The 43299-nt window shown below is 65.4% G+C and carries 32 protein-coding genes; 21 read left to right on the top strand and 11 right to left on the bottom strand.

Annotated elements, in window-relative coordinates:
* Positions 1-277: 277 nt before the first annotated feature.
* The 8 genes from ABFE16_08295 to ABFE16_08260 all read left to right on the top strand — a co-directional run bounded on the left by ABFE16_08295 (position 278) and on the right by ABFE16_08260 (position 10894).
* Complete coding sequence (locus ABFE16_08295; protein MEN6345295.1) at positions 278-1423, top strand: aldo/keto reductase; 1146 nt, start codon at positions 278-280, stop codon at positions 1421-1423.
* A 327-nt stretch (positions 1424-1750) separates the two neighbouring features.
* Positions 1751-4411 carry a HEAT repeat domain-containing protein gene (locus tag ABFE16_08290; protein MEN6345294.1) on the top strand — a complete coding sequence of 887 codons (2661 nt, stop codon included), beginning with the start codon at positions 1751-1753 and terminating at the stop codon, positions 4409-4411.
* Positions 4412-4535: 124 nt separating this feature from the next.
* A complete protein-coding gene (locus ABFE16_08285) occupies positions 4536-5606 on the top strand; it encodes a HEAT repeat domain-containing protein (GenBank protein ID MEN6345293.1) in 1071 nt (356 codons plus the stop codon).
* An 89-nt stretch (positions 5607-5695) separates the two neighbouring features.
* The gene (locus tag ABFE16_08280; GenBank protein ID MEN6345292.1) at positions 5696-6352 is read left to right on the top strand and encodes a hypothetical protein; all 657 of its coding nucleotides are present in this window, start codon (positions 5696-5698) and stop codon (positions 6350-6352) included.
* A gap of 189 nt (positions 6353-6541) precedes the next feature.
* Positions 6542-7798 (top strand): hypothetical protein, encoded by a 1257-nt coding sequence (locus ABFE16_08275; protein MEN6345291.1) that lies wholly within the window; start codon positions 6542-6544, stop codon positions 7796-7798.
* 15 nt (positions 7799-7813) lie between these two features.
* Entirely contained in the window at positions 7814-9388 is a 1575-nt protein-coding gene (locus ABFE16_08270) for a hypothetical protein (GenBank protein ID MEN6345290.1), read from the top strand.
* A gap of 41 nt (positions 9389-9429) precedes the next feature.
* On the top strand, positions 9430-9915 hold the full coding sequence (locus ABFE16_08265; protein MEN6345289.1) for a GNAT family N-acetyltransferase: 486 nt from the start codon (positions 9430-9432) through the stop codon (positions 9913-9915).
* A gap of 4 nt (positions 9916-9919) precedes the next feature.
* Positions 9920-10894 carry a thioredoxin family protein gene (locus ABFE16_08260; GenBank protein ID MEN6345288.1) on the top strand — a complete coding sequence of 325 codons (975 nt, stop codon included), beginning with the start codon at positions 9920-9922 and terminating at the stop codon, positions 10892-10894.
* Between the two features lie 100 nt (positions 10895-10994).
* Here ABFE16_08260 and ABFE16_08255 read toward each other — a convergent pair whose 3' ends face one another.
* Positions 10995-12911 carry a DUF4832 domain-containing protein gene (locus tag ABFE16_08255; protein ID MEN6345287.1) on the bottom strand — a complete coding sequence of 639 codons (1917 nt, stop codon included), beginning with the start codon at positions 12909-12911 and terminating at the stop codon, positions 10995-10997.
* Positions 12912-13111: 200 nt separating this feature from the next.
* On the opposite strand from ABFE16_08255, the gene sixA reads away from it, so the two are divergent.
* The gene (sixA, locus tag ABFE16_08250) at positions 13112-13561 is read left to right on the top strand and encodes a phosphohistidine phosphatase SixA (GenBank protein MEN6345286.1); all 450 of its coding nucleotides are present in this window, start codon (positions 13112-13114) and stop codon (positions 13559-13561) included.
* Positions 13562-13702: 141 nt separating this feature from the next.
* Here the strand turns inward: sixA and ABFE16_08245 are convergent, their stop codons facing one another.
* Positions 13703-15487, bottom strand: a complete 1785-nt coding sequence (locus ABFE16_08245; GenBank protein MEN6345285.1) for a glycosyl hydrolase — start codon at positions 15485-15487, stop codon at positions 13703-13705.
* On the opposite strand from ABFE16_08245, the gene ispH reads away from it, so the two are divergent.
* From ispH to ABFE16_08215, 6 genes are all read left to right on the top strand, one after another.
* The gene (ispH, locus tag ABFE16_08240; GenBank protein MEN6345284.1) at positions 15464-16315 is read left to right on the top strand and encodes a 4-hydroxy-3-methylbut-2-enyl diphosphate reductase; all 852 of its coding nucleotides are present in this window, start codon (positions 15464-15466) and stop codon (positions 16313-16315) included. The genes ABFE16_08245 and ispH overlap by 24 nt on opposite strands.
* A 221-nt stretch (positions 16316-16536) precedes the next feature.
* Positions 16537-16920, top strand: coding sequence for a hypothetical protein (locus ABFE16_08235; protein MEN6345283.1), 384 nt, complete (start codon positions 16537-16539; stop codon positions 16918-16920).
* 129 nt (positions 16921-17049) lie between these two features.
* The gene (locus ABFE16_08230) at positions 17050-17907 is read left to right on the top strand and encodes a hypothetical protein (protein ID MEN6345282.1); all 858 of its coding nucleotides are present in this window, start codon (positions 17050-17052) and stop codon (positions 17905-17907) included.
* Positions 17908-18109: 202 nt separating this feature from the next.
* Positions 18110-20593: a leucine--tRNA ligase gene (gene leuS / locus ABFE16_08225; GenBank protein MEN6345281.1), complete on the top strand. Its 2484-nt coding sequence runs from the start codon at positions 18110-18112 to the stop codon at positions 20591-20593.
* Positions 20594-20868: 275 nt separating this feature from the next.
* Positions 20869-21612: a helix-hairpin-helix domain-containing protein gene (locus ABFE16_08220; protein MEN6345280.1), complete on the top strand. Its 744-nt coding sequence runs from the start codon at positions 20869-20871 to the stop codon at positions 21610-21612.
* 12 nt (positions 21613-21624) lie between these two features.
* On the top strand, positions 21625-24108 hold the full coding sequence (locus ABFE16_08215) for a ComEC/Rec2 family competence protein (protein ID MEN6345279.1): 2484 nt from the start codon (positions 21625-21627) through the stop codon (positions 24106-24108).
* A 95-nt stretch (positions 24109-24203) separates the two neighbouring features.
* Here ABFE16_08215 and ABFE16_08210 read toward each other — a convergent pair whose 3' ends face one another.
* From ABFE16_08210 to ABFE16_08185, 6 genes are all read right to left on the bottom strand, one after another.
* On the bottom strand, positions 24204-27701 hold the full coding sequence (locus tag ABFE16_08210) for a right-handed parallel beta-helix repeat-containing protein (GenBank protein ID MEN6345278.1): 3498 nt from the start codon (positions 27699-27701) through the stop codon (positions 24204-24206).
* A gap of 106 nt (positions 27702-27807) precedes the next feature.
* Positions 27808-29082: a porin gene (locus ABFE16_08205; GenBank protein MEN6345277.1), complete on the bottom strand. Its 1275-nt coding sequence runs from the start codon at positions 29080-29082 to the stop codon at positions 27808-27810.
* Between the two features lie 172 nt (positions 29083-29254).
* Complete coding sequence (locus tag ABFE16_08200) at positions 29255-30322, bottom strand: Gfo/Idh/MocA family oxidoreductase (GenBank protein MEN6345276.1); 1068 nt, start codon at positions 30320-30322, stop codon at positions 29255-29257.
* A 115-nt stretch (positions 30323-30437) separates the two neighbouring features.
* Complete coding sequence (locus ABFE16_08195) at positions 30438-31097, bottom strand: phosphatase PAP2 family protein (GenBank protein MEN6345275.1); 660 nt, start codon at positions 31095-31097, stop codon at positions 30438-30440.
* Positions 31090-32037, bottom strand: coding sequence for a GRP family sugar transporter (locus ABFE16_08190; protein MEN6345274.1), 948 nt, complete (start codon positions 32035-32037; stop codon positions 31090-31092). Before ABFE16_08190 ends, ABFE16_08195 begins: the two co-directional genes overlap by 8 nt.
* A gap of 176 nt (positions 32038-32213) precedes the next feature.
* Entirely contained in the window at positions 32214-33443 is a 1230-nt protein-coding gene (locus ABFE16_08185; protein ID MEN6345273.1) for a Gfo/Idh/MocA family oxidoreductase, read from the bottom strand.
* Between the two features lie 142 nt (positions 33444-33585).
* On the opposite strand from ABFE16_08185, the gene ABFE16_08180 reads away from it, so the two are divergent.
* Together ABFE16_08180 and ABFE16_08175 are read left to right on the top strand one after the other, a co-directional pair.
* Positions 33586-34173, top strand: a complete 588-nt coding sequence (locus tag ABFE16_08180) for a hypothetical protein (protein MEN6345272.1) — start codon at positions 33586-33588, stop codon at positions 34171-34173.
* A 37-nt stretch (positions 34174-34210) separates the two neighbouring features.
* Complete coding sequence (locus ABFE16_08175) at positions 34211-37303, top strand: glycoside hydrolase domain-containing protein (protein MEN6345271.1); 3093 nt, start codon at positions 34211-34213, stop codon at positions 37301-37303.
* 83 nt (positions 37304-37386) lie between these two features.
* Here the strand turns inward: ABFE16_08175 and ABFE16_08170 are convergent, their stop codons facing one another.
* Positions 37387-38142, bottom strand: a complete 756-nt coding sequence (locus ABFE16_08170; protein MEN6345270.1) for a hypothetical protein — start codon at positions 38140-38142, stop codon at positions 37387-37389.
* A gap of 88 nt (positions 38143-38230) precedes the next feature.
* Here ABFE16_08170 and ABFE16_08165 point away from each other — a divergent pair, with 88 nt between their 5' ends.
* Both ABFE16_08165 and ABFE16_08160 read left to right on the top strand, forming a co-directional pair.
* The gene (locus ABFE16_08165) at positions 38231-38884 is read left to right on the top strand and encodes a pyrimidine 5'-nucleotidase (protein ID MEN6345269.1); all 654 of its coding nucleotides are present in this window, start codon (positions 38231-38233) and stop codon (positions 38882-38884) included.
* A gap of 78 nt (positions 38885-38962) precedes the next feature.
* On the top strand, positions 38963-39928 hold the full coding sequence (locus tag ABFE16_08160; GenBank protein ID MEN6345268.1) for an alpha/beta hydrolase: 966 nt from the start codon (positions 38963-38965) through the stop codon (positions 39926-39928).
* Positions 39929-40024: 96 nt separating this feature from the next.
* Here ABFE16_08160 and ABFE16_08155 read toward each other — a convergent pair whose 3' ends face one another.
* Complete coding sequence (locus ABFE16_08155; protein MEN6345267.1) at positions 40025-41143, bottom strand: DUF362 domain-containing protein; 1119 nt, start codon at positions 41141-41143, stop codon at positions 40025-40027.
* 259 nt (positions 41144-41402) lie between these two features.
* On the opposite strand from ABFE16_08155, the gene ABFE16_08150 reads away from it, so the two are divergent.
* Positions 41403-41690, top strand: coding sequence for an AbrB/MazE/SpoVT family DNA-binding domain-containing protein (locus tag ABFE16_08150; GenBank protein ID MEN6345266.1), 288 nt, complete (start codon positions 41403-41405; stop codon positions 41688-41690).
* Positions 41691-41716: 26 nt separating this feature from the next.
* Here ABFE16_08150 and ABFE16_08145 read toward each other — a convergent pair whose 3' ends face one another.
* On the bottom strand, positions 41717-42151 hold the full coding sequence (locus tag ABFE16_08145) for a hypothetical protein (GenBank protein MEN6345265.1): 435 nt from the start codon (positions 42149-42151) through the stop codon (positions 41717-41719).
* Between the two features lie 67 nt (positions 42152-42218).
* Between ABFE16_08145 and ABFE16_08140 the strand changes: the two genes are divergently transcribed.
* On the top strand, positions 42219-43299 hold a 1081-nt coding region (locus ABFE16_08140), incomplete at its 3' end, for a TolC family protein (protein ID MEN6345264.1).

Raw genomic sequence — 43299 nt, 5'->3', positions numbered from 1 at the left:
AAGACGGCCAGCGTCCTGTGGCTGGGCCTGCAGTTGGTGCGCCACCACGACCCCTGGCTCGCAAAACTCACCCGCCGCCTCCTCATACCAAAACCTATACCCATCCCCAAAAGTGGGTAAGGGCCAGGTCAAAGCCCGGTTGACAGGCCGACCTCGGTTGGCCTAAGGTGGCCGGGTGCGTCCCGCAAGGGTCGCCCCGGTGCCGGGCCACCCGTGGCCCGGTGCATGTACAAAGGCACTTCGCCCGAGCCCCACACCCGTTCTCGGAGGTACCACCGTGCAATACAGACCTGTCGGCAACACTGGCATCATGGTCTCTGCGCTCGGCTTTGGGACCATGCGGTTCAAAGGCCCGGAGAACGCCAAGGAGATCATCGACCGCGGCCTGCAGCTCGGACTCACCTACTTCGACATCGGCTCGGCCTACAGCTTCAAAGACTTCGACACCAACGCCGAGGCCTGGACGGGCGCAGCGATCCGCGATGTGCCCCGCGACAAGATCGTCCTCTCGGCCAAAGCTCAGCCCCGGGCGGGAGAGCCTCGTCTCGACCGCGGTCTGGGGATTAGCACTCGCGACCAGATGTGGCAGTGCATCGAGAACTCGCTCAAGCGCGTCGGCGTCGACTGGTTCGACTTCTACCAGCTCTGGGACATGAGCGCCCCCGAGCACTTCGAGGCCGGCTGCAAGGGCGAAGACTCCCCGCTTCAGGCCCTGCGTGAGGCGAAGGAGCAGGGCCTCGTCAAGCACCTCGGCTTCACCAGCCACGCCGCACCCGACCTCATCATCAGTTGGCTCGACCAGGTGCCCGACTTCCGCACCCTTACCCTCTACTACAACTTCAGCGATCGTGCCCCTGAGCGCGCACTGGATTTCGCCCATGAGCACGGCGTCGGCGTCAAGATCATGGGCCCGCTCCGCGGCGGTCTGCTCACTGGCGAGTCCGAGGCCTTCGCCCGTGCCCTTCCGGAGTTGGCGGGCAAGCCGGTACAGGAGATCGCTCTGCGCTTCCTGCTCTCGAACCCGGGAGTCAGCACCGTGCTCTCCGGCATGAATGTGATCGCGCACCTCGAGCAGAACGCGCAGGTCGCCTCGAGCAGCGACTCAATGACCGAGGCCCAGCGTGGGCAGTTCCTCGAGGCCTTCGCGGAGTTCAGCAAGGGCCGGCCACTCTGCACCGGCTGCCGCTACTGCCTCGGATCCTGCCCGCAGAAGCTCCCGGTGATGCAGTCGATGTCGCTGTACCAGCTCAAGACCGTCTTCGGGATGAGCAGTGCCGACGCGGAGATCCGCGCCACCAAAGGCCATGAGCGGAATGACACGACCAAGTGTGTAGCCTGCGGCGCCTGCGTTGAGAAGTGCCCGCAGAAGCTGCCGATACCCGATCGCATGGAGGCACTGGCGCGAATCGCCGACGCCCTCTAGGCACTCGGCGCACTGGAGACGACGCGGCCGAGGGATCACGACCAGGGCCTCCGGCGATTAGCGGTTGACGCTTCGCGGCAGGCTAGGCTATTCTTTGATTCTCAGCCTCTCCGCGTCGTTGCCGGCAGTCCGGGAACTTGGCCTATATTGGTTGCAGGAGGCAGGAGGAGTCCTGTCTCCCGGCGACGAAACACGCTTGCGCGTTACAGGAAGGTCACCGCTGGCTCTGGCGCGAAAGAACCCTGTGTACGTCCCCGAACCTACCGGGTCGGGGGCGTCGGCGCCCCAAGGGGCGACAATGCAACACCATCTGAGGAGTTGACGGCCGTGGACGAGAACACCAGGCGCCAGATCACCTGGGTCTTGATGCTTGGCGCAATCCTGTGTGTCATCATGGTCGCCTCGTACCGCAAGAGCGAACTGGATCGGCTCGCCAAGACCATCGGCAACGGCACTGTCGAGCAGCGCATTGCTGCTGTGCGCACGCTCGTAGAGAAGCAGAAGCTGATGGAAGCCTTGGAGGACAAGCCACGGTGGATACAGGATAAGGCGGTCCAGGCGATCGCCCTGATCGGCGCGGACGATGCCATGTACGAGATGCTCACCGCGCACGACATGCTTGACGGCGCTGCCCAGGGCCGCGATCAGGCCGTCTTGACCCGCCTCGGACGCCGGACCGTCGAGGTCTGCATCGAGGGCATCCAGGATAAAGACGGTCCGACGCGCGGTGCGGGCAAGGCCCCGCTCATCAACGTCGGCAAGGCCATCGAGGCCGACACCTCCGCCACTGAGAACCCTGTGATCGATGCGTGCATGAGTATCGCCGATGCTTGGGATCAGTATGTCCGCGACAACGTGCGTGACATCATGGCCGGCATCGCCAGCCCCCGGGCCACCGACAGGCTCCTCGCTCTCATGCAGCAGACCGAGCCCACCAAGAAGAGCCTCCCCGACGGCACGATTCGCGATCAGACCACCCAGGAGTTCATGCGCGCCAAGGGCACGGCAGAAGCCGCGCTGACGACCATGAAGGTCCCCGCCGTGCAGCCGATCATCGACAAGCTACTCACCTTCAAGAGCCCCGAGGTTCGGGGTGCCGCCTGCCGCGTGCTGGGCACGATCGGCAACCAGACCAACAAGACCGCTCCGAACATCCCTCCCGACAAAGCAGTGGTCATGGTCAAGCCGCTCCTCGACCGCCTGAACGGTGACGATCAGTGGGCTGTGCGGCGCAGAGCGGCCAGTGCCCTCGGGTTCCTTGTTGACGTCGCCAAGGAAAACGGTTGCGTACCGCAGCTCATCACCCACCTGAGCGACACCGACCCCGTCAAGGCAGCCTCCGCCGAGGCCCTCGGACGCATCGGCGACGTGACCGCTGCCGAGCCGCTCGTGACCACCCTTATGAACAACCGCAAGGGTGCGACGAGTGAGCTGCGGATTGCCCTGACAGCCCTTGGCCCCGACGCCATCGCACAGACCACTCGTGCCTTGACCAGCGGCGAGACCGAGGTCCGCCTCAACGCCACCCAGGCTATCGCTGAAATCGGTGGACCCAAGGCCGTTGTACCTCTCGGCGGCATGCTCACCGACAGCAGCCAGGATGTCCGGCGCGTGTCCGCCGCTGCACTGCGTGACATCGCCGACGAGCGTGTCCTGCCCCAGTTGGCCTCCGCCCTCGGCGATCAGGACTGGCAGGTCTATCATGCGGCCCGCGATGCCTTGGCCAACGTGGGCGCTCCGGCTGTCCCGGTACTCCTCACTGCCATGGGCAGCGCCAACCCACGCGTGAGCAGTATGGCGTCCGACGCGGTTATCCGCATCGGCGAGCCGGCCCTGCCGATGCTGCAGGCCGCCCTGTCAACTGCTGCCGTGGAGGCCCATTGGGCAGCCATCGCCATGGGCGGCATCGGCGCCGCTTCAGTCCCCTATGCGCAAGCCATCCTCGCTGACGGCGCCAAGCCGGTCGCCGCTCGTTCCATGGCCGCGCTCGCCTTGGGACGCACCGGCGCCAAGGATGCCGTCCCGGCCCTGATCGACGCGATGGCCAAGCAGGAGCCCCTCGTCAAGCTAGAGGCCATCAACTCCCTCGACGAGCTGGCTGATGAGCGCGCTACTGCGCCTCTCGTGGCCTGCCTTAACAACCCCGATGTCCAGGTCCGCGACAAAGCCATGGACGTCCTTGCGAACTGGCGCATCGGCAAGATCCAGGAAGAGCTCGCAAAGGCCATGCAGACCGGCGACGAGAACGCCAAGCGCCGAGCCACCATTGTCCAGGCCGAGCTGACCGCCGTGGTCACCACGCAACTGCTGGAGGCCACAGCCACGCTCACCTCCGAGGAGCATGCGAAGGTCAAGGTCGACAACACGCGCCTCGCAGCCGCGGCAGTCGATGCTGCCGAAGCCGCCAACGTGCGATCTCGGAGCATCCGCGCCCTTGGCTACACCGGCGACCAGGCAAGCCTCAAGCCGCTGACGTCGCTGCTGCAGCCTGGTAACCCCTTCGCTGGCCGCGCTGCCCGTGCCATCGCCCGCATCGGTGAGCGCCTCGCCGTCGTCACGAAGGCCGGGGAAGTGGCCGCACTCGGTGAGGCCGGCAAGACCCTTGTCGACCTGATGCTTACCACCCAGGATGACGACCTCCGCGCTGCGTGCGCAGCCTCCCTCGAGTTGCTCGGCGAGCAGCCCGTACGCGTGCTCATCGACCGCTTCTCCACCGCCGACGCGAAGCTCAAACCGTGGCTGGCCGCAGCTCTCGGCATCATCGGCAAGCCCGCAACTGACCCGGTCCTGGAAATCCGCGGCTCCACCAAGGATGTCCAGCTCAGGGAATGGATGACTGCTTCGCTGGTGCTCATCGGCGACGCTCAGGCCCTCGACCTGATCCAGCACCTCGCGGAAGAAGACCAGCCCAAACCCGAGAAGGTAGACGCAGCCATGGCTGTGTTCGAGAGAGTACGTGCTGCCGCCTCATCCGCAGACCAGGCCTAACGCAAAGCGCCACCTCGTCTTGGTCTTCCCAGACGAGGGATGGCTCACCGTCACACCGGTTCCCGCCGGGAAGCGTGTCGGCTGCGCAGGCTGATCATACCGCTCAGAACGTGAGTTGATGACCGTGAACCGACGCATGCCAACTGTTGTGGTCATCATCGCGGTGGTCCTAATCGCCGTGTTGGGGATCACAGAATGGCAACGCTCCGTAGCTACCAAGAAGCTGCTGGCCGAGCTTCCGGGCACGGACTACTCCAAGGTCCTGGATGCCATGACCCAGCTCAAGGAGCGTGGGCACGGCATTACGCCGGCTCTCCTGGAGAACCTCAAGAACCAGACGCCGCCGGCAAAGTGGCGCGCAGCGACGCTGCTGGGTGACGTGGGTGCCCGCGACGCCTGGGGGCCGCTCACCGAGGCGCTCAAAGACGCCTCGCCCGAAGTCCGGGCCGCCGCGGCACTGGCCCTCGGCAAACTCAAGGCCACCACTTCCGCTGCCGATCTGAGGGCACGCGTCACCGATGCGCAGGAAGTTGTCACGGTCCGCTGCGCGGCTGTGCAGGCTCTCGGTCTGATGCATGACCGCGAAGCGGCCAGAAGCCTCGAGACGATCCTTGGCGACAAGACTGAGGCTCTCGCCGCAGCGGCTGCCGCCGAGGCCAAGAAGGCCGAGGACAAGCGCAAGGCTGACGAGGCCAAGGCCGAAGCCGACGAAATCGCCCGGCTCAAGGCTGCAGGTCTGCCCTTGCCGCCGCCGAAGCCCACAGCTCCAGCACCCGCAGGACCCAAGCCTCCCGAGGACAAGTGCTGGGAGGTGCGCATGGCCTGCGCGCAGACTCTCGGGATCCTCGGTGACCCCAAGTCCCTCAGCGTCATGCTTGACTCCCTCGACGTAACGAAGGAGCCGCAGCCTGAGGTCCGCGTGGCGGCCGCTTACGGACTCGGAGACCTCGCTCGCCACCTTCAGGACGAGGCCACCAGCACGATCCTCATCAACGGCCTCATCAAGGCCCAGGAGGATAAGGTCGGAGACGTTCGGGCGGCTGCGATCCACTCTCTGTCCTTCACCATCGTACCCAAAGCGGCCCAGCCAAGGATCGCCGAGGCCCTCAACAAGAGCCTCAGCGACGACTTCTACTGGGCGCGCGAGGCAGCCAAAGAGACAGCAAAAGCCCTCTCCATCCCGATCGAGGGATAAGCCATACCGGCACTGCACATCTGCTCAGCCTAACGTTCGGCAGGTTGGACAACAACGCTCCGAACCCACGGACTGTGGGAGGACATTCGATGGCAACAAAGATCCTCAGGTGCGTCACCGCTCTCCTGGCGCTCTGCGCGGTCGTCCTGACCGGCTGTGCGCTTGACCCCATGGAGCGGCTCAAGGAAGATGTCGATTCGCAGGACGTCAAGGTGCGGGAGCGAGCCGTGATCGAGCTGGCTAACCTGCGCGATGATCGGGCAATCGAGACCCTCGCCGACCTGCTCGAGACCGACGAAGATGTGTACGACATGGCCGGCGTAGCCCTCGTGAAGCAGGGCCGGGAAGTCGTCACGGACAAGAAACCCGATCCAATCATCGCGATGGTTGCCGCGATCATGAACAATGTGCACCTGGAGGCCGGCAATCGCTGCCGTGCCGCCTGGGTGCTCGGTGAGATTGGCGACCGCGAGGCCATCCCCGAACTGCGCAAGGGCGCGGCGACCAAGGACGCCGCCGCAAAGCCTGCAGTGCCCGTTCAGGATCAGGCCAAGCTGGGACTGAAGAAACTCGGCAACGATTCGGACGGGGCCGCCTTTGAGATCCCGATGACCGAGTTCACGAGTGAGCCGGTCAAGGTCCTGCCCACCGTGGCTTCGGTTGCTCCGCCGGAGGAAGAGGCCGAGAACAAGGAAGCGGCACCCGCGGCCCCGGCCGCAGCCGCCAAGACGCCTCCCAAAGGCTAGCCCGCTACCCTGGGCGCGACGGCTGATGTGGTTTGTGTTCCCGAACCGGGGCCAGAGCGGCCCCGGTTCTCTGTATATGCTGGCTCCGAAATCCGATGGCCCACAAGGTGCACGCAAAACCGGGGGGGAACCCCGCAGGCACCTCCGCGCGTTTGAACAGCACGTGAGCTACTCAGGGGGTGTCGTGACATGCCCACAGGATGCCGAGTGTGTGCTACGCCTCTGGCGGCGCTGATGCTGCTGGCCCTGGCCTTGCCGGGGTGGACGGCCGATGCGCCCAAAGCCGCGGCAGTGCTGCGGGAAGCGGCGCAACTGACTGCCCGGTCGCAGGACCTCCAGACGCGAGCGCTTAGCCTCGCAACGGTTGCCGTAGGATGGGCCAGGATCGACCGCGCTCAGTATGATGCCCTCGCCGGCGAAGCGACGGAGGTCGCAAGCGCCATCGGCGACCCTATGGTCCGTTGCCTGGCCTTGCGAACCGTGGCCGTGCGTCTGGCGAAGGTAGATAGCAAGCAGGCGATGACGGTCCTCGCGCAGGCCCACGAAGCTGCGCAGGCGCACAAAGTCGTCGTCGAGAAGGCGGTCGCGCTCCGTGAGATCGCCATTGCCGCCCTCAATCTGGACGCCGCGGACGCGGCGGCATGGATGACCGAGGCCCTGGAGGCCGCGCGGAAAGTCCCCGACCCACTCTCCAGGTCAGCCTGTCTGCGCGACCTCGCCGCCGGCATCGTGATACGCCAGCCGAACGTCGCCCAGGACGCCTTCAGCGAGTCGGAGAAGTCCCTGCAGGGCGTGCCGGCCACTGACCCCGAACTTCCTCTGGCGCGCGCTGAGTTGGCAGCCGCGTGGGCACCCACGAACCTCGAAGCAGCCCGCCGTGTGGTAGCGGGCATCACCGAGCCGACCCACAGACCTCTGGCGCTGGGCATGGTTGCGCGGTCGCTGGCGCCGACCTCCCCGGAGCTGGCTCTGGTCCTGGCTCAGGAAATCGCTGATGAGCCCTCTCGCGCTCATGTCGTTGCCATGGCGGCGGCTGCCCTACCGGCCGAGCAGGCTACAATGGCCGAGGGGCTCGCGAGGGTCGCGCTCCACGGACTGGGTGAAGCGACCGGAGCCGTCGCCGATGACACCCGTGCGGCGATCGCACAGGCGCTGGCACTGACGAACCGGCAGGAGGCCGTGGCCCTCTGCGACCGCATCGCCGACGAGGACCAGAGGAACGCTGCGCGTGCTGCCGTGGCCCAGCGGGTTGCCGGCTCTGATCCGCGCGGCGCCCTGGCCATCGTTGAGCACATCGACGATCCTCTGGTCACTGAGCCCGTCGTCTCCGCAGCAGCCGTAGCCCTGGCCAAGACCGCACCGGACGAAGCCCTTACCCTCGCCCGGAAGATCCTCGGTCGACGCCAGCGCGTCGAGTGTCTGGTGGCAATCGCAGCCTACCGCTAAGGGTGCGGGTGACCCATGAGACCACCCATCCGGCTACGCCGACTGCATGGCCTCTGGTCGCTGGCCTTCGCCCTGGTATCCGTGCTTGTGGAAGGGATGGCCCTTGGCCAGGACGAGGAAGCACCCGAGGCGGTTCTCGGCGGCTCCCTGGAGGAGGACGCAGCGGCGGCCGTCCATGCAAGGGTGGTGCCCGAGCCCCTCTCAACCATCCCTCCGACCGTCGGCGGGATGGGACGCCACATGGCCGAGCGTCCCCTCGATGGCGGCCTCAGGTGGGAAGCCAGTACGCTGTACTGCCCGCACTACCTGCCCGACCTGTACCCTGGCAAGAACCTGGATGAGCTCTGCCGCCAGGACTTCTTCACCTCACCTGACTTGTTCCAACGCGGCGACCAGAACCCCTACCTCCTGGCGGAGGACCAGTTCGATGCCCTGGTTGACAGCGCCGACGAGCGCCGCGACTGCCTTCCCTGGGCCGCCGCCTATGCACTGTTGCACCAGGGCACCCGCAAGTGGGGCGCCGACACGGTCCGGTCCCTCCTTGGCAGGCCGCAGTACCTGCGCTCTCAGGTCGTGGCCGAGGCCGTTACTCCGTGGATCACGAAGCGCCTACCACCGGAGCTGACGACTGTCGAGTCCCAGGAGGGACAGGTTGCGGTCGACGTCCGGGTCTTCAGCAACATCTCCTATGACTCCACAGCCTCCATCGAGAAGATGCTGGTGACCGCTGGCGAGAGGGGCATCAAGGCCGTTGCTGTCGCCGACCGCAGCCGCATCGATGGCGCTCAGTTGGCACGTCGCTGCGCGCAGCGGCTGAAGTCTGAGGGGCGGCTTCCGGAGGACTTCCTTGTCATCACCGGTCAGGTCGCCTACAGCCACACCGGGGCCGTCCTGGCCGTCTTCATCGACGACCCGATCGCCGACAACATGACCATGCGCCAGACCGTCGACGTCATCCACCGTGCCGGGGGGCTGGCCTACCTGCTGCATCCCGGTGATCCAGGTGGTCCCGAGCGACTCCAGCGCTTCGATTTCGACGGGTACCTCCTTCAGCCCAACATGTTCGAGATGTTCCGGACGCTCTCTTTCATCTACGATCCGAAGTACGTTGACAAGCCGGGCCTGACCGCCTCCAACGCACAGTTCGCTTCCAGCGTCGGCCTCCCGCACATCATGGTCGAGTCCTCGGTGGTCTCCCTTGAGGCCCTGCGCGGAGCCATGAAGGGCGGGCAGGTGTCTGCCTCCGGTGGACTCTACCTGCCCTGGATGACCCTGGCCTCCACGCCCACCGTGGCACGCTTCTCGAGCTTTCTCAACCGCTACTTCATGATCCATCGCTACGCAGAGCTGCATGTGGCCACAACTCTAGGTGCCGACTCGGTCAGCCTCTCCACAACCTGGGACCAGGAGATCCGCGACATGATGGGTCTCGCCGAAATGCCCGGCGGCGTCCGCGACTTGCTTAACGGTGACTCACCGCTCCTTGAGCACCCGCGCCTGGAGCATGTCGCCATCGAGTACTCCTGCTTCCAGCTCGGCTACAATGCCCAGACGCATGCGACCTACCTGCAGGCGACGCTGACCTGGTGACCTGCGACCGTCGCCTATCCCCATAAAGGAGTGCGCACAACATGAACCTCCGCCCCTACCGTAGCGACGATCAGGAAGCCCTTTGCCGCATCACCCTCGCCGTCTTCGAGCCCGTTTCCATCGACGCCGCCATCGAACACGGCTTCGGGCTTCTCCAAGGCGTCTCCTGGCAGGAGCGCAAGCGTCAGGACCTCCTGTCCAATCTCGCCGACAACCCCGAAGGGTGCTTCGTCGTCGAGATCGATGGTCACGTGGCGGGGTATGTGACGACCGTCGTGGACCTGGAGACAAGTGTCGGCCGCGTGCTGAACCTGGGCGTCGATGCGGCCTACCAGGGACGCAAGCTCGGCAAGACCCTCCTGTCCCATGCTCTTGACTACTTCGAAAGCCTCGGCCTACGATACAGTCAGATCGAGACCACAACCACGAATGAGATAGGCATGCGGTTCTACCCCTCCATGGGCTATCAGGAAGTTGCGCGCAAGATCTACTATTTCATGGAGCTCTCGGAACGAAAGGATCGGTGAGGCTGTGAGGTCGCTTAGTCGCAGACACGCTATCAGGACCGGGCTGGCATCAGCCCTGACGCTGCTGGTGCTCGGTGGTTGCGTCGGGTTCGCGGCCGACGACGCAAAATGGTATGACCGGGTGGAGGACGCCCTGAGCGCGGCCAAGCAATCCGGCAAACCCGTCTTCGTCTACATCTACTCCCAGAAGGTGCCGGCCTGCCAGATGATGCGCACCGGCACTCTGCGCTACCCGAAGGTTGTAGCGCTGTTGCAGTCCTACGAGTGCTGTGCGCTGGATGCCGACCTGGAGGCCAACGGCGCCTTCGTCGATCGCTACACCACGGCTGCGGTGGCCGACGATAACATGCAGGCCCAGATCCTGGTCAACCACGGCTATCTGTTCCTGGACTCGCAGGGGCACGATCTGTATTCAGGCTGGGGCTACGCCTCGCCCTCGGCTTTCATCGAGGTCCTGCAGGCGATGCCCGGGGTGCTGACCGCTGCGCAACAGCTCCTCAAGACCCCGGACGACCCGCGCTCCCTGGCTGACCTCGGCCACGGTCTTCTCCGCCTGGGCAAGTATAAGATCGCCACCGGACACCTGAATAACGCTATCGCGAAGGACCCGGAGAACAAGGTCGGCGCGAAGGAAGACGCCACCCTTGACCTGATCATCCTCAGTATCCCCGATGATCCGACCAAGGCCTCGGACGCCCTCGCCAAGTTCCGCGCCGACTTCCCCAAGACGAAGCGCTCGCTCGAAGTCCGCTTCTACGAGGCTATCTCGCTCGTCGCCCAGGGCGACGTCCTTGCCTCCAGTCCGGCGCCCAAGAACAAGGGCTGGGAGGCCAAGTACCGCGACGCCCTGAAGCTCCTGGACACCTTCAAGACCTCCGACCGCAACCGCCCGGAGTACGGCAGCGAGTGGACCTCTTCAGCGCTGGGAATCAGGAGCCAGGTCCGTCAGGCCCTCGGGATGCCCCGCGACGACCGCTAACAGCTTCCCCCGCAAGAGGACGAGACGAAAAGGCGGCGCGGACCAGTTCCGCGCCGCCTCTGATTCCCCCACTACTTCCTACCGGCAGCGGGCCGGGTTGCTACAGGCCCTCCTCCAGCTCCAGCGTCACGTCATCCAGCCACAGTCGCGTGGTGATCGGTGCCTCCTGGTTGCCGCGCTCGATCGCGATGTCCCCGCTTGCACCCTCCAGGGGAACCTCCACATCGGCCTCCACGCGCTGCCAGGTTCCCATCTGCTTCAGGTCATAGGTGTCGGAGTTGAAGTTGGTCAGCCACTTACCGTCCTTGTTGTTGACGCCGAGCTTGACGTGCGGCGCATACCTCGTTGGCTCCATCGACTCCACCAGTAGCCACGCCGACAGCCGGTAGCGACTGCCGGGCCGCAGTTCCACCGGTGCCCGGAAGCTCGTGTAGTTCCAGGCCTTCTGGCACGAGCCTGTCACCAGCAGCGCGTGCTGTCCCGAGTGTGCCTGCGTATCGCCGACGGCGGCCGAGATCCCCTCGGCGGTTCCCCAAGGCTTGACCTCGCCCTCGAAGCCTTCCTCATACACCTTGCCGGCAGTCGCCGGTGCGCTCACACCGGGCACCACACCGAGAGCATACCAGTCTGCCTCGTCGCGACCGGCGATCCCGAGCAGAATCCGCCGACCGCTCTCCGGATCCACCATCGAGACTTTGAGCTGGTACTCGCCCGGAGGAGTCGTCCCCGGAAGTCGCAGCAGGACCGAACTGGAGACCTCCTCACCGGGCCACCACTGGGTCGTCGGAACCTTGGGAAAGGTGAGCTCCGAGGCGACCGCCTGGCCCTTCGCATCCTCAAGCCGCCACTCCAGGGCATAGCTGTCGTAGCAGGGAGCCACGCCGTCGTTGCGCCAGGTGCTGTTCACCAGCAGCCGCGAGACGTGCTCGCCGTCCAGCCGGACCTGCGCATTGTGCTCCAGCCGGGTCATCACGAAGCGGTAGCCGATCTTCCGCGCCGTCTCAGTGAGCTTCTGTCGGGCCTCCTCGGGCAAAGTATAGTAGTTCCCCAGGTTGGTGTTCAGGTAGCTGAGGGGGGCCTCGAGGGCCTTGTCCAGCGTCGCCTGCAGGTCCCAGCCCTTGGCCTTCATCTCGTCGAGGCCGCTGTGGAACTCGAAGTTGCACACGACACCACGCCGCGAGTAGGGCTTGTACAGCCAGTTGCCCACATCATAGCTGGCGCCCGAGGGGTTCAGCCCATCCTGCCGGAAGTGCACTCCCCGCAGCGCCGCGTAGTCGTTGATGGTCTGGTTGTCCTGCCCGCCGACATTGAGGAATACCTGGGTGCGCGGGAAGGCCTTCACATAGGCATCGATGATCCGTCGGTAGGCCTGGACATAGCGGGTATGGCTGAAGCCGGTCTCAGCGAGTTGCTGGGGCGTCCAGCGTGCGAGGTGCATCTCGCCCCACTCGCCGATGCTGCCGATGTCGACGAACTCCAGCCCTTCCCGGCCATCCAGGTACTCCCCGAGCTTGCGGATGAACTCGCACTGGACCTCCAGGTAGCGCTCGTCCCAGAACACCGGGTCCGTCTGCGTCTGCCCACGAAGGGCCGTGTGCTGCACTCCCGGGACACCCTTGTCGAAGACCCACTTGGGCGTCACGTAGTCAGCGGCGGAGTGCATGCTCTGGCACATAACCCGAAAGGCGACGCGCTTGTGGTTCTGCGCCACCCAGAAGTCGAAGCGCGGGCCGAAGAACTCGTCGAACTTGTAGACACCCTCCTCCGGGTTCAGCGCAGACCAGTCCATCCGGTAGTAGGCGACGCCCGCGATCCTCATGAACCAGTCCTCGGGCTTCGCCGTAAGGGGAGGATACTGGAGGTAGAGCCCCATGCGAGGGTTCAGCAGCACCTCGTCGCTCAGGGCCGGAGTGACCTGCACCATCGCAACTCCCGCTTCCTGTGTCGGAGTGTCCTGAGCCAGGGCCAGGCCGGTCATCAGGAGTGTGAGCCAAAGCAGCAAGGCAACGCGGAACATGGTCGGGCCTCCCTTGGGAAGTTCCTATCACGAAAGGTCCGGCGGATACTTCACCATCGCCCTGTTCCCCTGACCGCAACCAACATCCTTCCGCCGGCCTATCGCCCTCCACAGGGAATCAGGCGTGCGCCGGCGAACCAGTCAGTGTCGCAGACCCGCAGTCTGGGCGCGGGATGTCGGCATATCGGGAGGTGTCCACCATGGAGACGTTCTTTCTGCGCCACGGCGATGCGGTACCGGAGGGAGAGCGGCCCCTGTCCGAGCAGGGCCTCAAGGAGATGAAGCGTGTGGCGCGCTGGGTCAAGGACCACGAGCTCGGCCTCAGCGCGATCTACTCGAGTCCGCTACTGAGAGCCCGGCAGACCGCTGAGGTGGTAGCTGAGGTCCTGGGCCTCGAAGTCGTGGTGGACGCTGCGCTCGATTCCGGGGCATCACTGTCGGGCATCGCGAAGCTCCTCGACGGACGCTCGCCCGGTGATCGTGTGATGCTGGTCGGGCATGAGCCGGACTTCAGCGGAATGGTCGGTGAGCTGATTGGTGGTGGGGCGGTCGAGATGAGGAAGGGCGGCCTGGCACGGGTGGAGTCCGAGTGCCTGAAGCCCGGCTGCGGAGTCCTGCGCTGGTTGCTGACGCCCAAGACCATGGGGTAGTACCCATACGGCTTGGCCCGCGTCCTCACGGGGCGGCGCCTTTGCCGTTTCCGTTTCCCCTCGCCCAAAGCGGCGCGTCGTTAGGCCGCTCGTGGAGATGGGATGCCGGAGGCAGGGGTGAGGTGCCGTTGCGGCGCAATCTCACGGACGCGGTGCGACCACGACTGCCGCCTCCGCCTCGGCGAGGACTTCGCCCAGTTCGCTCCGAACGATGACACGCACGCGGTGCTCGCCGACCGTTGCCCGTTCGGTGTTCCAGGGGAAGAAGTAGGGCGGAGCGTTGGAGGCCGAGCGAACCTGGCCGTCGAGCATCAGACTGACGCGGTCCGGCTGGAGACCGCTGCCCAGGACCGCCTCGATGTTGACGCGACCTGCCAGGGCCGCAGGTGGTGCGCCCTCGACCACCAACGCGACACCTCGGGCGGGCGGCGAGGCCAGCTCAGACAGCGCCAGTGGCACTGAGGTGTGGACGCTCGGTTCCGCAGTGGTCGCCGGCGTAACCGGTCCTATCGGGGTCAGCGGCCCCACTGGTGTCAGCGGACCACTGGGCGCCGGCAAGGTCCCAGTCGGAGCGGCTCCCGGAGTGGCCAGCGGCGTCAGGAGAGCGGCGCCGGGTGCTCCGGCCGTTCCAGGCAGTGCCAGACCTCCGGCTCCCGCAACGACGGCCTGCGTAGCTTCGACGCGACTGAGGAAGTGCGGCGAGGCAATGACCTGCCGGTAGGCGGCCAGCACCTCCTCGTCATTGGTGAGCGCATAGTCGTTGTGCGCCAGGTTCTCTCTGAGGGTGTCCACCGAGAACCAGTTGATCATGCGCACCCGCGGAAAGCGCGTCTCAATGGTCTCGTACATCCTCCGCATCTCGCGCACCGCGAAATCGACCGTGGGCTTGTTGAGCGCGCCGCAGTGGTGCGTCGCGGCGTACTCGCAGACGGCAATCGGCTTGCGGTCGGCGTACAGGTTGTAGATGAACTCCAGGTGCTGCACCGCGTTGTCGACCGCGCGCTTGTTGAGGTTGCCTTCGTTGTACATCACACTGTAGGCGTTGACCCCAACCCAGTCCACGTAGGCGTCTCCCGGGTAGTAGAGCGGGATCGTGCTCTTCGGCGTCGCGAAGGGGCACCAGCACATGATCACATTCGGCGCCACGGAGTGAATCACGCTGTAGACCAGACGCCACTTGCGGATGTACAGGTCGGGGTCGCCGGAGTAGGCTTCCCAGTCGCCGTTCATCTCCGAGGCAAACCGCAGCAGGATCGGTGCCTGGTAGTGTGCACAGGCCTGCGCCCAACCTTGCAGGTAGGCGTCGTCGCGAATCTCGCCCAGACCATCATTCGGCTCCCAGGCGATGTGCGGCATTGCCCCGACGGCCTTCAGCTTGTTGGCCCACTCGAAGGGGAAGGGCTGGCCGTACCCCACGTAATGGAAGTACGAGGCATGCTTCTTATTGGTCAGCGCCTCGAAGACCGCGATATCGTCGGCAGCCCTCGGGTCCTTCTCTATGTAGGCGCCAAGGTAGCAGCCGTTGGCGGGCTCATAGGGTGCAAGAGCCTGGGCCCCGGCGAAGTGAGTCAGCAGTAGGAGACTCGCGCAGAGGAATCGGAGACTGGCCATAATGGGATCGCAGGCATTATAGTCATGGCTGACCGGCAGCGTCAACGACGCGCCCGTCTTGGCCTTACCCACTTTGGGCGCAGGAGGCGGAACCCGGGTCGGCCGCGAGCGTCCTGCCCGCGCCCAGCAGTCCTTCGAGACTGAGGTGTCGTTGCCCTTGTCGTTGCCCTTGTCGTTGCCGTTTTCGTTGCCGTTGCCTTCTCCTCTCCACCGCGTGGAGAGGAGATGCCGCAGGCAGGGGTGAGGTGCCGTGAGAGGCGCTGCCGCTACCACCGAAAGGAAGCCACCGCTATGGAGATCGTCCTGGCCGAGCATGCAGGATTCTGCTTTGGTGTCAGACGCGCCATCGAGCGGGCCGTCGCCGAGACAGCCCAGCGGGGTCGTCTCTACTCTCAGGGACCGCTGATCCACAACCGGCAAGCGGTCGACCAGTTACGGGAGCAGGGGCTCGAGCCCATCGAGGACATCGACGATGCTCCGCCGGGGGCAACCGTCATGCTCCGCACCCACGGTGTCGGACCGACAGTCTATGACCGCGCCCGCGAGCGTGGGCTGGAGGTCATCGACACCACTTGCCCCTTCGTCGCCCGTGCCCAGCGGGAGGCGGCTCGTCTGCACAAGGCCGGCTATCAGGTCCTCGTCCTCGGTGAGCCCGAGCATCCCGAGGCGCAGGCAATCCGCGAGCACACCGGCGGGGCTGCGGATATCGTCCAGTGCGCCGACGACCTGGTCGGCCGCGAGCTGAAGCGCCGCATCGCCGTGGTGTGCCAGACCACGCAGCGTGTCGAGACACTGCAGGAACTCGTCCGCTACCTCATCCCGAAGGTCTCCGATCTGGCCATCGCCAACACCATCTGCGACGCCACCACCCAGCGCCAGGAGGCCGCCCTGCAGATGGCCCGGGGTGTCGACATGGTCGTCGTCATCGGCGGACGCCATAGCGCGAACACCACCCGACTGGCACAGATCTGCGCCGACGCAGGCAAGCCAACCCACCACATCGAGACCGCCGAGGAGGTCGACTGTGCCTGGCTCGAAGGCGTCGAGAGAGTCGGCGTCACTGCTGGCGCCTCCACTCCTGACGAGGCCATTCGCGAGACGATCGCCAGGCTCGAAGGCTGCGCCAGAGAACGCGGCGACTGACCCTCGGGTACCCCGGTGCCTCACGAGGTCTGCTGGGGAACGCATGTTTGATTGGACGTATTGACTTTGGGGTGCGGAAGACTATAATGCTGCCGAGGAACCGTTGGCGAGGGATGCCTGACGGCAGGCGTGACGGCGCTACGGAAGTGTCTTCAGTACCCGGCTGGGTGGGCATCGTAGGGGGGAGCCGGGTCTTTGTTTTTGGAGTAGAGTGTCGACCGATGGCGACTGCCTTTGTCCTGGCGAGACGCGGGCCCGTACCAGTAGGTAAACTCTTCGGGTACCTGGCCCAGATCCTGCTGGGAACTGCCCCAACCAGCAATGGCACCGCGCCGGCTCTCAACGTGAGCGTCCGCTGCAGCAAGTGCGGCGAGACCATCACGGTCCGAGTCGACAAGGCCAATGACCTGCTCGCCGAGTATGCCGACGAGGCCTCCGACAGCGAGGAGATGCCGCATCCCATCGGCTACACCCTCCACAAGGAAGTCGTCGGACGCTCCTGCCCCAACCTCGTCCACTTCGTCATGCAGTTTGATGCCCACAGGCGCGTGACAAAGCACCGCATCGAAGGTGGTACCTTCGTCGGCTGGCAGGATACCCGCTAGACCCCACTAACCGCAGCAGTTCCCTTCCGCCTCTCCAGTCCCGATCCACAGAGCGCTTCGCCGCAGGCAGGTACTCGGACTGATCCTGGGGAACCTGTCCCCATGACCAGCCCGGAAGGCTCTAAGGCCTTGGACACCCAAGAGCCCAAACTCTTCAGTCTCCCAGCGCCCTACGCCCTGCTAGCCATCGGCGTCGTCTGCTACGGTTTCCTCGTCGCCGTGCCGCTCACCAGCGGCATCCCCGACTGGGTGGCCACCTTCGGAGGCAGCCTGCTCTTCGCCTGCCTGTCGATGGCGCTGGTGGGTGCAGGAACCCTGTGGCGCACCCAGCCCTATGAGGAGATGCTGCTATCAGCCGCCTTCCTCATTGCGTGGGTACTCCTCGACAAGCTATCAGGTTCCCACGAGATGCTCCGTCTCTACCTGGGGCCGGCCTCCAACGTCCTCTTCCTGCTCAGTTGCCTCTTCGTCGGCAAGGTCCTCGCACACATTGTCCGCGAGCGGGCGATGGCCCTTCCGGTGGCCATCGTCGCAGCCGTGGCCGACATCTTCACCGTCTTCTGGGGACCGACCGGCCAGGCCCTTGAGAAGGCTCCGAAGCTGGTGGCCAAGCTCTCCCTCGCGATTCCGCAGGCAGGTTCCGCAGCCGGTCCGGCGGGTGCCAGGGGCCTTGCTCACGTCGCAACCATCGGCTTGGGCGACTTCATCTTCCTTTCCCTGTTCATGTGCCTCGCCGTCCGGTTTGGCCTGAGGGTCGTTCCGACCTTCTGGGCGATGCTGGTTGGTGCGTGCGTCGGCATCGCCATTGCGCTGGGCAATCCCTTTGGGCTCGCAGGCATGCCCTTGCTGCCCTACATGTCCGCCGGATTCCTGGCCGTCAACCTCCACGAGTTCCACCTGACCGCCCAGGAGCGACGTGACCTTCTGATTGCGCTGGTTATCCTGGGGGTGCTCTTCGCGGTCGTGGCCGTGGCCTTGCGCTTGTAGAACCCGCGTGGTAGTCTACATAGACATCAAAAGGGGTGGCCGCCCTGAACCTCCAGGGGTGGCCACTCTTCGCGCTGGTCTGCTGCCTGGCAGATCCGCTGTCGCAGTTCTTCCTGACTAACTCTCGTGCACCCGTGTTGCCCTTTACACGCCTTGGTGCCCGGCACACCCCTTGAGTGGCTGGATCAGAAGGAGTCCCACCGTGGCTGACCGTTACGACTTCAACACCATCGAACCCGCCTGGCAGACGTACTGGACCGAGCATCGCCTCTTCAACATCGAGCGCGATGCCGACAAGCCCAAGTACTACTGCCTCAACATGTACCCCTACCCTTCCGGCGACCTGCACATGGGCCACATGCGCAACTACATCATCGGCGACATCCTCGCCCGCTTCCACATGATGCAGGGCTACGCCGTCATGCACCCCATGGGTTGGGATGCCTTCGGACTGCCCGCCGAGAACGCCGCCATCACCCGCCAGATCCACCCGGTGGCCTGGACCAAGCAGTGCACCGACAAGATGCGCGTGCAGTTCTCCCGCCTCGGCATCACCTATAACTGGGAGCGCGAGGTCGATTGCTCTGCGCCCGACTACTACAAGTGGACCCAGTGGCTGTTCCTGGAGCTGTACAAGGCCGGACTAGCCTACACCGGCACCGCAACCGTCAACTGGTGCCCTTCCTGCCAGACCGTGCTGGCCAACGAAGAACTCGACGGCGACGCCTGCGAGCGCTGCGGCAGCCTCGTGGAGCCCCGGCCCACCGGGAATCAGTGGTTCTTCCGCATCACCGACTATGCCGACCGGCTGCTCGACGACCTCTCGCTACTCGACAACTGGCCCGAGCGCGTGCGGACTATGCAGGCTAACTGGATCGGCCGCTCGGAGGGCGTGTCCTTCCGCCTGAAGCTCGAGAACCGCGACGACGAGGTCGAGGTCTTCACCACTCGCATCGACACCCTCTACGGCGTCACCTACATGGTGCTGGCGCCCGAGCATCCGCTGGTCAAGCAACTGACCGCCGGGACCGAGTACGAGAAGCCCGTTCGCGAGTTCGTCACCAGCGCCCTGCGTGAGGGTGAGATTGCTCGCTCGGCGGCTGAGACGGAGAAACGTGGCGTCTTCACCGGCGCCTATGCGATCCATCCGCTGACCGGCGAGCGCGTGCCGATCTGGGTCGGCAACTACGTGCTCATGGGCTACGGTACCGGTGCGATCATGGCCGTTCCGGCGCATGACCAGCGCGACCTGGAGTTCGCCCACCGGTTCAACCTACCCGTGAAGGTCGTCATCCAGCCCGAGGGCGAGACCCTCGACCCACAGACCATGACCGAGGCCTACACGACCGCCGGTGTCCAGGTCAACAGTGGGTCCTTCGACGGCATGAGCTCCGAGGACGCCAAGAGCGCCCTGGCCGATCACCTGGAGAAGCTCGGAGTCGGCAAGCGCACGGTGAACTACCGGCTGCGTGACTGGCTCATCTCCCGCCAGCGCTACTGGGGAGCTCCGATCCCAATCGTGTGGTGCGAGGACTGCGGACCGGTGCCGGTGCCCGAGGAGGACCTGCCGGTCCTGCTGCCTCCGGAGGCCGACTTCCAGCCCACCGGCGATTCCCCGCTCAAGCGCCATCCGACCTTCAAGCACACGACTTGCCCCAAGTGCGGCAAGCCGGCAGAGCGCGAGACCGACACGATGACCACCTACGTGGACTCCTCGTGGTACTACCTGCGCTACTGCAGCCCGAAGGCCGATGACGAGGTGTTCCACCGCGAAGACGTCGATTACTGGATGCCCGTCGATCAGTACGTCGGCGGCGTGGAGCACGCAGTGCGCCATCTGCTGTACAGCCGATTCATCACCAAGGTCCTCAAGGACCGCGGATTCCTGAAGTTCGACGAGCCCTTCTCCCGCCTGTTCACCCAGGGGATGATCTACAAGGACGGCTCGAAGATGAGCAAGTCCAAGGGCAACGTGGTGGGCATCGACGACATGGTCGAGCAGTACGGGGCGGATACGGCGCGAACCTTCATCCTCTTTGTCGGACCGCCGGAGCAGGATGCCGAGTGGAGTGACAAGGGCGTGGAGGGTGCGCACCGCTTCCTGCAGCGTGTCTGGCGTGCGGCCCTCGAGGGCCCAGGCTTCGCCCCGGCCTGGAGGGACAACCTGCCCGCCTCACCGGAGGAACAGGACCGGGCGATGCGGCGCAAGACCCACCAGACGATCCGCCGCGTCACCGAAGACATCGCCAACATGGGCCTGAACACCATGATCGCCGCGCTGATGGAGCTCACCAACGACGTCCTGCCCTACATGGCGACCGTCGGCGAGTGTCCCGGCAAGAAGGCCGTCTACAGTGAGGCCGTCGAGGCCCTGATCCTGCTGCTGTCCGTGACGGCGCCGCATCTGTGCGAAGAGCTCTGGAAGCGGACCGGCCACAAGCCCAGCGTCCTGCAGGCCAGCTGGCCGCAGGCTGATCCCGCCCTGGCCGCCGAGGAGAGCGTCAGTGTGGTTGTCCAGGTGAACGGCAAGGTTCGCGACCGCCTCCAGGTGCCGGCCGGTAGCGACATGGAGTCGGTCAAGAGCCAGGCGCTGGAGCTGCCGGTCGTGGCCAAGCACCTCGCCGGCAAGCAGGTCGTCAAGATCATCACTGTGCCGGATAAACTGGTCAACATCGTGGTAAAATGACCGTGTGAGGATGTTGTCGCAGATATCCCAGGCGACGGCTCGGGGGTAGCGACGGTGAATCGGTTCACGGCGTCCATACGTAGTCTGGCGCTCTACCTGGCGCTGACCTTGGCCCTGGCCCTGACTCTCCTTCCCGGCTGCATGCCGGGTGGTGGCTGAGGCGGGACCCCGTAGCGCCGGGTGCGCTCACTAACTTGAGTAACTGGCTGGAGCCCTCTCCCGTCCTGGGCCTGGGCTCCGGCTGACACCATTGCCTCCACCGGGGGGTGTCAGGCATGATCCTGACCAAGGGGCAACGGGTGACCCTTGCTGTCGCCCTAGGGTTCGCGGTGCTGGCGGTCGGAGTAGTCTTCGCTCGACGCGCCGCCAGTCCTCAGGCCCTTGTGGTTGAGAACACTGCGGCGACTCGTGACGCGGCGGCCGACGCCGGCACCGGACGCATCACGGTCCACGTCGTCGGAGCCGTGCGATCCCCGAATGTCTACACACTCGCGGGCGGTTCGCGAGTCTATCAGGCGGTCCAGGCGGCAGGCGGGTTCTCCGCCGAGGCCTGCCCCGAGTGGATGAACCTGGCGAGTCCTCTCAAGGACGGCCAGCAGGTCTGTGTCCCCAGTCGAGCAGCGCAGCCTTCCTCTTCACCCCAGCCCTCCACTGCGGCACCACCAGTCCATCAGCCCGACCTCACCGTCTGTGCGGGCACCCCTGCGTCCACGGGTTCGGCCGGTGTATCCGGGCCGACGAGAGCAGCTCCGCCCCAGCCTTCCACAAGCGCAGGCCCGTCTTCCCAGACCCTCCGGAAGGGCGGCACCCAGGCTACTCCTGCTCCCGGACAGGTTCACCTCAACAGCGCAACCGCGGAGGAGCTGGAGGCCTTGCCCGGGGTCGGTCCCGTCGTCGCCGGGCGCATTGTGTCGTACCGCCAGACCGTCGGCCCCTTCCGTCGCGTCGAGGACCTCCTGCAGGTGAAGGGCATCGGCGAGAAGACCTTCGCCCGCATGAAACCCTATCTCTCACTGTAGCGGGTGCACCCGGTGGCGATTGTCCAGGACCTGCTGAAGCAAGCCAGACGTGAGATTGCACCGAGGCCGCTGGTGGCCCTGTCGGCGGCGCTGGCGATAGGGATCCTGCTGGCGGATCGCATAGCCTTCCCGATGTGGGCGTGCGCAGGCTTCACGGTCCTCCTTGTGGTGATATGCCTCCTAACGCGCAACCCGCACTGTGCCGCCGTGAGCCTGCTCCTGGCGACCTCAGGCCTCGGTGCGCTGCTGCACAGTCTCGCCATGACCCCGCTCCCCGGCGACCTTTCAAGACTCGCTGAAGCCCCACTCTCGAGCCTCGAAGGCACCCTCCTTCAGGTCAGCTACCAACGCGGTGGTCACGCCGCCTTCCTGCTCCGGCCTAGGTACGCGACTGACGCCCAGGGACGCCGCCGCCGGGTCAGCGGGCAGGCCCAGGTGACAGTCCAGAGCCGGGTCAGGATGCTCCTGCGGCCGGGTCAGCAGGTGCGCCTGGACAAGCCCCTGGTCAACCTCCCGCAGCGAGCGACCAACTGGGGCCAGCCGGATGCACGCAAGGCCCTCGCCCGTCGAGGCGTCTTCTCTGTGGTCGAGGCCGCCACGCTGACCGCCCTTCCGGGAGAGGCGTCCCTATTGGTGCGGCTGGAGGAGCATCTGTCCGGCACCCGCCGGCGCGTGTTGGAGCTCTACCGGCGGGCCCTGGGTGGTTCTGGCGACGAGCAGATGGCCGACCTCCTTGCCGCGATGGTACTGGGCGACGACGTAGCCGACCTCAGCGACGAGACGCGTGAGCTCTTCCGGCGCAGCGGCACGATTCATCTCCTGGTGGTGTCCGGCGCCCAGGTCTCAGCAGTAGTCGCCCTTGTCGTCACTCTCGCCGGCGGCTCTCGCGGTTTGACCTGGCGGCATCTGCTGCTCATCGGCCCGCTGATCCTGTGGTTCGGTCTGCTGACCGGCATGGGCGCTTCCATCGCCCGCTCCCTGATCATGTGCGCGATCTGGGCCGTCTGCACCGTCTCAGCGCGTCAGTACGACCTCGCCTCCTCCATCGCCCTTGCCGCGATCCTCTTGATGCTCACCCATCCGGGCGTGATTTTTGGGGCCGGGGCGCAGCTCACCTTCGCCGCCACCATCGGCGTGACGGTCTCTCTGGCGGGTCGCAGACCACGCCCTCTGTACGGCCACGATGCTCTCAGCCGCGCCGCGATAGGCATTGCAGAGTGTATCTCTCTGGCAGGCATCGCGACCGTGGGTACTTGGCTGATGACCGTCCCGCTGTTGTGGAGCCACTTCTACGGGTTCTCGATGGTCGGCGTTGTGGCGAACCTTGTTGCGGTGCCGCTCTCGACGCTGGTGGTGATCCTGGGGTTGGCGGCGGCGCTGCTCGGGTCTCTTGCGCCTGCTCTGGCCTGGCCTCTGTGCGCGCTGGCACGGGTGCTGATCTCCTGCATCTGCGGGGTTAACAGCCTCTGCGTCCGCCTACCCGGTGCCTTCGTGGACAACGTGTACCTGCCGCCCCTGGGCTGCGTGATCTGGTACGCGGCCCTCGCCCTCCTGTTCGGGCTCCTGCGCTCCGGGGCGCTCAAGCGGGCTTGGTCGGAGCATCGGGGCACGCTCCTCGCCGCCGCCGCCCTCGTCCTTGCTCTGGTAACCTGCGGGTGTGCGATCTCCTGCCTCTGGCCCCGACCCGCGACCGTCACCACCTTCGACGTCGGCGAGGGCCAGAGCTCCTTGGTCGAGACCCCCGACGGGCGAACCATCCTCGTGGATGCCGGCGGCCGTTTCGGGCTCTCCACTTTCCAGTTGGCCCGCGACGTGCTTCGCCCCTACCTGGTTCGCCGTGGCCACCGCCGGATCGACGTGCTCGTGATCACTCACCCAGACACCGACCACTACAGCGCCGTCACCACCCTGGCTCGCTGGATGCCCGTCGGAGTCGTGCTCGTGAGCGGTGACGCCGAGGAGCGAAGCTGGCAGCGAACTCTCTCCTCACTGCGGTCGGGGGGCGCGATCGTGCGAGTCGCCCGTGCGGGCACCCGACTTTCCCTCGGGGAGACCACGCTGGAGGTGCTCTCACCACCGGCCGACCGCGAGACGCAGGAGCTTCCCACCGGAGACAACAACGCCTCGCTCCTGGTCAGAGTCAAGTCCGGCCGCCTCACAGCGCTTTTCCCGGGTGACCTCGAGACCGCCGGCATGGTCTGGGCACTCAATCATCTGTCGCCCTCGCGACTTCGCGCCGACTTCCTCCAGGTCCCCCATCACGGACGCAGCAGCGCCAATCTTCCCGCCTTCTGGGAGACGGTACAGCCGAAGGTGGCAGTCGTCTCGCGTCGTGGTGAGCCACCCGAGCGGGCAGGCGCCGACACCTGCGCCGAGTTCGCCCGCCACCAACTCAGCACCGAGGAGGTGGGTGCCGTGCGAGTCGAGCAGCGGGGTCGCCGACTCCTTGTCACCACCTGCCTCGCTCCTTGCCGGGCACCAAAAAGGGGGCTGTGAGATCACAGCCCCCTGCGAGATACTTGCAGCAACCTGACACCTGGTGTCAGGTCCTTAGTGTGCGGCTAAGCACCACTAACGCCCCCTTATCTGGGTCACGGAAGCATCTCCCCGACGATCCGGAGGAACCCGAAGCGCAGCGCCACACCCTCGAAGTCCTCTGCCCGATAGCGTCCGGCCTTCTTGGACTCGGCGATCGGCACCGCCCGATTCGGCACGTCGGGAAGCAGCTCCACCACCACAGTATGCTCTGTGTCGGGCAGCCCGCCGGCGATGGACAGCCCCGACAGCCGCTGGTAGTACGACCAGGGATCGACCTGCTGCCGGGTGCCGACGACGGTCCCGTCCACGGTCATCCGAGCGATGCCGGTGTCGGGACCCATGAGGTTGAAGAAACCGGCCTCCGTCCCCTTGAAGCGGAAGGTCAACTTGGCGCCCGGCGTGTTGGTGTACCAGATGCTGTCGAAGTGCCGCGCAAACTGGCGGCTGAGCGGATCCAGCGGCGACAACTTCTGCCACTGTCCGGTCAGCATGTCGGCAGTGATCGGCACTTGCCGGGCGCGTTCCATGTTGTTGGCGTTGATGGGACGCTTGGCGAGCGCAGCCACGTGGAGTGCTTCGGTCGGCGCTGTCGAAGCAGCGGCGATCTGCGCCAGTCCCTCGGCGATTGTCTGGGCGTAGAGTTGGTTGGCGGCCGCCGAGGGGCGGGTACCATCCGCCGAAAACACAATCTTGCCGGTCAGCTTGGCCGCTTCCTCGGCCGTCGCCTTGACCACCAGCTTTCCCTCGCGCTCCAGCTTCTCCACGCGCACCCCCAGGTTAATCGAGGGAATGCCGTAGTGCTCCGACACGCGTTCGTAGGCCGAGACTACCACCGGCGACATGCCCTCTCGGTAGTCTGCCTGGTAGCCGTCGCGGAAGGCGTACAGGAACAGGAACTCCACCTTCGGGTCGGTGCTCCAGGCCTGGCGCACGATGCCCTCCATCGACAGCCAGATGGACCGCTGGTCGGCGATGTCTCGGTCGTCCGAGGCGAAGTCTACCAGCACCAGGTCCGGCTTCTTGTCGAGCACGTCATGGCGGAATCGGAAGGTGCTGAAGCTCGAACCACGGACGCAATCGCAGATCCCGGCGTCGATCTCGCTGACCTCAACACCCGGGTAGTGAGCGCGAAGGGTCTTCAGCAGCTCCGCACGCCAGCCCGAAGAGGGGTGAATCCCGCCGCCGAAGTAGGCGACCTTGATCGGCTGCTTGGCTGCCAGCTTGGCCGCGAGCGTCCCCAGACCCTTGCGTGGATTGACCTCCCGCGCCGGAGTGCGACCGTAGCCCGGAAGGTCCACGTACTCGAGTGTCGTGAACTCGCCCCGGGCACTGGCGCCGGGAGCCTCGACAATCGGCCAGCTTGCCCGGCGGTCATCGGCGAAGCACCCGATGCGGTCCGTCGGGATCTGCTGGAACCCGAGCTTGAGCGCCGGCGACTCGGGCTTCAGACGGTAGTCGTGATTCGCCGCATCCACGAAGAGCGGGTCTGCCAGCACCGAGTGCTGATCAACGCCGAGGCTGCGCCACTTCTCCCAGCCCATGAGCTCGTTGATGTCCGGCTGACGATCCAGCCGGACCTTGACCTCCATCCCCGGCGGCGCATAGACCAGGTTGTAGTCCCACTCGTTCTTGGCGAAGTCTTCCTTCGTCATGCGCAACTGGTAGAGCAGTTGCCCGCCCTGCCAGCCACTCTGGTTCTCCTCGCGGAGCCAACGGGTACCCTCTTCCGTGTAGTAGACGATGTTGCGCAGGAAGCGGACGCCGCTCATCTCCTCGGGACGAGTGTCCTTGTAGTCCGCCAGTTCCGGGTAGCGCTCCAGGTAGGGCGAGCCGGGCTGCCGGTTGTCCCGCAGCTTTTGGTAAATGCTGGGCCACTCTCCCCAGTTCGGGGCGAGCATCCCCTCGTTGATTGCCGGGCAGTCGACGAGGATGTTGTTCTCCCAGGTGTTGTCGCGTCCCCCGTGGTTGTGCAGGGCGCAGATGGGCACGCTCCAGAGGATGTTGCCGTACACCAGCGTGCCGGTTGTCGGGTCGTCCAGGTAGATGCCCCAGGTGAAGCCCGGGTAGTGGAAGCCGATCTTGCCCTTCGAGACCGGCGACCAGGAGTTGATCTTCCCGTACCCGCCGCAGTGGTGGAAGATGTTGTAGCGGATGGTGTTGTTGCGCTGGGTCCAGTCGCGGGAGCAAAAGTAGATGCCGCCCGTGTCTGCCGACTGCAGGTTCGTGTGGTGCACGAGGTTGTACTCGACGAGGTTGTCGTTCCCGCTCAGGGTCATCCCTGCGTGGGGCGTATCGTGGATGAGGTTGTGGTCGGCCCGGTTGCCCACGCCGCTGCAATTGATGGCGGTGTTGTAGGTCCGGTTGAAGGCGGCCACATGGTGTACGTAGTTGTTCGTCGCGTAGTTGTCGCCACGCTGGAGGGTCTTGCGGTCGCCGCCGCTGAGCGAGATGCCGCCCGAGCCTGTGGCGTAGACGTCGTTCCCGAAGGCACCGGAGTTGGTCCCGCCGTTGATGCGCACTCCCCAGGCGCCGCAGTTCCGAACCGTGCACTGGGCAACCTCGCACCTCTCGCACCCATCGAGCACCACCGCGTCGCCGTCGCAGGCCTCCACAGTGAACCCGCGCAGATTCACATAGCGGGCACCCTTGATGACTACCACGCTATCCATGACGGCCGCGAGAACCTCGCCGGTGTTCACGTCCGCCGGTGGCCAGAAGTAGAGCGTGGACGTGTCGCGGTCCAGGTACCACTCGCCGGGTGCATCGAGCTCCTCGAGCAGGTTCTGGACGAAGTAGCGGTCGCCCACGCGCATATCGTAGGAGGTCTTGCCGGCGAGCGTGACGGTGCCCTCTGCCTTGTCGGCCGACTTGACTCGAAGTATGTTCCAGGCCCAGTCATGCTGGGGGAAGATGCCGACCTCGGCGTAGCTCACCTTCGTCCAGTCCTTGACCACGCCCGGCATGGCGGTGAAGTGGTCTTGCACCTGGTCACCGTCAACGGCAGCCACATGCTCCCACTTCCCGCCGTGAGGGTCCGAGGGGTCTACGTTCGGGCAACGGGCCATGACCATGCGCTCGCCACGGAAGAACAGTTGCCGGAAGACCGTCTTGGCCAGCGGCGTGTTCTGCAGGCTGGCCTGGAGGATCTGGCCCTTGTAGGGATGGAAGCCCGTGATCTTGCGTGCACCGACCAGAAGCGGCTTCTCGCCCGGATAGGCGCGGTAGGTGACGGGAGCGGTCGAGGTGCCGGAGTCCTCCGGCCCGAACTGCAGAGCCGCGGGAAGCTCGTAAGTGCCGCCACGGACGAAGACAATCACCGCGTCCTGCGGTGAGCCGGCCCGGAGTCGCCGCACCTCTTGCTGGGCGCGCTGGAGGGTTGCGAAGGGGCCGTTGATGCCCTGGGGATCGGGTAGCTTTCCGGTCGCCTGGTCGTTGCCGCCCCGGGCAACGTAGAGCTTGACCTCGCCGGCCATGGCGGGAACCAGGACACCGCCCACAGCCACGACCACCAACATCGGGAGAGCCCACGCTCTGAGTGCCGCAGGGGACATGTCAAAGGTCCTCCCTTACAAAGTGAAAGACGAGGCCCTGTTCCACGCCGGGGCCTCGTCTCCCTTGTCTCCGTGAGGGTAGCGCTGCGGGAGCGCCCTCTGCCGATCAGAAGCTGACCTGGAGCTGCATCCCCAGTTGATCGTTGTCCTTGTTGGTGGTCTCGAGCCGCTCGAGGTCATACTGCGCGGTCAGACGGACCTTGGAGTCAACCTGGTAGGCATAGCCTACTCCCGTGCGGTGCCGGTCGTAGGGGCTGGTGCCGTTCCCCTTGCGGCGTCCCTCGTAGTCATCGTAGCGAAGGTATGCCGTCGCCTTCGGACCGGTGCGCCACAGGCCCATTGCGTACCAGCCCTGGAGGTCGTCGCCTTCGGTCTCGCCAGTGTAGTACTCGGCCTGCAGGCCCAGGGGATCGGGCGCCAGGTATGCGTGTAGGCCGAGAAGGTTGTCGTCGTAGTTGCGCTGCGCCTTCACGGAGTAGTAGCTGCCTGTGAAGTAGCTGGCGCCGACTTCGGCGTAGGCATCGCCCCTCCAGGTGAAGGGCCGAGCATAGCGGGCCACAAGGTGCTTGCTGTCGTTGAGGTCGCCGGTCTGGGTGTCTCCCCAGGGCTTGTCGCTGGTGCCCTGGCCGTTGAAGACACCGAGGGCGAAGGTGCCCTGATCACCCGGCGCCCAGGCGGAGGACTTGCCCGCTGCGAAGAGTGCGCGGTCCTGCGGGCGCGTCCAGAAGGCGACCAGACCCGTGTCGTACTCGCCGGGGAACTCGCGGCGGACCAGGTTGCTGGACTCGAAGGGAAGGCGCGTGCCCGAGGACTGAACCAGCTCGAAGCCAAAGGGGACCTTCTGCTGCCCGAGGCGGGTCCACCAGCCCTTCGGCGACAGGGCGTTCTCGATGAAAGCGGCCTTCACCGTCGGCTTCTCATCGCCCCAGTCGGCCTCGATCTCAACCCGCGCGTCGTCGGTGGGCGTGAACTCGAACTTCGTGCGTGCCCGGCGGACCTGAAACTCGTTGCCGACCTCCACCTTGGTGTTTGCGTCGGCCGACTTCTCCTGGTCGTCGAGGTAGTCGGTCCACCGGCCCTGGAAGTACCCGCTGATCTTGACGGTGTCGTACCACTTCTTGGACGCGGGCTTTGATGGAGGTGGTGTGACGGCAACCGCGGCAGGAGCAGCGGCAGCCTGGGCTGCGGCTGCACTCGCCTGTTCCTTGATGGAGGCTGCCTGAGCGGCCGTCAGGACACCCGCCTTGACCAGGCCGTCGAGCACCGCATCGACGTAGACACGGTCGGCGCTCACGGAAGCGGGCTCAGCCTGACCGGGAGCGGCAAGAACGAACAGAGGAAGGACGAAGAGCAGAGCACAGCAGACGAAGGGGGGCCTCATCCCAAGACTACCTCCAGGATCTGGCCGTCGGCCCTCCTCGCCGATTGGGGAGAGGAGGGCCCGGCCGTGTCGCACTTGAGGTGAAGGATACAGGCTGCCGCTTATGCTGGAGCTAGAGGCACGTTAAGTCTGGCTTAAGCTGCCAGGGCAGTCTGCGGCGGTTGCCCGCAGGCTAGGCAGGTTTCCCGGGCTTGAGCTCGCCGCTCTTGACCATGGACTCGAGCGGGTTGTCGTCGATCTCCAGCGGGAAGTCGACGCGTCCCCGGCGGCGGCTGGACTCGTAGGTGCCGAAGATGATCTCGGTGACGATCAGAGCGTTCTCCGCGTCGAGCTGGCACTTGCGGCCTTCGAGCAGACAACTGATGACGTCGGCCAGAGCGCGGTCGATGAACCCGGGGCCGTGGATGCTCTCGCCCTGGGTGTCGGGAACGGTCCAGTCCTTGTCGCCGGCCGGCCGGTAGCGCAGAGCCGGTCCCTGGTTGACGCCGAGTTCGATCACGCCGTCGGAGCCGATGATGCGGTCGGCGCAGGGGATTGGGCTGGCGCCGCCGGCACCCATCGCCGACATCCCGAACACGCCGTTGGCGTACTCGACCATCACGAGGTTCTGGTTCTCGCAGGCGCCGCCGAAGACCAGGTTCTCGGTCCGGTAGTCGATCTGCGCGATGACCCACTTCGCCGGCTGCTCGTTGTTGAAGAAGCTGAACATGTCCATGAAGTGGGTGCCGGTGTCGTAGACGTTCCCGGCGCCGGTCTCCATGCGCTCGAGCTGGCCGATGACGCCGTCATCGAGGAGCTTCTTGGCCATCACGAAGGGCGCGCCATAGCGGCGCTGGTGGTTGAAGGTGAGCTGGACGCCGTTCTCCTTGGCGGCAGCAACCATCCGCTTTGCGCCACCCCAGGTGTTGGCCATGGGCTTCTCGCAGTGAATCGCCTTGACCTTGGCCCGGCAGGCATCCAGCACCATGCCCTCGTGAAGGTGCATCCAGGTGCAGACGCTCACGACATCCAGGTTCTCGGCCTCCAGCATCTGCTTGTAGTCGGTGTAGACCTTGCAGCCGCCGTAGGTCTCTGAGAAGGCCTGGCCGTTCTCCTCCATGATGTCCGCGCAGGCAACGATCTCGCAACTGTCGAGCTTCTGGTACGCGTTGCCGTGCTGATAGGCCATTGCGTAGCCGAAGCGGTCGCCGCGCTGCTTCTTCTTACCGGTGCCGATGACTCCGACGCGTAGCTTTGCCATGGTGATCTCCTTGGTGTCAGGCCGATGGGGTGTCCGCGCGGGGCAATCCGTCGGCCGTCGTGTCGCGGAAGTACGGCGGGGCTTTTCGCCGTCGTGAGGAGAATCCCTTGCCGGGCTACCTCGGCTCTGGGAGCCAGCCGCGCCGACGGGCAGAGCGCAGAACCAGGACCGTCATCGCGACGCCGACCAGCGCTCCCCCAAGCACATCCGCCCAGTAGTGGCAGCCGAAGTACACTCGCGAGACGCCCACCAGACAGGCCATGAGCACCGACCACGGCCCCAGCGAGGGGACGAAAGCGCCCAGTACAAGGGCGATGGCGAAGGCGGAGGCGGTGTCGCCGGAGGGGAAGGACATACGCTTGCCCGTGGCGATGTCCTGTATCTCATTGGTGGTGGTGATCTGGCTGCTCACCGGTTTGGGCCGCTCCCTGCGCACGATCAGCTTGAGGCCGTTGGTGGCAATCGCGGTCGCCAGCAGTGCAAGGACCGTGACAAGCAGCCAGCGCTTCGCAGGCTTCCAGCGGGCGAGCCACATCACCAGGAAGGCAGTGAGCAGCATGGCCGTCTGGGTCTCGAACTTGCCGAAGCAGCGCACGACTTCCATGACCCAGCCCAGGCCGGGCACCCGCAACATTGCCTGTCGTGCGGGCTCAGTGAGCGGGTCGAGGGCAAGGTGGACCAAGGGCAGTGAGAGGGCCAGGAGCAGCCACAGGCAGCGGCCGCAGGTGAGACGCGAACGCAGTCTGGACAGGAAGGTCTGGATGGAGCTATCCACGGGCCACTCCCAGGAGCAGGGAACCGACGGTGGCACAGACCATGGCGATGGCGATGGTCCGTGCATGCTTGCGGGCATCGATTTCATGGAACCACAGGATGCCTGCGGCCACGGTCACGATGGTGTTGAGGTTCGTTACCGGCCAGGTTACTGCCAGGCCGATGCGCAGGATTGCCTCGGCCATGGTGACGGTGGCTGCCGACCAGATGACTCCGCAGAGCGCCGCATAGAGGTGATCCGACAGCGGCGCCCGCAGCCACCCGCGACGACCCCGGCTGAAGAACAGAAACAAGCAAGCGGCGCCCGGGAGGGTGCCCAGACCGGTCAGGGCGGTCAGAGTGTAGCTGTCCAGACCGGCCCGCTGCGCGAACTTGAAGGGTACCGCGTAGAAGGCGAAGCCTAGGGCGGCCATCAGCGCCCAGAACACGCCCGCTGCGTTGACGGAACTGCGCTCCGGCTCGCCGGCGCCCTCTCCAGCCTCCTCCGGTCCTTCCGGTTTGCTCCCGTTCTTCGTGCCGGTCTGCGCCAGAATCACCGCGCAGGCCACCACAAGCAGGCTACCAACCAGGGCCAGCCAGGGACTCGTCTCTCTCCATTCGGAGAACACGACCAGGCCGAAGACGGTTCCGACTACCGCCGTGGTGTTCTTGATCGGTGTCGCAAGGGCCAGGCCCATGTGGGTGACGGAGAGGGTGTAGGACAGCATCCCGAGGGTCCATACCAGCCCGGAAGAGAGCGCCAGCAGGGCAGCTCCGGGAGCTACCGGCGGCAGGCAACCGCGATGAACCAGCAGCGCCGCAATCTGCGTAGACACGACGGTGCCGACGCACATGCTCAGGACAAAAGCAAAGTCCCGCAGACCGCAGAGCTTGCGCGGGACCATGTACAGGCCGAAGAGCACCATCGACACGAGGGCGAGCAGGAAACCGAACAGATCCAAAGGGTCATCCCCACAGGCAGGTCTTCACAGATTGCAGGTACCTTCACCGGCCAGATCGCCAGCACAAGGCCCAAGGATACCAGAAAAGCCGCCGCAGGCCGACACCTTTTCTCGTCAACCGAGGCGACGAGACTCTCGTGCGGCTACTGCGGCGGCTTTGGTCTGCTTCGGTGTCGCTAGAAGGAAGGCCTGAAGGCCCGGTAGTCCCGTGTGTCGACCCAGCGCGTTGCCCTGGCCCAGGGCACTCCCAGGTCGCTGTAGAGCTTGCCCTGCTCATAGCCCTGTCGGATGACCTCGGGAATGTCGTTGATGGCCGTGAAGATCGTGTCGTTGCGCGGTTCGCGCGTCACGTACTCCGCCGGAATCTGCTGCGGCGCACCATTGGACTCGAAGGCCGCGTTCAGTGCCACGGTGTGGGGCCGGGTCATCTCGACCGGGCAGTTGAGCTCCGCATCCACGCCGCGCAGGTAGCGGATGGCGTTGCGGAAGACCTCGTGGTGCTCCGCGTTGCCGTCGAACTCCACCGTCTCTGTGGTGCCATCATCGAAGTGGAACACCGTCGAGCCGCTCATCGCCCACTCCGCCCAGCCCTTGGTGCCGTAGACCTTCGAGATCGGGCCAGAGTGCTCCCAGCCGGCGAGGGTCACGAGGTAGGTCACGAGGACGCCGGTGTCGGTCTCGACCTGAATCCCGGACAGGTCCTCACTGGTGATCGGGTGTGCATGGTAGACCTCGCCACGGACCTTGACCGGCGAGGCGGCGTGCAGCCACTTGGGCGAAGCCCAGTAGAGCCCGTTGTACAGGTAGTGGGCCAGGGCGTTCTGGGCGCTGCCGTCGAGGCAGTACTTGCCGAAGAAGAGGAGCTTGCCCGCCCAGTCGTTGCGCTCGTAGTAGGTCTCGAGGCGGACCCAGGTGGCCATGGTCTCGATGTGCTGGATGTCACCGAGGCGGCCGTCGCAGATGGCTCGCTTGAGCGCGCGGACGGTGTTCTTGGACTGATTCTGGAACCCGATGGCGCACATCTTGCCGGTGCGCTTCTGGGCCTCGATCATGGCGTCGATCTGCTCGATGGTCGCAGCAGGCGGCTTCTCACACAGAACGTTGTACCCGGCCTCCATGCAGGCGATGGACACCGCGGCGTGGTCGGGAATGGCGATCGGCAGCGTGATCAGCTCGGTCTTGCCCTGCTCCTCGCGCAGCATCTCCTCGAGTGTGAAGTAGACCTTCACACCGCGCTCCTGGTACTTGGCCACGGCGTCGGCGTACTTCTGCGGGCTGCGGACGAGGGCGCAGGTCTGCTTGGCCAAGCCCTCCTCCTCCATCTTGCGAACGGAGCCGGCGTGGCTTTCTGCGAAGTTGGATACGCCCACCAAACATAGCCTGACGGGCTCGAAGTTTGCAGTCATGTTGAGCACCTCACCAGTAGGAGCATCAGGAACCTCAGTTCCTAGCTTCCCCGGTGCCAGGACGGAATCCTGCCTGCTGCAAGGGATCGCACAACTCTTGGCGAAGGGGGCGTCAGCGAGCTCACAGGGGAAGGACCTTACCATGAGCTATGAGGGCTGGCCGCAGGATCTCGCGGTTCATCTGCAGGAGAAGCTTGAGCCGGGCGAAACGGTGCAGTGGCAAGGCCGACCGGTACGCTCGCGCTACATCCTGCGCAACTGGCCGCGAGGCTGCTTCGGGATGGTCTTCTTCACCTTTTCAGCCTTCTGGACCCTAATGGCCTTCCTGGGCACCTCGGGTGCGCTCGGCGGCAAGCCGGCGGACAGTCTCGTGTTCCGTATCCTGTTCCCGCTGTGGGGCCTGCCCTTCATGGCGGTCGGCTTTGCACTGGCTTTCGGCCCCCTTATCGTTGCGGCGGCCGAAGAGCCCAACGTCGAGTACATGATCACGAACCGCCGGGCCCTGGTGCGCAGTGGCAGGAAGAGCATCGAGGTCCACAGCGTGAAGCTCGAGAAGGTGACCCAGGTCGTCAAGACCGGCGGCGCCGTCGGGAGCCTGCGTTTTGTGGCAACACCGAATCCCCTTGAGTTCAGTTGCCTTGCCAGGCCTGAGGAAGTCGCGCGGGTGGCGGAAGAAGCCATCGCGCGTGCGGCCAAAGAGACCAAGAACGACGAAGCGCGCAGCGGCTAGTGAGCCAGTTGTGCGCACACCCGGGAGGACGTCAGTCATGCATCGACCTGCCCCTGGATACGCACCTGCGGTGATCCTGCCCGGCCTGCTGCTAACCCTTCTGGTGGCAAGCGGCATGGCCTTCGGAGAGGAGCCTGCCCCCATGCAGCCGATCGCGCCCGAGGTCAGCGCTCTGTACACCCTCGTCCGCAATGGCGGCTTCGAGGAAGGGACGGACATGCCGACTTTCTGGGATCCCTTCCCGCCCAAGCCCGAGAAGTGGGGGCATCATCGCCTCGACCGCGGGATCTTCCATTCCGGCAAGGCCAGCGGTGCGGTCATCAGCGACGAGCCCCATCCGTCCGGCAAGGCGACGCAGCAGTGGATGAAGTACACCGTGCCCGTGAAGGGCGGCTCCAGTCTCATCTTCTCCTACTGGATCCGCATCGACCGCGCCCGACCCATCGGGACCGGCTGCCACTTCTACCGCGCCGACAAGGGCCACGTGGGCTTTGTCCCGGTGCCGGTGCCGTCAACCGCCCAGGACTGGACCTACGTGCGGCAGTATGTGCCGGTGCCGCCCGACGCCGTGAATATGGGCATCGCGCTCTACGCCGGTGACGAGGGAACCACCTGGTACGACGATGTGGCCCTGGTGGGAACGCCGGAGATGACGGCCGCCGCAGGCACGCCTCTGATCGACGGCCACCTGAGCGACGACTGCTGGACCTCGGCCAACTGCGTCCGGACCTTCGTGGTGGAGCCGGGGACAGGCCTGGCAGATCCGCAGCCTCGGGCCTGGGTCGCCTATGACAACAACCGAGTCTACGTGGCCTTCCGCAGTCCGAAGACGGGCCCGCTGTCTGTTGTGAAGGGTCTGGTGCCGGGCAAGCAGACCGTCGCCGGTGACTACGTGGAGCTGCAGCTCGACCCGAGCCATCAGCGCAAGAACCCCTTCCGCCTCCAGGTCAATGCTGCGGGAACGGTCCTTGCCACCCGTGGCGATGGGCAGGTCTGGGACTCCGGCGCTCAGAGCGCGGTGCAGATCAGCGGCGACACCTGGTCTGCCGAAGTCTCGATACCTCTCTCGGCACTGGACCTCGATCTGAGTGTAGGCAAGGTCTGGGGGCTGAACCTGGCCTTCCACCGCGCCTCTCGCAGCGAGGATGTGACCTGGTCACTGGGAGCTTCCGAGAACGCCGGACGACTGGGCGATGTCACTCTGACCCCTGACCTTACTCCCTACTACCGCCGCGGGCTGACACAGCGGCTCGCGGAGTTCGCCCAGGCTCGGACGGCCCTGCAGGAAGAGCTCAAGCAGATCTCCGTTCCGGCCTCGCACCTGCCGAAGGTGGAGCAGTTGATCGCCGAGGCCAAGGCTGAGGCGGACCGCATGGCCGATCCGGCTTCGGAGATCAACCTCGAGCAATTGGCCGGGCTGCAGGACCGTCTGGAGCAGGCGCGCAAGGTGGCGCTGGAAGGTCTCTTCACTCTCGAGCCTGCGGCAACCACCGGCGAGTTCCGGGTGGTCGTCACCTCGGCACTCCAGAAGGTCCCACAGACCGAGCCGGTGCAGGGCGAGGTTCCGCTGCAGAAGGTCGCGCTAACGGCTGCCGGTGATGAGACGGAGTCCTTCCAGCTTGTGGTCATCCCCGGTGCCGCTAACGTGAAGGGCCTCAAGGTGGTAGCCCCGGCTCTGAAGGGCCCTGGTGGCGAAGTGCCGCTGACCTGGTACCGAGTTGGCTTCGTCGAGACCGCGAAGCCTGACTATCCGACGGACTTCGTCGGATGGTGGCCCGATCCGCTCCTTCCGGCGGGACCGGTGGACGTCTCTGCCGGACAGCGCCAGCCCCTGTGGTTCAGTGCGGAGGTCCCTGCGGGTACTCAGCCGGGCGTGTACTCGGGTACGGTCACGCTGCGCAGCGACAAGAGTGCAGTGACTGTGCCAGTGCAACTGCGGGTGAGGTCCTTCTCCTTGCCGAGGCCCGGGACGCTGGCAACGGCCTTCGGGCTGTACGCGAGCACCCTGTCGAAGTGGTGGTGGGGAACCGCGCCCTACCGGGACAACATGCCCATCGAGATGTTCCGCGAGTGGTGCGAGTTCCTGGGCAAGTACCGCCTCGGGGTCAAGAATATCGGCGCCGAGTACGTGTCCCACAAGGAAGAGAACGGGGAGCTGAAGGTTGACCTGAGCGCCCTGCACCAGACCGTCGAGCAGGTCGCTCCGAAGTACTTCTCGCCGCTGTCGATGAGCGTGTTCCGCGTGCCTTCCTCGGTCTCGCTGGGTAGGGTCGATGCCGAGAAGGGACCGGCGGAGCACGCGCAACTGGTGGCGGCGTATGCGAAGGAGTGGGAGCGTCAGAAGCTGCCCGGCCAACTGCACGTGTACGGCTACGACGAGCCCGGCGCGAAGGACTACCCCTTCCTTGCAGAGGGCTACCGACGCATCCATGAGTCCGCGCCGGGGTACCCGATCATGCAGACGATCGGTGACCCGAACCCGCGTCAGCTTGCCGGCCTGGTCGACATCTGGTGCCCGCTGACTCCGGCGCTGACTTCCGACTTCTACCGCGAGCGACTGGCGGCGGGTGACACGCTCTGGGCCTACACGTGCTGCTCGCCGAAGCCGCCCTATGCCAACTTCTTCATCGACCAGCCGGCGACCGACCACCGGCTGCTGTTCTGGCAGCTTCGTCAGGCAGGAGCCACTGGTTTCCTGTACTGGTGCGTGTGCTACTGGGACGGCCTGCCGAATGTTGCTTCAGGCAAGCCCTGCTTCCCGGAGGTGCCCATCCACCTGAAGGACCTGGGCACCTACAACAGCTTCAAGGACAACGGCGACGGGATGCTGATCTACCCCGGAAATGAGCGCAAGCCCTGGCCGTCGATTCGGCTGGAATGTCTCCGTGACGGCATCGAGGACTACGAGTACCTGGCCCTGCTGTCGCGCCTGGTTGACAGTGCTCGGCAGCTCCCTGCGAACCAGCGTCCTCCGCAGGAGATGCTCAGTCAGGCCGAGGAGCTGTGCCGCGTGCCGACCACGCTGTCCACGGCGATGAACAAGTACAGCAAGTCGGCGTCGCTGCTTCAGTCGCGACGCGACGAGGTTGCCGACATGATTGAGGCCTTGCAGGCGCGTGGGGTGAAGTAGGGGAGAGGCTGCAGAACCGAACCGTCTCTGGACCCCGGGGCCTGTGCGCAGGAGCTGTGCAGGCCCCGGTTTCGTGTCTGTACTCACTGCTGAGCGTAGGCTCTCAGCACACCGCGGCGGACGCCCTCGAAGCTCTCCTCGCCGTCGGCAAGGATCTGGTTGACCTGGTTGAGGCGAAGCTCGTAGTCGGCCTTCGTCGCTCCGAGGCGCGGCAGGAGAACGGACGCACCTGTCTGGGTGATCGTGTCCGTCTCCGCGTTCCAGGCAAAGGCCAGGCGGTGCCCGCTGTCGGTGCTCTCCCACAGTTGCACCACGCGGCGCCGGTACCCGCGCTCGACGTGGATGAACAGGAGGAGGTCCAGCAAGTTCACGTGGTCAAGCGGGACCTCCAGCGGCGGAGTGGTGAGGATGCGGACCAGCTCGTCGAGTTCGTCGGCGTGCAAGCAACCGGCGATGCGACTGCCACCGGCCATCAGGCCGAAGAAGTCCGCGACCTGCCGACCCCAGATGTAGCCGTACCAGTGGCCGGCGCCGATCTCGTGCGCCAGGTAGCAACTGGGGAGCGTGTCATCGACAATCTGCGGGTCGGTGACGGTGACGATCTCCTCGTGCGGAGGAAGCAGCCCGAGCAGGTTGGCCAGCACCGTGCTCTTGCCCGCGCCACCGGGACCGGCGGCAGTGAGGAAGGAGGCGCCCCGGGCGATCGCGGTCCAGCAGTAGGCCACCAACTCGGGGCTCATCGTTCCCGCACGAACCAGATCGACGAAGCTGAGCGTCGGCCCGCCACGCTGATTGAGCCCTTCGATCTCCCGCAGGTTCTTCTGCTGTAGGTACTCCATGGCGTTGCCTCCTGCGCGTGCCCCTTCGGCGCGGGCCAGGGCGACGGGTCGGTTGACCGGCTCGCAGGTTTGCCGCTATGCTTCAGCCATGCCCCGCACTATCCACGCTATTCTCTTCGATCTCGACAATACCCTCTACGACGCCTCCGCCGGCCTGCAGCGGGTGGTGGATGAGCGGATCACGCAGTGGATCATGGACAACCTGGGCCTGCCCTTTGCCCAGGCCGATGCGCTTCGAGTCCGAACCTGGCGGCAGTACGGGACGACGGCCAAGGGCCTGGAGGCTGAGTACGGATTGCCGCCCAAGCCGCTGTATGACTGGGCCGTCAGTCAGGTCGACCCCGCCGGGTGTCTGGAGGCTTCGCCGGAGCTCTCGGAGATGCTGTCGCGGTTCCAGGCCGAGCTGCACGTCTTCACCAACGCCACCGAGGTCTATGCACGCAAGGTGCTGCAGACCCTCGGCGTCAGTCGGCACTTCCAGCGCGTCTTCGACATCGAGTACAACGGTTGGCAGTGCAAGCCGCAGGAGGCGATCTACGAGCACATCGTGCAGACGCTGGCGCTGCCACCAGAGCAGATCGCCCTGGTGGAGGACAACCCGCGCAACCTGGAACCGGCGATCAAGCTGGGGATGCTCACGGTGCTGCTGGACAACGACGAGGGCGACGTCAACGCCGACCTGCGGATCGAGACCATCCTGCAACTGGCCGATGCTCTTGCCGGAGCCGGTGTACAGGCCTGAGGGCCAGGCAGATTGCGAGAACCTGCGGGCCCCCGAAGCGTCCAAAGACACGAAGCACAATGCTTTGGGGGTGCTGCCATGCTGGGAGTTCCCGGTTCTGCAAAGCGGTTGCCGCTGATCGTCGGTTGCTTGCTGCTGGCGCTGGGGGTACTGATTGCCCGAGCCCATTCCCAGCCGGCGCCTGCTCCCACCCAGGGGGTTCGCGCCTTGCCTGACAACGTTGAGCTGCTGCCGGACGTCGTCTTCGGGACGGGTGGTGGCAGGCCGTTGAAGATGAACCTCGTGCGGCCCAAAGTGATTCCCGAGGCGCCGATGCCGGTCGTGGTGTGGATCCACGGCGGCGCCTGGGTCTCCGGCGACAACAACCCCGGTCGGAACATCCCCCTGGCCCAGAGGGGCTACTTCACCGCCAGCCTCGAGTACCGCCTCAGTCGCGAGGCGCAGTTCCCGGCGCAGATCGAGGACTGCAAGGCGGCGATCCGCTACCTGCGTGCCAACGCTGAGAAGTACCACCTCAACCCGAACAAGATTGGCTGCTGGGGAAGCTCGGCCGGAGGTCACCTGGTGGCGCTGCTGGGCACCTCGGGCGGCGTCAAGGAGCTGGAAGGACCCGGCGGTAACCCCGACTTCTCCAGTGCAGTGCAGTGCGTGGTCGACCTCTTCGGCCCGACGGACTTCACCCAGATCGGCAAGTTCCCCAGCACCATGAACCACATGGGGGCCAACTCGCCGGAAGCCCTCCTGATCGGCGGCCCCATCGCAGACAACCCCGACAAGTGCCGGGCGGCCAACCCGATAACCTATATAGATAAGAACGATCCGCCCTTCCTGATCTTCCACGGGGACAAGGACCAGACCGTGCCCTTCAACCAGTCCGAGTTGCTCTACGCCGCCCTGCAGAAGGCGGGCGTAGAGTCGACCTTCGTCCCGGTTAAGGGTGGTGGGCATGGATGGGGGCCGCAGACTCCCACGGAGCCGACCAGTCGCGAGGTCGACCAGATGACCCTCGCCTTCTTCGACCGACACCTGAAGGGCATCAAGTAAGGCCCGCCGAGCGGGCAACCAGGACGGCACAGCAAAAAGAGACGACCCACAAGGGCCGTCTCTTTGCTTCTGGGCTCAGTTGGTGCAGGGCGGGGACTAGAGGAGGCGCTTGCCCTGCTGGGCAATCTGCCACACCGCCGGTGGGCAGCCGTGGACGAAGGGGCCAAGGTCCATAAGCCAGGCGTTGCAGTTGCCGATGACCAGGGTGGGCAGGCTTTCGTCGATCTTCGCCTCGGGCACCGGGCCGACGACGACGTTGAATCGGCCCAGCTTGTCCATAAGTTCCTTGCCGGCGTCACTGCGCAGGAAGGAGGTTACGTCCTGCGCGCAGAAACGACAGCGTAGATCCACGCAGAAGTTCACGCGGTCTCCGAACTCAGTGGGATCGAAGATGACGCCCGTCAGCTTCTTGCCCACACGCGCGATGTCTTCTCCGACGACGGTGATATCCTCCTCGGCCATCTTCCCAAGGCCGCGGAGTGCACCGGAGCGGATCATCCACACATCGCGCGGATCGTAGCCCATCAACCGCGCACAGGTAGCGTCGGCGGCGATGATGTCGCCACTGGCCACGATCACACCCATGGGCACGGGCGTCATCGTGGGGCCGGGGAAGTTGCCCTCCTGGGAGACCATCATGTCGACGACGCCCAGGACCGGCCACTTGAGGGTGTTGATGTCCAGGGGGACATTGCAGATCCCGTAGGCATGGGACTTGATGGTCTCGCTGCCGACCATGAGGCCCATGGCATTCTTGATGCAGGCAGTGACTCCGGCGCCGCAGTGGGTCTTGCCCACGGGGACCGTGATGTGCTTGTCGCAGTCCAGCAGGATCTTGGGCACTGTGACGGTGGTCTGAAGCGCCTTGGCGTTGGGCACCGTGACGGAGACGGTCTCGGCATCCTCGAAGGGGAGGAACTCGGCGACCTTCTCAACGCCGCTGTTCTCGAAGTTGGCGACGAAGGCCGCCTTGTTGCGCTCGCCGACCACGACGCGCCTGGCACCGGCATCGCGCACGAGCTTGGCGAGGGCGATCACGAGTTCCGGCTTGGCGACATTGCCGTTGGCGGGGACCTGTTTGGAGAAGCTGTTGGGTTTGATCAGGACGACATCGCCGGGGCTCACGAACTTGCCGATGCCGCCGAGGAGGCACAGCGCCTGATCGAGCAGGGCAGCAACATCGTCGCCGTGAACCACGCTCACGAGAGCACTCATGTCGGGACTCCTTTCGTCCCACCGGGTGCGGGACAGGGCCATGTTACCCCTCGTCCAGGGCGCGGTCAAGCCGGGAGGCGCCCCGCCTCGCCGACCTTGACGCGGCGAGGCCAGCCCGTTTTTTGCGGCCATGTTGCAGAACCTGAGTGGTGCCAGTCGAAGGGTGGGGGAACACTGCTTGACATCGCCGGGAACCCGGGTAGAATGATACGCGTCGGTGATTCATGCATTTCATGTATGCATGAAGGGCGGCGAAATGATGGGTGAAAGGCGAGAAGGCATGCCAAGGTCGCTTGATGATGCATTTCAGGGTTCTGTGACGGTGGGGGAACGGGGGCAGGTGGTGATTCCGGCGGCCGTCCGGGAGAAACTGGGAATCAACCCCGGCGATAAGCTGTTGGTTCTCCAGGGGCCGTCGGGACACGGGATACTGTTTGCGCGCCTCCAGGACTTGGAGGGAATCGTGAAGGACCTGATGCCTCTGATTGAGGCTGCCAGCGCGGCGGAAGCAGACCAGGAAGATGAAACCACCCGCAAAGACGGGTGAGGAGGAAGTTCGGTGCGAACTCGGTATTACCATCCCTTGCGGTTGTGGGCAGTGTTAGGCTGCCTTGCGACCGTTTCGTCTGTCTGGGCGGCCGGCTTGACGCGCACGACGCGCACAGAGGGCCCGGCGCCCACCGAGGCCACGGAGCCCGCTCCGGGGCCGACTACGATTGCGCGCGCAGTTGTGTCGGGGCCGACGGCGACCTCGACCGGCCTTGCACTTCCTCGGGAGGCGCGGCCGGGTGTCATCACGTCGCGACCAAGTGCAGTCTCGCCGACGGCGAGCGGCCCGCAGATGCCTGCGGTCACCATCAGGCCCTTGACCTCCACTGCCTCGGCACCCGAGGCCGGGTTCCCGGGGGTTGTGGTGCTGTCCGGCGCCGAGCCCCCGGTAGTCGTCGCGCCGGGCCTGACTCGAGCACCGGCGACTGTTACCAGCGAGGCTCCAGCGGCAAGGATCACACCCGCTCCTGCGATTGCACCGGCTAAGGATCAGATTGGAGTCCGCGCGGTCAAGGTGATCTCTGCGGTGCCCCTGACCATCGCCCAGGCACCGGCGGAAGCGACGCCGGCAGCACCGAAGCAGCCCGAACCTGTCGCGACCGAGGCTACCACCGGAGTCACGCCTGTACCAAGCTCGACTACGAGCGCACCGGCGGCTGCACCGTCAGGCCAGTCCGTGATCCGACCCGCCCGCGTCGCTGTGGCGACACCTGAGGCTCCTACGACGGGCGTTACCGGGACTACGACGGCTGTGACCACCAAGTCAGGTCACGCTCTCGCTGTGACGCCCGAGGCCGCTGCGGCTCTGGCCGTGAAGAACAGCCTCGAGCTGGGCATCGATGCAACAGACATCCGGCAGGCCGAGGCGCAAGTGCGCAAGGCCTTCGGGCTCGATGACTTCCAGTTGACCGCGTCGGCCACCTATGGTCGCAGAGGGCCGATTGCCAGTGTGAGTCTGGGCGAGGGCAAGTCCATGAGCCTTGGCAGCGCCGACATCGCGACCGAGCAACTCCAGTTGGTGAAGCCAATCTACAGTGGTAAGCGGATTGAGCGGGCTCAGGACCTGGCGGTGCGATCCCTGGAGCTGACGAAACTGAGCTCAGACGTGACAGCGCGGGCGCTGGACCTCACTGCTCGCGAAGTGGCGTATGGTGTGATGCGGGCTGTGCAGCTGGCGGATGTCGCTCAGCAGCAGGCAGTAGCCGTCGCCGCCCACCTCGACCTGAGCAAGAAGCTGGCGGACGGTGGGGTGGTAGCGCAGTTTGAGGTCGTGCAGGCCAACACTCAGCTGGCAACCGCCCAGGGCGAAGTCATCTCGGCCCGGACCAACATTGAGAACGCCAAGGCGCGGCTGAAGCGTGTCTTGACGCTTCCTCAGGACACAGAGCTCGAGGTAACACAAGGCGTGACCTTCGAGGCACCGCCGGGAGACGTGCAGACACTCGTGCAGCAGGCCGTGGAGCAGCGCCCTGAGGTTGCAGCCTCCGCGTCCGGGGTAAGGCTGGCGGAAGCGAACCTGCAACTGGCGAAGTCCACAAGTGCCCTGTCGGTGAGCCTCGCGGCCGGGGTGACGCACACGAAGGCGTCCTTCGGGTCGGAGCCCACGA

The sequence above is a fragment of the Armatimonadia bacterium genome (assembly GCA_039679385.1).
In the GTDB taxonomy this organism is placed as follows: domain Bacteria; phylum Armatimonadota; class Zipacnadia; order Zipacnadales; family JABUFB01; genus JAJFTQ01.
The sequence above is the reverse complement of the archived record's forward strand: the minus strand, read 5'-3'. Positions and strand labels throughout refer to the sequence as shown.

What these genes read in the sequence shown, in the direction of transcription:
- ABFE16_08280 (MEN6345292.1), top strand. Translation starts at nt 5,696, where the DNA reads ATGGCAACAAAGATCCTCAGGTGCGTCACCGCTCTCCTGGCGCTCTGC.
- ABFE16_08275 (MEN6345291.1), top strand. Translation starts at nt 6,542, where the DNA reads ATGCCCACAGGATGCCGAGTGTGTGCTACGCCTCTGGCGGCGCTGATG.
- ABFE16_08270 (MEN6345290.1), top strand. Translation starts at nt 7,814, where the DNA reads ATGAGACCACCCATCCGGCTACGCCGACTGCATGGCCTCTGGTCGCTG.
- ABFE16_08265 (MEN6345289.1), top strand. Translation starts at nt 9,430, where the DNA reads ATGAACCTCCGCCCCTACCGTAGCGACGATCAGGAAGCCCTTTGCCGC.
- ABFE16_08255 (MEN6345287.1), bottom strand. Translation starts at nt 12,911, where the DNA reads ATGTTCCGCGTTGCCTTGCTGCTTTGGCTCACACTCCTGATGACCGGC.
- sixA (MEN6345286.1), top strand. Translation starts at nt 13,112, where the DNA reads ATGGAGACGTTCTTTCTGCGCCACGGCGATGCGGTACCGGAGGGAGAG.
- ispH (MEN6345284.1), top strand. Translation starts at nt 15,464, where the DNA reads ATGGAGATCGTCCTGGCCGAGCATGCAGGATTCTGCTTTGGTGTCAGA.
- ABFE16_08245 (MEN6345285.1), bottom strand. Translation starts at nt 15,487, where the DNA reads ATGCTCGGCCAGGACGATCTCCATAGCGGTGGCTTCCTTTCGGTGGTA.
- ABFE16_08235 (MEN6345283.1), top strand. Translation starts at nt 16,537, where the DNA reads ATGGCGACTGCCTTTGTCCTGGCGAGACGCGGGCCCGTACCAGTAGGT.
- ABFE16_08220 (MEN6345280.1), top strand. Translation starts at nt 20,869, where the DNA reads ATGATCCTGACCAAGGGGCAACGGGTGACCCTTGCTGTCGCCCTAGGG.
- ABFE16_08210 (MEN6345278.1), bottom strand. Translation starts at nt 27,701, where the DNA reads ATGTCCCCTGCGGCACTCAGAGCGTGGGCTCTCCCGATGTTGGTGGTC.
- ABFE16_08205 (MEN6345277.1), bottom strand. Translation starts at nt 29,082, where the DNA reads ATGAGGCCCCCCTTCGTCTGCTGTGCTCTGCTCTTCGTCCTTCCTCTG.
- ABFE16_08200 (MEN6345276.1), bottom strand. Translation starts at nt 30,322, where the DNA reads ATGGCAAAGCTACGCGTCGGAGTCATCGGCACCGGTAAGAAGAAGCAG.
- ABFE16_08185 (MEN6345273.1), bottom strand. Translation starts at nt 33,443, where the DNA reads ATGACTGCAAACTTCGAGCCCGTCAGGCTATGTTTGGTGGGCGTATCC.
- ABFE16_08180 (MEN6345272.1), top strand. Translation starts at nt 33,586, where the DNA reads ATGAGCTATGAGGGCTGGCCGCAGGATCTCGCGGTTCATCTGCAGGAG.
- ABFE16_08175 (MEN6345271.1), top strand. Translation starts at nt 34,211, where the DNA reads ATGCATCGACCTGCCCCTGGATACGCACCTGCGGTGATCCTGCCCGGC.
- ABFE16_08170 (MEN6345270.1), bottom strand. Translation starts at nt 38,142, where the DNA reads ATGGAGTACCTACAGCAGAAGAACCTGCGGGAGATCGAAGGGCTCAAT.
- ABFE16_08165 (MEN6345269.1), top strand. Translation starts at nt 38,231, where the DNA reads ATGCCCCGCACTATCCACGCTATTCTCTTCGATCTCGACAATACCCTC.
- ABFE16_08160 (MEN6345268.1), top strand. Translation starts at nt 38,963, where the DNA reads ATGCTGGGAGTTCCCGGTTCTGCAAAGCGGTTGCCGCTGATCGTCGGT.
- ABFE16_08155 (MEN6345267.1), bottom strand. Translation starts at nt 41,143, where the DNA reads ATGAGTGCTCTCGTGAGCGTGGTTCACGGCGACGATGTTGCTGCCCTG.
- ABFE16_08150 (MEN6345266.1), top strand. Translation starts at nt 41,403, where the DNA reads ATGGGTGAAAGGCGAGAAGGCATGCCAAGGTCGCTTGATGATGCATTT.